This window comes from Chryseobacterium sp. Tr-659 (genome assembly GCF_011752975.1).
GTDB lineage: Bacteria > Bacteroidota > Bacteroidia > Flavobacteriales > Weeksellaceae > Chryseobacterium.
In genome coordinates this window covers 1-57671 of the sequence record NZ_VWWP01000015.1, presented here as the reverse complement: position 1 = coordinate 57671, position 57671 = coordinate 1, and the positions used below count along the sequence as shown (strand labels likewise).

At 35.7% G+C, this 57671-nt stretch carries 45 protein-coding genes (1 of these 45 running past the window's edge); 30 read left to right on the top strand and 15 right to left on the bottom strand.

The genetic code is table 11. From position 1 onward, the window contains the following. Window positions 1-1028 carry the 5' portion of a hypothetical protein gene (locus F3J23_RS21235; RefSeq protein WP_167033507.1) on the bottom strand. It extends 634 nt beyond the left edge of the window, so the window shows 1028 of its 1662 coding nt (coding positions 1-1028); the start codon lies at window positions 1026-1028; the stop codon falls past the left edge of the window. A gap of 115 nt (window positions 1029-1143) precedes the next feature. On the opposite strand from F3J23_RS21235, the gene rocD reads away from it, so the two are divergent. From rocD to F3J23_RS21205, 6 genes are read left to right on the top strand one after another with little or no spacing between them, the layout of a single operon-like run. Beyond that, complete coding sequence (rocD, locus tag F3J23_RS21230; protein ID WP_167033505.1) at window positions 1144-2391, top strand: ornithine--oxo-acid transaminase; 1248 nt, start codon at window positions 1144-1146, stop codon at window positions 2389-2391. A 1-nt stretch (window position 2392) separates the two neighbouring features. Beyond that, window positions 2393-3175, top strand: coding sequence for a glycosyltransferase family 2 protein (locus F3J23_RS21225; RefSeq protein ID WP_167033503.1), 783 nt, complete (start codon window positions 2393-2395; stop codon window positions 3173-3175). Window position 3176: 1 nt separating this feature from the next. Next, window positions 3177-3938, top strand: a complete 762-nt coding sequence (locus tag F3J23_RS21220; RefSeq protein WP_167033501.1) for a polysaccharide deacetylase family protein — start codon at window positions 3177-3179, stop codon at window positions 3936-3938. A gap of 54 nt (window positions 3939-3992) precedes the next feature. Further along, window positions 3993-4739, top strand: a complete 747-nt coding sequence (locus F3J23_RS21215) for a glycosyltransferase family 2 protein (RefSeq protein WP_167033541.1) — start codon at window positions 3993-3995, stop codon at window positions 4737-4739. Between the two features lie 4 nt (window positions 4740-4743). Then, window positions 4744-5724 (top strand): hypothetical protein, encoded by a 981-nt coding sequence (locus F3J23_RS21210; protein WP_167033499.1) that lies wholly within the window; start codon window positions 4744-4746, stop codon window positions 5722-5724. Continuing rightward, the gene (locus F3J23_RS21205; RefSeq protein ID WP_167033496.1) at window positions 5721-6659 is read left to right on the top strand and encodes a glycosyltransferase family 2 protein; all 939 of its coding nucleotides are present in this window, start codon (window positions 5721-5723) and stop codon (window positions 6657-6659) included. The genes F3J23_RS21210 and F3J23_RS21205 overlap by 4 nt, the downstream gene beginning before the upstream one ends. A 5-nt stretch (window positions 6660-6664) precedes the next feature. Here the strand turns inward: F3J23_RS21205 and F3J23_RS21200 are convergent, their stop codons facing one another. After that, window positions 6665-7921 (bottom strand): glycosyltransferase family 4 protein, encoded by a 1257-nt coding sequence (locus F3J23_RS21200; protein ID WP_167033494.1) that lies wholly within the window; start codon window positions 7919-7921, stop codon window positions 6665-6667. 121 nt (window positions 7922-8042) lie between these two features. Here F3J23_RS21200 and gmd point away from each other — a divergent pair, with 121 nt between their 5' ends. Both gmd and F3J23_RS21190 read left to right on the top strand, forming a co-directional pair. Further along, the gene (gene gmd, locus F3J23_RS21195; RefSeq protein WP_167033492.1) at window positions 8043-9077 is read left to right on the top strand and encodes a GDP-mannose 4,6-dehydratase; all 1035 of its coding nucleotides are present in this window, start codon (window positions 8043-8045) and stop codon (window positions 9075-9077) included. Continuing rightward, window positions 9061-9957, top strand: a complete 897-nt coding sequence (locus tag F3J23_RS21190) for a GDP-mannose 4,6-dehydratase (RefSeq protein ID WP_167033490.1) — start codon at window positions 9061-9063, stop codon at window positions 9955-9957. Before gmd ends, F3J23_RS21190 begins: the two co-directional genes overlap by 17 nt. Window positions 9958-9959: 2 nt before the next feature. On the opposite strand, the gene F3J23_RS21185 is transcribed toward F3J23_RS21190, so the two are convergent. Continuing rightward, complete coding sequence (locus tag F3J23_RS21185; RefSeq protein WP_167033488.1) at window positions 9960-10772, bottom strand: class I SAM-dependent methyltransferase; 813 nt, start codon at window positions 10770-10772, stop codon at window positions 9960-9962. Between the two features lie 261 nt (window positions 10773-11033). Between F3J23_RS21185 and gltX the strand changes: the two genes are divergently transcribed. Further along, the gene (gene gltX / locus F3J23_RS21180; protein WP_167033486.1) at window positions 11034-12761 is read left to right on the top strand and encodes a glutamate--tRNA ligase; all 1728 of its coding nucleotides are present in this window, start codon (window positions 11034-11036) and stop codon (window positions 12759-12761) included. A gap of 49 nt (window positions 12762-12810) precedes the next feature. Further along, entirely contained in the window at window positions 12811-13767 is a 957-nt protein-coding gene (locus F3J23_RS21175) for an acetyl-CoA carboxylase carboxyltransferase subunit alpha (RefSeq protein WP_167033484.1), read from the top strand. 58 nt (window positions 13768-13825) lie between these two features. On the opposite strand, the gene F3J23_RS21170 is transcribed toward F3J23_RS21175, so the two are convergent. Continuing rightward, on the bottom strand, window positions 13826-14554 hold the full coding sequence (locus F3J23_RS21170) for a DUF6759 domain-containing protein (protein WP_167033482.1): 729 nt from the start codon (window positions 14552-14554) through the stop codon (window positions 13826-13828). A 143-nt stretch (window positions 14555-14697) separates the two neighbouring features. On the opposite strand from F3J23_RS21170, the gene tsf reads away from it, so the two are divergent. From tsf to F3J23_RS21120, 10 genes are all read left to right on the top strand, one after another. Further along, window positions 14698-15525 carry a translation elongation factor Ts gene (gene tsf / locus F3J23_RS21165; RefSeq protein WP_167033480.1) on the top strand — a complete coding sequence of 276 codons (828 nt, stop codon included), beginning with the start codon at window positions 14698-14700 and terminating at the stop codon, window positions 15523-15525. Between the two features lie 193 nt (window positions 15526-15718). Further along, window positions 15719-19063 carry a T9SS type B sorting domain-containing protein gene (locus tag F3J23_RS21160; protein ID WP_228455399.1) on the top strand — a complete coding sequence of 1115 codons (3345 nt, stop codon included), beginning with the start codon at window positions 15719-15721 and terminating at the stop codon, window positions 19061-19063. Between the two features lie 78 nt (window positions 19064-19141). Next, window positions 19142-21964: a gliding motility-associated C-terminal domain-containing protein gene (locus tag F3J23_RS21155; protein ID WP_167033478.1), complete on the top strand. Its 2823-nt coding sequence runs from the start codon at window positions 19142-19144 to the stop codon at window positions 21962-21964. Window positions 21965-22104: 140 nt separating this feature from the next. After that, window positions 22105-24954 (top strand): T9SS type B sorting domain-containing protein, encoded by a 2850-nt coding sequence (locus F3J23_RS21150; RefSeq protein ID WP_167033477.1) that lies wholly within the window; start codon window positions 22105-22107, stop codon window positions 24952-24954. A gap of 112 nt (window positions 24955-25066) precedes the next feature. Next, on the top strand, window positions 25067-28465 hold the full coding sequence (locus F3J23_RS21145; protein WP_167033475.1) for a T9SS type B sorting domain-containing protein: 3399 nt from the start codon (window positions 25067-25069) through the stop codon (window positions 28463-28465). 211 nt (window positions 28466-28676) lie between these two features. After that, window positions 28677-29468, top strand: a complete 792-nt coding sequence (locus F3J23_RS21140) for a hypothetical protein (RefSeq protein WP_167033473.1) — start codon at window positions 28677-28679, stop codon at window positions 29466-29468. 266 nt (window positions 29469-29734) lie between these two features. Continuing rightward, window positions 29735-30499 carry a DUF6759 domain-containing protein gene (locus F3J23_RS21135; protein WP_167033471.1) on the top strand — a complete coding sequence of 255 codons (765 nt, stop codon included), beginning with the start codon at window positions 29735-29737 and terminating at the stop codon, window positions 30497-30499. A 95-nt stretch (window positions 30500-30594) separates the two neighbouring features. Further along, entirely contained in the window at window positions 30595-31272 is a 678-nt protein-coding gene (trmB, locus tag F3J23_RS21130; RefSeq protein ID WP_167033470.1) for a tRNA (guanosine(46)-N7)-methyltransferase TrmB, read from the top strand. Window positions 31273-31289: 17 nt separating this feature from the next. Next, a complete protein-coding gene (locus tag F3J23_RS21125) occupies window positions 31290-31964 on the top strand; it encodes a DUF6759 domain-containing protein (protein WP_228455398.1) in 675 nt (224 codons plus the stop codon). A 7-nt stretch (window positions 31965-31971) separates the two neighbouring features. Then, window positions 31972-32409 (top strand): DUF6759 domain-containing protein, encoded by a 438-nt coding sequence (locus F3J23_RS21120; protein WP_167033468.1) that lies wholly within the window; start codon window positions 31972-31974, stop codon window positions 32407-32409. Window positions 32410-32621: 212 nt separating this feature from the next. On the opposite strand, the gene rpsB is transcribed toward F3J23_RS21120, so the two are convergent. The 3 genes from rpsB to rplM all read right to left on the bottom strand — a co-directional run bounded on the left by rpsB (window position 32622) and on the right by rplM (window position 34439). Further along, window positions 32622-33383, bottom strand: a complete 762-nt coding sequence (gene rpsB / locus F3J23_RS21115; RefSeq protein ID WP_123276884.1) for a 30S ribosomal protein S2 — start codon at window positions 33381-33383, stop codon at window positions 32622-32624. A 207-nt stretch (window positions 33384-33590) separates the two neighbouring features. Next, a complete protein-coding gene (rpsI, locus tag F3J23_RS21110) occupies window positions 33591-33977 on the bottom strand; it encodes a 30S ribosomal protein S9 (protein ID WP_047373582.1) in 387 nt (128 codons plus the stop codon). Window positions 33978-33983: 6 nt separating this feature from the next. Next, on the bottom strand, window positions 33984-34439 hold the full coding sequence (gene rplM / locus F3J23_RS21105; protein WP_027375420.1) for a 50S ribosomal protein L13: 456 nt from the start codon (window positions 34437-34439) through the stop codon (window positions 33984-33986). Between the two features lie 345 nt (window positions 34440-34784). On the opposite strand from rplM, the gene F3J23_RS21100 reads away from it, so the two are divergent. From F3J23_RS21100 to F3J23_RS21090, 3 genes are all read left to right on the top strand, one after another. After that, window positions 34785-35894, top strand: coding sequence for a DUF3667 domain-containing protein (locus F3J23_RS21100; protein WP_185156489.1), 1110 nt, complete (start codon window positions 34785-34787; stop codon window positions 35892-35894). A 68-nt stretch (window positions 35895-35962) separates the two neighbouring features. Next, window positions 35963-37042, top strand: a complete 1080-nt coding sequence (locus F3J23_RS21095; protein WP_167033466.1) for a DUF3667 domain-containing protein — start codon at window positions 35963-35965, stop codon at window positions 37040-37042. A gap of 225 nt (window positions 37043-37267) precedes the next feature. Beyond that, window positions 37268-38317, top strand: coding sequence for a DUF3667 domain-containing protein (locus F3J23_RS21090; RefSeq protein ID WP_167033464.1), 1050 nt, complete (start codon window positions 37268-37270; stop codon window positions 38315-38317). On the opposite strand, the gene F3J23_RS21085 is transcribed toward F3J23_RS21090, so the two are convergent. Further along, window positions 38314-38646: a hypothetical protein gene (locus F3J23_RS21085; protein ID WP_167033535.1), complete on the bottom strand. Its 333-nt coding sequence runs from the start codon at window positions 38644-38646 to the stop codon at window positions 38314-38316. The genes F3J23_RS21090 and F3J23_RS21085 overlap by 4 nt on opposite strands. A 255-nt stretch (window positions 38647-38901) precedes the next feature. Here F3J23_RS21085 and F3J23_RS21080 point away from each other — a divergent pair, with 255 nt between their 5' ends. Beyond that, window positions 38902-42249 carry a methylmalonyl-CoA mutase family protein gene (locus tag F3J23_RS21080; protein WP_167033462.1) on the top strand — a complete coding sequence of 1116 codons (3348 nt, stop codon included), beginning with the start codon at window positions 38902-38904 and terminating at the stop codon, window positions 42247-42249. Window positions 42250-42374: 125 nt separating this feature from the next. On the opposite strand, the gene F3J23_RS21075 is transcribed toward F3J23_RS21080, so the two are convergent. Continuing rightward, window positions 42375-45107 carry a M16 family metallopeptidase gene (locus F3J23_RS21075; protein WP_167033460.1) on the bottom strand — a complete coding sequence of 911 codons (2733 nt, stop codon included), beginning with the start codon at window positions 45105-45107 and terminating at the stop codon, window positions 42375-42377. Window positions 45108-45230: 123 nt separating this feature from the next. Between F3J23_RS21075 and F3J23_RS21070 the strand changes: the two genes are divergently transcribed. From F3J23_RS21070 to F3J23_RS21055, 4 genes are all read left to right on the top strand, one after another. Continuing rightward, complete coding sequence (locus F3J23_RS21070; RefSeq protein WP_167033458.1) at window positions 45231-45941, top strand: diphthine--ammonia ligase; 711 nt, start codon at window positions 45231-45233, stop codon at window positions 45939-45941. 232 nt (window positions 45942-46173) lie between these two features. Further along, entirely contained in the window at window positions 46174-47298 is a 1125-nt protein-coding gene (locus F3J23_RS21065) for a serine hydrolase domain-containing protein (RefSeq protein WP_167033456.1), read from the top strand. A 584-nt stretch (window positions 47299-47882) separates the two neighbouring features. Further along, window positions 47883-48956 carry a GEVED domain-containing protein gene (locus F3J23_RS21060; protein WP_167033454.1) on the top strand — a complete coding sequence of 358 codons (1074 nt, stop codon included), beginning with the start codon at window positions 47883-47885 and terminating at the stop codon, window positions 48954-48956. A gap of 145 nt (window positions 48957-49101) precedes the next feature. After that, window positions 49102-49626 carry a 2'-5' RNA ligase family protein gene (locus F3J23_RS21055; RefSeq protein ID WP_167033452.1) on the top strand — a complete coding sequence of 175 codons (525 nt, stop codon included), beginning with the start codon at window positions 49102-49104 and terminating at the stop codon, window positions 49624-49626. A gap of 32 nt (window positions 49627-49658) precedes the next feature. On the opposite strand, the gene F3J23_RS21050 is transcribed toward F3J23_RS21055, so the two are convergent. Then, window positions 49659-51020 (bottom strand): M64 family metallopeptidase, encoded by a 1362-nt coding sequence (locus F3J23_RS21050; RefSeq protein ID WP_167033450.1) that lies wholly within the window; start codon window positions 51018-51020, stop codon window positions 49659-49661. Next, complete coding sequence (locus tag F3J23_RS21045) at window positions 51017-51505, bottom strand: hypothetical protein (RefSeq protein WP_167033448.1); 489 nt, start codon at window positions 51503-51505, stop codon at window positions 51017-51019. The genes F3J23_RS21050 and F3J23_RS21045 overlap by 4 nt, the downstream gene beginning before the upstream one ends. A gap of 184 nt (window positions 51506-51689) precedes the next feature. Between F3J23_RS21045 and ruvC the strand changes: the two genes are divergently transcribed. Continuing rightward, window positions 51690-52244, top strand: coding sequence for a crossover junction endodeoxyribonuclease RuvC (gene ruvC, locus F3J23_RS21040; RefSeq protein WP_167033446.1), 555 nt, complete (start codon window positions 51690-51692; stop codon window positions 52242-52244). A 23-nt stretch (window positions 52245-52267) separates the two neighbouring features. Here the strand turns inward: ruvC and F3J23_RS21035 are convergent, their stop codons facing one another. Beyond that, window positions 52268-52489 carry a hypothetical protein gene (locus F3J23_RS21035; protein ID WP_167033444.1) on the bottom strand — a complete coding sequence of 74 codons (222 nt, stop codon included), beginning with the start codon at window positions 52487-52489 and terminating at the stop codon, window positions 52268-52270. 740 nt (window positions 52490-53229) lie between these two features. Here F3J23_RS21035 and F3J23_RS21030 point away from each other — a divergent pair. Then, on the top strand, window positions 53230-54168 hold the full coding sequence (locus F3J23_RS21030) for an IS256 family transposase (protein ID WP_317167758.1): 939 nt from the start codon (window positions 53230-53232) through the stop codon (window positions 54166-54168). A 652-nt stretch (window positions 54169-54820) separates the two neighbouring features. Here F3J23_RS21030 and F3J23_RS21770 read toward each other — a convergent pair. The 3 genes from F3J23_RS21770 to F3J23_RS21015 form a co-directional block, all read right to left on the bottom strand. After that, a complete protein-coding gene (locus F3J23_RS21770; RefSeq protein WP_317167757.1) occupies window positions 54821-55966 on the bottom strand; it encodes an RHS repeat-associated core domain-containing protein in 1146 nt (381 codons plus the stop codon). A 189-nt stretch (window positions 55967-56155) separates the two neighbouring features. Beyond that, window positions 56156-56632 (bottom strand): hypothetical protein, encoded by a 477-nt coding sequence (locus F3J23_RS21020; RefSeq protein WP_167033442.1) that lies wholly within the window; start codon window positions 56630-56632, stop codon window positions 56156-56158. After that, window positions 56629-57671: RHS repeat-associated core domain-containing protein (locus F3J23_RS21015; protein ID WP_317167756.1), on the bottom strand; the 1043-nt coding region annotated here is incomplete at its 5' end. The genes F3J23_RS21020 and F3J23_RS21015, both read right to left, overlap by 4 nt.

Below are 57671 nucleotides of genomic sequence, written 5' to 3'. Positions count from 1 at the left end.
CCCTTGAGCCTTACAGCTGAACTGACACTCATTCTCCTAGTTGGAATATTGCCACAGGTACTGAATAATCTCCATAGAGATACAAACTCAGATTTTTTTGCCTGCTGATAAATATTATCCATTATCTTAATCTCATTCCTATCAAGCACTGCATATGTCAGAACTCCTTTTTTGTATATCTTTCTTTCTTCCCCACTATCCAAGTTTCTCATTTCTTCCATTACATGTAAAGGAAGAATCTTTCTGAATCCTTTTTCCATAATTTTATTACCGAAAAAATCATAGAAATACCAAAGTCCCTTGTTTTTTACAAGGATTGCATCAGTTGCAATATAAATCTTTTCATAGGCTGACGGAAGCACTTCAATACCGTTCACTGTTGTTACTCCATACCGATAAAATGACTCGTTGGCATCTCCCGGTGTGCTTACAATTTTCACCAGCGTCTGACAATCTCTGCTGGCAAAATTTTTGTCTGTAAACTTCACTTCTGCATCAGGAAAAATATTCTGCAAAATTTTATCTTTCTGAAAAAGATGCATCTGACCGTCCATAATAAAAAAAGTTTTGCCATCAACCTGAAAAATAGTATAAGGTGAAGCATCGTTATCTGTTATCCGGTTTGATGGCGTAATCACATCTCCGCTGAAATTAAACGAAGGGTAATCTTCTTTTAAGAATCCAGAACCATAAAAACAAAATTTTGAAACCTCCCCACTCTTTTTATTCCTCACTGTAAATGGTTTATTCACAAGATATCTAAAATCTTCAGGGGCATCCGTATTCACAGAACTCAGAAGAACCGACTCTTTATAGATTTGTTTGATCTCCTCTTCTGAAGGAACAAAAGTCTCCGAATTCATTCCCATTTTATTGTAATTGGCAAAATAATATTTTCTCAAAAAAGAACCGTCTGCCATGGGTGTATAAATAAAAAAATGCGTACTGCTCATCACGAGGTATTTCTTTTCCTGTGCATGCAGCGGCAACATGATTAAAAGAAAAAACAGGAATATGTTTTTTTTCATTTTCAGGGTATTTGTTCGAAGGGTAAAAATACACTTTTAATCAATGTCTCAATGCATTATGTTTTTATATATTCATCTCATTAATATTGCGTAAATTTGTACAAAACCGAAACATATGTCAACAGCAGAAAAAACAAAAAACTCACAGTATTTTATTGACCTTGAAGACAAACATGGAGCACACAATTATCACCCTCTTCCGGTAGTTCTGGAGCGTGGAGAAGGCGTTTTCGTTTGGGATGTAGAGGGCAAGAAATATTATGACTTTCTTTCAGCATATTCTGCTGTAAACCAGGGACACTCCCATCCTAAAATTGTTGGAGCATTAGTAGAACAGGCACAAAAACTTGCGCTGACTTCCCGAGCTTTTTACAATGCTAAATTAGGAGAGTATGAACAAAAAATAACGACTCTTTTCGGGTTTGATAAGGTTTTACCCATGAATTCCGGAGCTGAAGCTGTGGAAACGGCTGTGAAACTTGCCAGAAAGTGGAGCTACGAAGTGAAAGGAATTTCCGAAAATGCAGCAAAGATTATTGTTTGCGAAAATAACTTCCACGGAAGAACAACAACCATTGTTTCTTTTTCTAATGATCCTGATGCCAACCAGAATTACGGACCTTTTACCCCCGGATTCATCAAAATTCCATACAATGATATTGCAGCATTGGAAGAAGTGCTTAACAATGAAGCCGACAATATTGCGGCATTCCTTGTAGAGCCAATCCAAGGAGAAGCCGGAGTATATGTTCCGGATGAAAACTTCCTGAAGAATGCTTCCGAACTGTGTAAAAAACATAATGTTCTTTTCATTGCAGATGAAGTTCAGACCGGTATTGCCAGAACAGGAAAACTGATTGCTTGCCACCATGAAAATGTACAGCCGGATATTTTGATTCTAGGAAAAGCCCTTTCCGGAGGAATGTATCCTGTATCAGCTGTTTTAGCAAATGATCATATCATGAATGTAATCAAACCGGGGCAACACGGTTCTACATTCGGAGGAAACCCGATTGCCTGCGCAGTAGCCGTAGCTGCTTTAGACGTAGTGGAAGAAGAAAAATTATCTAAAAGAGCTGAAGAGCTTGGAAAATTATTCCGAGCTGAAATTGAGAAATTAATAGAAAAAACCGGCCTTATTACCAAAGTAAGAGGAAAAGGACTTCTAAATGCTATACTGATTAACGACACTCCTGAAAGTTCTACCGCATGGAATCTTTGCTTACAGTTAAAAGAAAACGGATTGCTGGCTAAGCCTACTCATGGTAATATCATCAGATTAGCACCTCCGTTGGTTATTACAGAAGAGCAATTACTGGATTGCGTGAAAATTATCGAAAAGACAATTCTCGGGTTCAAATAAAATGACTCTTTCTCTTGCAATCATTACTTATAATGAAGAAGAAAATATCGTAAGACTTTTAGATTCGCTGGAAGATATTGCCGATGAAATTATTATTCTTGACAGCTTTTCCACAGATCAGACAAAAGAGATTTGTACTCAAAAATATCCTCACGTAAAATTCTTTGAAAAAAAATTTAATGGGTATGGTGAACAAAAAAACCATGCCCTTAATTTATGCTCTCATGAATGGATCCTTTTTTTGGATGCTGACGAAGTTCCTGATGAAAATCTGAAAAGAGCCATCCGGAAAATAGTCTCTTCTGAAAACGCTGAATTTAATGTGTACAAAGCCAAATTCAACAATCATCTTGGGAGTCACCTGATTAAATTTGGAGGATGGGGAGATGTATGCCGTGAAAGATTATTCAGGAAAAAGTACGCGAAGTATTCTGATGACAAAGTTCATGAATTTTTAATTACCGATCAGAAATCCGGTCTTTTAGATGGCAAGCTGGATCATTATACCTACAAAAGCATTCATCATCATGTCTCAAAAATCAATAAATATTCTGATATGATGGCTGAAAAAATGTTTGAAAGAGGAAAAAAAATCAACAGGTTTAAAATCATTGTGAGCCCAACTTTTGAATTTATCAAGGTATTTGTTTTCAAGCTTGGCTTTCTGGATGGATTTCCTGGATTTTATATTGCCAAGACAATGTCTTATTATACCTTTTTAAAATATATTAAACTGCGTGAAAAGGTAAGACTGTTAGAAATTGAAAAAAATAAGGTAAAATAATATGGTCTTATATCTTATTCTTATTGTATTGATGGTATTTATCGTCGTATATTTCCGCCTTTATCTTTTTGTTTTTCCCGGCAACAGGCTGGTTATCCTTATGTACCATCAGGTTGAGAAGGAAAGTCATGAAGATCTTACGGTAAGTTTACACAACCTTGAACAGCAGTTCTCTTATCTAAGCCAAAAATATACATCTTATTTTTTTTCGGAACTTCATCTTACATCAAAAAAGAATATAATAATCACTTTTGATGACGGATACAAAAATAATTTTGAATTTCTACCTCCTTTACTAAAAAAATATAATCTGAAAGCCACTATTTTCATCCCTACAGGATTTATTGAAAAAGGATATAAAAACTATCCAATGATGACCTTTGATGAAATCAGAAATCTGGATAAAAATCATTTTGAGATTGCGCTTCATAGCCATTCCCACGAAAATTTAAAAAACGTTTCTGTTGATTTTTTAGAAAAAGATCTAAAAAAGAATATGGAGATTCTTGATGCGGAAAACATAGAATATTCAAGGGTTTTAGCATATCCGTATGGTAAATATCCTCAAAAAGAAATAGAAAAATCTGCTTTTTTTTCTATTTTAAAAAAAATAGGAATTGAATTTGCAGTAAGAATTGGAAATAAAGTGAATTATTACCCTACTCAGCATCCATATGAGCTGTGTAGAATTGATATAAAAGGCAAAGATTCGTTAATAAAATTCAAATTAAAACTTATCTTTGGCAGATTAAAACTATTTTAAAAAAACAATTTTAAGGAAGTATTTGCGTACTTCTCTATCAAACAAAGCGTTGTGATGAATATAAGTGGTTTGATCATAACATACAATGAAGAAAAAAATATACGGGACATCCTTGAATGTTTTGATTTTTGTAATGAAATAATCATTGTAGACTCATTCAGCACGGATAAAACCGTAGAAATTGCACAGAAGTTCTCTCATGTAAAAGTGATTCAGAATACATTTGAGGATTTTACAAAGCAAAGAAATATCGCCTTAGATGCTGCAACAAATGACTGGGTATTATTTTTGGATGGAGATGAAAGAATGACTCCTGAACTAAAACAGGAAATCATAGATGAATTGAATAACCCTCAAAAAAAAGATGCTTATTATTTTTACAGAAAGTTCTTTTTTGGGCAAAAACCAATTCACTTTTCGGGAACTCAGTCAGACAAGAACTTCAGACTTTTCAGAAAATCGAGAGCCAGATACATCGCAGGGAAAAAAGTACATGAGACCCTGGAAGTAAATGGAAAGATCGGGATTTTAAAAAATAAATTACTTCATTACTCCGTTTCAGATTATGAGTCTTACAGAAAGAAAATGATTCATTACGGAGTTTTAAAAGGAAAAGAACTGGCTGCAAAAGGGAAAAAGTACAGTGTTTTAGTTCAATATCTTAAAACAGCTTTTAAATTCTTCAAAGCCTATATAATGAGACTTGGTGTTTTAGACGGAAAGGAAGGCTACCAGCTTTCTTACCTTCAATCCTTAAGTGTGTTTGAAACCTACGAATCATTAAAAAAAGAGCAAAATTAGTTGAATGAAGATTTGTATCATTAGTTATGATTTTTGGGATTATGATAAGTATATTGTTGAAACATTATGCAAACGGGGTATTGATGCTCATCATATAAAGATCAGCTCTGTCACGCATTCCAATTTCAATGAAAGAGCTGTAAATGCGCTCAGCAAAACCTTTTTAAATAAAAATCTTAAAACTGAAAAGAGACAGAAATACGTTCTGGATTCTCTCGAAAAATTAGGTTATCAGGACCAGATACTGGTGTTAAATCCTGATACCTTTGACCTTTCTACTCTTAATAAGATCAGGAGATATACAAAAAGACTTATTACTTATCTTTATGATAATCTTGAAAGAGTTCCTGTGGAGGATAAACTCTATCTTTTTGATAAGGTTTTCTCCTTTGATCATATAGATGTCAAAAAACACGGATTTGAAAAAATAACAAACTATATCTATCTTCCTTATACACCAAAAGAAAGACAGCATCCTGAAATGGACCTTTTCTATATTACCTCATATGACAATAGAAGAGTTTCATTAATTAAACTTATTGCAAAAAAGCTTATCGAACAAGGGCTGAAATTCCAGATTATGATTATTGGAAAAAAATCTTGGAAACATCAGCTGACCAATATCTTCATCAAGGTTCCTAAAAATCTTTTTTTGATTTTCAGTATCAAAAAGATCCCTCATCATGATCTTCCCAAGTATTACAAGAACTCTAAAGTATTACTGGATCTGATGCGGGAAGGACAATACGGACTCAGCTTCAGGGTTTTTGAAGCAATGTCTCTCGAAAAGAAAATCATTACAGATAATACAACCATTAAAACCTATGATTTTTATAATCCTAACAATATTCTGGTTTTAAACGAGGATCTTGGTAATCTTGATCAGTCTTTTTTTGAAAAGCCTTATGAAAAAATTCCGGAAGAGATTTATAACAGATATACACTGGACCATTGGGTTAATATTATTTTTGAATTAAAATCATGACAATTTCTGTAGCCCTCTGTACTTATAACGGAGAAAAATTCATTAGAGAGCAGCTTGATTCTATTCTGGATCAGACTAAAAAAGCAGATGAAATTATTGTTTGTGATGATGGGTCTACAGATTCTACCCTTTCTATTCTGGAAGAGTATCAAAATAAATTTCCCGATGTTATCAAAATTTCCCGCAACGAGAGAAATCTGAGAAGTGTAAAGAATTTTGAGAAAGCAATTGCTCTCTGTACCAAAGAACTGATATTCTTAAGTGATCAGGATGACATTTGGGAGCGCAATAAAATACAGCAATACTCTGATTATCTGGAAAAACATGCAGAAATATCTGTTGTATGCTCAAACGGATTCATCATTAACACGGGCAGTCAAAAGCTTGATCAATATACGGTTTGGGACGTTCCTGCCTTTCTGAAGGAAAAAAAATATGAAGTGAATTATGGTGAAATCATCTCTTTTGTTTCTAATATTGCTACGGGAGCCAGCATGGCGATAAGAAAAGATTTTATTAAAAGTATTCTTCCATTTCCTGAAGTTAAAGGATTCCATCATGATGAATGGATTGCTTTAATCGCTGCCAATCAAAATAAATTTGGTTTTTTAGATGATAAGCTCTTCAGTTACAGATACCATGAAGATCAACAGGTAGGCGGCGTTTTTGTTGAAAAAAATGAACAGGAAAAAAATGCACTGTTAGAGAAATTTCAAGTAAATACTGATGCTAAAAGTACCAAAGCAAAACTGTCATTTTTAAAAAGATTAAAGCGTAGAGAGAAAAAATTACAGGAAGTATATCTATTTACTCATCATACAGCCATTCAGGAATATTTACAGATAATCCAAATAAAAAAGACTGAAGCTACTCAACAATTACGTTCTCATAACTTCAGCCTTTTCATATTATATAAGCTTCTTGGAAAAATCTAGCAGGATTATTTCTGCTTTTTCCTGTTTCTGAAATACATTTTAATATTAAAGATCAGCATAATCAGTTTACTTTTTCTCATCACATAGAGATCGCGCTTCATTTTTTCACTTTCTATAAACAGGCTGATCAGTTCATTCTTTAAAAGATTAGGTTCAAAACTAATATGCTGTATGGTATCATTTACCAGCTCCCCGATTCGTTTCACAGAGAAATCATGAAGTATCGTCTGCTGCCCTTTAAGAGCGAGATCTTTTACAGTTTCTGAATTTTCTTTTACCATCTTCATCAGTTCTGAAGCATGATCTACGTTAGGCTCAGACCATATGGTATTGCTGTCATAGTTGATAATTGAAGAATCTATTTTAGTCTTTTTAAAATCAACAAGGAAACTATTATCTGCATTCATAAACTGCAGGTTTCCGGAATAATTTGTTGCAATCACAGGTTTTCCGAAAAACATAGCTTCTGCCATAGTAAGACCGAAACCTTCAGACCTATGCAGGGAAACATAAGCATCACAGCCTCTGATGATCTTATGCAGCGTCTGCTTATCATAAATCTGTTCTACAATTTTTATATTCTGATAACCTTTAATACTGGATTCAAGCTGCTCTCTTTCTTTTGTGAACCTTGCAGATTTTGATGTTTTAATGGTTAGAAAAACGCTTTGGTCATTTTTTTCAAAAGCCTTCTTAAATGCACTGATCAGATTCAGCGTATTCTTTCTTTCCAGTGTACTGTTATAATCAAACATGAAAAAGAAATTGAAAGCATCCTTCTGATAAAAAGTATCGGCCTCCTGATCTGCTTCATCATCTACTTCAATTTCTATCGGGTAAGGAATTACATGAACAGGAATATTCAGATACTGGGCAAGGATATCCTTACAATATTGAGCAGGAACCCATATTTCATCATAGAAACTAAGATTATCAATATATTCCTGTGGAATATATTCAGATTCCCAGTTAAGGTAAAAAATGTTATACTTATTTTTAAAAAAATCTTCCGGATAATGTATTAATATCTTTTTACCTTCCGATGGGCCCAGCAAAACCAGATTCACATCATGAACAGCTTCATTATTTAAGTTTTTAAAGGTATCATCATTATGCCTGTGATTAGTCTTAATATCATAGTTAATTAATGAAACCGGAATTTCGGCTTTATTTAATGCTTTAATAATTAATCTTACCGCCTCACCTAAGCCAAACTCACCTCCGATAAAACCAAATACATTTACTCCTAATTTTTTTTCCATAGTGAAATATATAATTCCGTCTTAAAATAAGTATTTTGCTGCAAAGATAATCGTTTTTGTATATTTTGATTCTGTGTTTATTGAAAAAACGTACATTTGCAAAAATTGTCAATTAGTTTATATGAAAAAAGCAATTATTACGGGGATTACGGGTCAGGATGGAGCATATTTATCCCAATTATTGTTAGAAAAAGGGTATGAAGTTTTTGGAACTTACAGAAGATCGAGCTCAATGAACTTTTGGAGAATAGAAGAGCTTGGTATCCAGGATAATCCCAATTTGCATTTATTAGAATATGATCTGAATGATCAGACAAGTAATATAAGATTGATTGACAAGGTACAGCCGGATGAAATTTATAATCTGGCGGCACAGAGTTTTGTAGGGGTATCTTTCGATCAGCCTTTATCTACGGCTCAAACTACAGGGATTGGAGCTTTACACTTATTGGAAGCTATCAGAATTATCAATCCTAAGATAAAGTTTTATCAGGCCAGTACTTCAGAAATGTTCGGAAAAGTACAACAGGTTCCTCAAACTGAAGAAACTCCTTTCTACCCAAGAAGCCCGTATGGTTTTTCTAAACTGTTCGCGCACTGGGCAACTATCAACTATAGAGAAAGCTATGATATATTCGGAGTAAGCGGTATTTTATTCAACCACGAATCACCACTTAGAGGAAGAGAATTTGTAACGAGAAAGATTACTGATGCCGTTGCAAAGATTGCATTAAAAAAACAAAGCATTTTAGAGTTAGGAAATTTAGATGCTCAGAGAGACTGGGGGTATGCTAAAGAATATGTGGAAGGAATGTACAAAATGCTTCAGTATAAAGAGCCGGAAACATTTGTGTTGGCAACAAACAAAACTTTTACGGTAAGAACTTTTGTTGAACTTTCCTTTAAGCAGATTGGTATCGATATTATCTGGAAAGGTACCGGTGTTGATGAAAAAGGATACAACAAAGATACTAATGAATTACTTGTAGCCATTAATCCAAATTATTTCAGACCTGCAGAAGTGGAACTGTTAATTGGTGACGCCAAAAAAGCGAATGAATTGCTGAACTGGATACCTCAGACCACTTTAGATGAATTATGTTCTATTATGGTAAATGCTGATCTAAAAAGGAATGAAAATGGATTCTCTTTCTAAAAAAGTTTTAATTACAGGAATTAACGGTTTTACAGGAAAATATCTTTCAGACCACTTTTCTTCTCAGGGACATGATGTTTTCGGAATTGTGAACAACAAAAACACTTCTGAAAAGAATATTTTTTCCTGTAATCTATTAGAAAAGGAGAAATTATCTCAAATTATCAATGAAATACAGCCAGATATAGTAATACATTTGGCTGCTATATCGTTTGTAGGACATCCTGTAACAGAGGATTTTTATACGGTGAATGTAATTGGAACACAAAACCTTTTGGAAGCCGTAAAAACTCACTGTGCAGCAAATATTGAAAAAGTAATATTGGCCAGCAGCGCTACCGTATATGGCAACCAGAGTCATTATGAACTTTCAGAAAGCATGTGCCCTAATCCTAATAATCATTATGGGATCAGCAAACTTGCAATGGAGCAGATGGCGAAAAATTATTTTGAGGCTTTGCCAATCATTATAACAAGGCCTTTCAATTATACTGCTCCGGGACAGGACATTAATTTTGTAATCCCAAAAATCACGAAAGCTTTTAAAGAAAAGAGCAAAACAATAGAACTTGGAAACATTAATGTTTTCAGAGAGTATAATTCCATTGATTTTGTTACCGAATGTTATTATAAGCTGGCCACAAGTGATTACAGGTCGGAAATCGTGAATATTTGCTCCGGAAATACTTATTCATTGGAAGAAGTTCTGGATCTGTCGTCAAAGATCACCCATCATACTTTAGAAGTTCTGGTTAACCCGAACTTCGTTAGAAAAAACGAAATATTCAAGTTATCGGGAGATCCTACCAAACTGTATACAATGATTGACCTGGGAAACAAAAAGTTCGATCTTCAGGAGACACTAAGTCTTTTCTTGTAGAGCTATGAATTAAGAATCTTCTTAATTTTTAAATAATCTCTCATCTGATAAGACTCTCTCCATATTCTGAACTTTTTATAATATTTTTTCCTTTTCAAACCGAGGAAAGATTTTTTCACATTCATATCTTTTAAGGCATACTCAATCTGATCTTCAGTGAAAGTTTTGGTTGTATAAATATGCAGATTGCCTTTTCTGTAATAATTCTTATTGAATTTTTCTGCAATAATCTTCAAAGATTTTTCAGTGTAAAAGGCAATATGCTGACCCGTTTCCTGGGAAATGTATACCCAGTTTTCAATATCTTCTGTTTTCTCCGGAACTACTTCTGTAGAAAAGATAAGCTGATCCGAATATTTTAAAATTCCCTCAATCCCCTCAAGAGGTACAGGCAGATGTTCAAATACTTCAAAAGCGGTCACAACATCAAACTTTTCCGTACCTGCATCTTCTATATTGAAATAATTGGCAAAAATGTTCGGACAATACACATCCTGTCTGTAAAAATCGTATCCGATATCTCTCATAGATCTTGCAAAAAGCCCATAACCACCGGCATAATCAAGAAATATTTTCCCTTCATTGAAACATGAGTCAATTATTTTAGTCACATTCTCCACTAAAAATGTGTTTCTGATCAGCATTCCTATATCCAAAGAAGTAATTGCATTATTGTAAGCCTCTGCAAGCCAGAAAGGTTCATCAGTCTGCACAAAACCGCAATGTATACATTGATGATAGCTTACCTGATATTTACACAAAACTGTTTTCTCAAATATTTTGTGAGAATCCTGCTGACAGATTTTACAATTCATTAAAATTTAATTTTTCCAAAAATAGACTTTTTTTAATATTGTCACCTAATACAACAGATATACATTAAAAATTTCATCATAAAATACAATACTACATTTTAAAGGAATCCCTTTATGTAGGGTATTTTTTTCTAAAATTGAAAAGTATCATATTAACATCTGTCTATAAGAAAAATTAACATCAAAAAAATGCTAACACTCTTGTATAAATCATCCTGTAAACGCATAATTTTAAGTAAATTTGCAAAAATTTTAATTGAAATGGAGAAAGTAAGAGTACGTTTTGCTCCAAGTCCTACAGGACCTTTACATTTGGGAGGCGTAAGAACCGCATTATATGATTATCTTTTTGCTAAAAATCAAGGAGGAGAATTTGTATTAAGAATTGAAGATACAGATACCGCAAGATATGTAGAAGGAGCTGAAGAGTATATTGAAGAAGCACTGGAATGGTGCGGAATCATCCCGGATGAAAGCCCTAAGAAAGGAGGAAAGTTTGCTCCTTACAGACAGTCTGAAAGAAGAGATATTTATGACAGATATACTGAGCAGATCTTAAATACAGATTATGCGTATATGGCCTTTGATACTCCGGAAGAATTAGATGCCATCCGTGCAGAATTCGAGGCTAATGGAGAAGTATTCTCTTATGATAATAAAACCAGAAACCGTTTAAGAAACAGCCTTGCCCTTTCTGAAGAAGAAGTTCAGAAATTGCTTGATGAAAAAACGCCTTATGTGGTAAGATTCAAAATGCCGGTAGACAGAGTATTGAATCTTGAAGACATCATCCGCGGAAAATCTTCTGTTAATACCAATACATTAGACGATAAGGTGCTGGTAAAAAATGATGGGATGCCAACCTATCACTTCGCCAATATCATTGATGACCACGAAATGGAAATTTCTCACGTGATCCGTGGTGAAGAATGGCTGCCTTCTCTTGGATTACATACTTTATTATATGAAGCAATGGGTTGGGAAGCTCCTCAATTTGCTCATCTTTCTTTGATTTTAAAGCCAGATGTTTCGGCATTAATCAATAAAGATAATATTGACGGGATCACAAAATCTTTTACGGATGAATTTGTGGCTAAAAACAGTCAGTTTTCTTTCGAAGAATCAGAACCTATTATAAAATCATTCTTCTCTGAAGTAAAAAGCCCGAGATTCAAGTCAATGCTGGGAGAAAATGACAAGGACAATCCGTTAACTGCTGCTGTAAAGCAATTTTTAAAGAAAGGACTTTCAGGAAAACTGAGCAAAAGAGACGGTGACAAATTTGGATTCCCCGTATTCCCGCTTGATTTCAAAGATCCTTCAACGGGCACAATCTCTAAAGGATACAGAGAAAACGGCTATCTTTCTGATGCTTTCATCAATATGGTAGCCTTATTGGGATGGTCTCCTGCAGATGACAAAGAAGTTCTTTCTTTGGATGAAATGGCAAAAGAGTTTGATCTTCATAAAGTACATAAAGCAGGTGCAAGATTTAGTAAGGAAAAATCAGAATGGTTCAACCATCAGTATATTCAGATGAAGTCTGATGAAGAGCTTCTTCAGATGCTTAAAAATACGGGACTTGATCTTTCTGGTGCTTCAGATGAAAAACTGTTAAAAGTAATCCCTCTGATGAAGGAAAGAGCTACTTTCCCGAAAGACATCTATGAAAACGGGAAGTTCTTCTTTGAAGCTCCGATATCTTATGATGAAAAAGCGTCTAAAAAAGCTTGGAACGAGGAAACATCTGCAATTTTAGGTGAATTGGCTGCAACTCTTGAATCTACAGACTTTGCTGCTGAAACATTAAAGCAGATGATGCATGATTTTGCGGAAAACAAGGGGCTGGGAATGGGTAAAGTAATGATGCCGCTCCGTTTAGCTTTAGTAGGAGAACTGAAAGGGCCTGATGTTCCGGACATTCTGGAAATCATTGGAAAAGAGGAAAGTATCGCCAGGATAAGCAATGCTATAAATAATTTTAAATAGAATTAACATAATTTTTCATACATTTGAAAGATTTAATTTACTTCAAGAAATGGAATATTTAAGTTTCGAACTTCCTATCAAAGAATTGATGGATCAATACCAGACGTGTTCTTTAGTAGGAGAAGAAAGTGGTGTTGATGTAAAATTAGCATGCAGCCAGATTGAGGATAAGATTTTAGAAAAGAAAAAAGAAATCTATGAAAATCTTACACCTTGGCAAAGAGTACAACTGTCCCGTCATCCGGATCGTCCTTATACTTTGGACTATATCAACGGAATGGCAGACAAAGGCAGTTTCTTAGAACTTCATGGAGACAGAAATTTCGCTGATGACCCGGCAATGATTGGAGGATTGATTACCCTGGATGGTCAGAAAGTGATGATCATAGGGACTCAAAAAGGAAGAACGACTAAAGAAAGACAGCACAGAAGATTCGGGATGCCTAATCCGGAAGGATACAGAAAAGCTTTAAGACTGATGAAGCTTGCTGAAAAGTTCAATATCCCTGTGGTAACTTTAGTAGACACACCGGGAGCCTATCCGGGATTGGAAGCTGAAGAAAGAGGACAAGGTGAAGCTATTGCAAGAAATATTTTTGAAATGGTACAGCTTAAAACTCCAATCTTCACTTACATCATCGGAGAAGGAGCAAGTGGTGGAGCACTGGGAATAGGCGTAGGAAATAAAGTTTACATGTTGGAAAATACATGGTATACTGTAATTGCACCGGAAAGCTGCTCTTCAATCTTATGGAGAAACTGGGATCACAAGGAAGATGCAGCCAATGCATTAAACCTTACTCCAAAGGATGCTTTAAGAGAGAAATTCATTGATGGAATTATTGAAGAACCGCTAGGAGGCGCTCAATATGATCCGGAAACCACCTATTTGAACTTGAAAAATTCAATTTTACAAAATATCAAAGCTTTCTCCAAATTCACAGGACAGGAGCTTGAAACCCAGAGACAGGATAAATTCATTGCGATGGGTCAGTTTAAAGGATAAAAATAAAAAGGTTAAGAAAAATTTCTTAACCTTTTTTACTTTAGTTTTCTTCCTGTTTTTATTCCGCAACATTGAGTGCAATTTCAATGTCCTGGTCAATTTTCTTCACTGCAGAATATTTGGCATCACATACCATAGTGGTCATTACATATTCTCCTTTATCTACCAGAATAAAATTTTCTCCTTTCGCCGGCACGGTCAGATTATAATATTTTTTCCCACTGATTTTTACGATAAGATTACATGCGGAACGGTTTTTAATATTAATATATGCTTCATTCTTATTCGTATCATTATTGAATATGTGCGTAAGCATTGCAGCTGTTTTTTTAGCTTCATCACTAGGTTCAGATTTACTACTTGTTCCGGCGCTTTTCTTTGCAGATCCTACAGATGCGTAATTTATACTTCTATCAGGTTTTGCTGCCGCAGATGATGATGTTTTATTGGAAGCAAATGTTTTACCGCTGTTCAGCTCATTATTTTTTACAATATTTTCAATCTTTTCTTTATTAATCGGTTTGATTGTAGGCTTCGCTTCCGGAGAATTATCAGCCATAATAATATCAATTAGCCTTCTTTTAAAATAATCTGTTCGCGCATGCCCGGGATTTTGTTTCAGAAAACCGGCTATTACTCTCGCTTCTTTTGAGATCTCAGCTTCTTGCTCTGTATAAATGATCACCGTTTCTTTTTCAACAACAGCTTTCGATTTTGTTTTTTTCTTTTTTTGGGAAAAACCAAGTGAAAAAATGCATATAAATAGAAGGAAGAAGATTTTTTTCATTAATCAAATCTTTAAAATAGTATTAAATATATTAATAACGTGAAAAGTCATTTTTTAGTTTATCATTAAAATCATTATCTTTGCACTGCTCTAAAATTAAGCTAAAAATTAATACTAATCTTAAATAAAAAATAATAGATATTATGTCTTATACACCAGTTGCTGCAGACGTAGCTAAATTAAGAAACCAAACAGGTGCAGGTATGATGGACTGCAAGAAAGCTCTAGTTGAAGCTGAAGGAGACTTCGAAAAAGCGGTAGATATCCTTAGAAAAAAAGGACAGAAAGTTGCTGCTAACAGAGCTGACAGAGAGTCTACTGAAGGTGCGGTAATCGCAAGAGTAAACGAAGACAACACTTTAGGTGCTGTTATCTCTTTAAACTGCGAAACTGACTTTGTTGCTAAAAACGAAGCGTTCATTGAGCTAGCTTATGAATTAGCTGAAATGGCAATCTTCGCTGCTACTAAAGAAGAGCTTTTAGCTACAGACTTCCACGGAATCACTGTTGCTGAGAAATTAGTTGAGCAAACAGGAGTTATCGGTGAGAAAATCGAGATCGGATCTTTCGAAAGAATCCAGGGAGATTTCTTAGGAGCTTACATCCACGCTGGAAACAAAATTGCTGCAATCACTTCTCTTTCTGCTAAAGTAGACGGAGCTGATGAGGCTGCTAAAGCTGTTTCTATGCAGGTTGCTGCAATGAATCCAATCGCTTTGGATGAAAATGCTGTTTCTCAGGAAACTATTGACAGAGAATTAGAGATCGAAAGACACAAACTTACTGAAGAAGGTAAGCCTGCAAACATTATCGACAATATCCTTAAAGGAAAAATGCAGAGATTCTACAAAGACAACACTTTGGTACACCAGGATTTCATTAAAGACGGAAGTATCTCAGTTGCTGATTACGTAAAATCTGTAAACGCAGATCTTAAAGTAACAGGATTTGTAAGAGTAAGCTTAGCTTAATCAATCTTTCAAAAAATATTTAATCCCGGTGAAGTTCACCGGGATTTTTTATTGGAAAACAAATGCGATTATTAACACAATATGAAGCCAATTTTAAATATTAAATAATTACGCTATAATCTCAATTTCAAAGTTTTTTTTATATAAAAAATTGATTATTAATGCTTAAATTTGCGGCCCCTTATAGTAACGCATGAAAAAATTTCTACTCGCTGTTTGCATTTTTCTTTGTTTATCAGTAAATGCACAATTGGATACTGAACACTGGTTTGCTCCTATGTCTGCCAGCAATCTTCAGGGAACCCCTAAAGGTTATGTATACCTTTCTACCAACGAAATTGTACCTTTCTCTGTACAGATTTACAATAATAACAATGTAATTTCTACGGTACAGATCAGTAAAGGAAATCCTACCCAGGTACTCATCCCTAATAATATGATGATTGCCTCTACCCTTTCCAACCTGTTTACTCCCACTTCAATGGGATTGTATGTAAAAGGAGGCAAAAAATTCTTTGCCAGCTACAGGTTTACAGTTTCGGACCAGGCGGAGTTCGTCACCTCAAAAGGAGCCGCCGGCCTCGGTAAAACTTTCTTTGTAGGAATGGCTCCCAACACCACAGCAAAGCCTTATGTAAATTCTACCATTGGCGTTACCGCTACGGAAGACAATACCACTGTAACCTTATCAGGATATAATCCCGGGGTGGTTTTCTCGGATGGTATTTCAACCCCTTCAAGAACTTTCACCATTAACAAAGGTAAATCCTATATCATTGAAGCGCAGAGTAACTTAAACTCCAACAACTTAACTGGATTAGTGGGCGCTAAAATAGTTGCCAACAAACCTATATCCGTAACCAACGGAAACTTCAACAGTATTTATACCACTTTTAACAACACTAACGTAGATGTTCTGATGGATCAGGCTGTTCCTATAGAAAGGTTAGGGAAAGATTTTGTTATGGTTAAAGGAAACGGGCCCACTACCTCAGGAATGGAAGCAGCGCTAGTGATAGCCACCGTAGACAATACCAAGCTGACCGTGAACGGAACTCCTGTGAATAATCTTACACTGAACGCCGGAAAATATTATGTAGTACAGGGAATTAATTATATGACTCAGGTAAACGGGAACTATAATATGAGCATCTCCGCGAACAACAACGTTTATGTATATCAGCTTCTTGCCGGAACTTCTACTGGTAATATTTATGCTACGGGAGGAATGAATTTCATACCACCTTTAAGCTGTTTTCTGCCTAAAGAAATCAATGAGATCGGAGCAATCAATAAAATAGGAACTGATACATTCAATACCAGACTCAATATCATTACTCAGGCGGGAGCTGTAGTAACCGTAAACGGAAATCCAATTACCAATAACGGTCCTGCACCTGTGACAGGAAACCCAAACTGGGTGACGTACTCTATCCCAAGTGTTACGGGAAATATTACAGTAAATTCTACAAAACCGGTTACCGCAGGAATTGCCGCCGGAAACGGTGCAGTAGGATACGGAGGGTATTTTGCCGGTTTTTCTTCTATCCCGGTAATCACTAAAACAGGAGATTGTTATAATGGTGTTCAACTTTCCGTAGAAAGTGGCTATGATGCTTACCAATGGTATTTGAACGGAACGGCTATTCCAGGAGCGACATCTCCATCCATCAACCCGGATCTATACGGAACCGGAGTATATACATGCTATATTACGAAAACGAACTGCGAATCCAGAATGACGGCAGAATTCGATTATACGGCTTGTCCACCGATTACTACAACTACTTATGATATCGGATCATGTAATACAAAAGTAATTACTCCGGTGTTCACCAATTCCAGCCAGACTATTGATCCGGCCAGTACCAATATTATTGTACAGCCTACCAATGGGACAGTGAGTGTAAATCCTGTTACAGGACAAATTACTTATACTCCCAATGCCGGCATAACAGTTAATACAACGGATACATTCACTTATTATATCCAAGGTACCGGAAATCCGGCTGCTTTTGAATATTTCAAAGTAGTGATCAATACTCATATTTTTCAGACAACCAACGCTACTTTAAGCTCTTGTGCTGCCACCACCGGAAATGGAACATTCAACCTTACAACAGCTGTGGTTACTACAGAACCTGGTACTACAATCACCTATTTCACCAATGCGAATTTAACAGGAGCAATTACCAATCCTACTACCTATTCCGGGCCGGCAGGAACGGTGTATGCCAATATGACTTCTCAATACGGATGTTCTAAAACAGCTGCTATTACACTGAACATCAATCCTTCTCCGAATCTTAACACAAATAACTTCAATGCGAATATTTGTGATGATAATTTTGACGGAATTGTAAGTGTTAATTTTGCTAATGTAACTCCTCAGATTGTTACCAACTCTGCAAATTTCACAGTCAGATATTATCTTAACCAGGCTGACGCCAATGCTGGAAATAATAATACACTTCCGGCTAACTGGACCTTTACTGCCAATACAACTGTTTATGTAAGAGTATCTGCCAATACCGGAGAATGTCCTCCTGCTTTGGGACAGATCAATTTTACGATAGGAAATAAGATTCCTCTAATCACCAATAACGGAACATCTGACATTTGTGACAATGATCTTAATGGTTCTGAAGCTGTTAACCTTAACGACTACAAAGGGCTGTTCACCGCAGATCCAGGGGTAATTCTATCATTCTACACTTCATTAGCTAATGCACAGGCTGGAATAAATTCTATATCTGCCTTACAGACTCTTACTTCTACCACTGTATTTTATGTAAGATTCCAAAGCAGTACAGCATGTCCAAATACAGCTATATTAACCCTTAGCCTGAAAGCGCCTAAAAAATCTGAAAGACTTCATGATCAGGTTATTTGTTCCAACGAAAAAGTAATGCTGGATGCAGGTCCGGGATTCACTTCCTACTTATGGAGCACGGGAGCAACCAGTTCCAGTATTTCTGCAGGAGCGGGGACATATTATGTAGATCTTGGATTCAACGGATGTGTTTATCGTCAGTATGTAAATGTAACCACATCACAGTCTCCGGTCATTACCAAAATAGAGGTAACAGGATCTACGGCCACTGTCTTTGTAACCGGAGGAACACCACCTTATAAATACTCATTAAACGGTTTTGATTATCAGACTTCGAATGTTTTCACAGGATTATCAAGAGGTCTTCACACCGTATATGTATTAGGTTCAGATGGGTGCCGCCATGTAACCAAAGAATTTCTGGTTATTAACCTTATCAATACAATTACTCCGAATGGAGATGGCATCAATGATGTTCTCAACTATTCAGAATTAAGAATAAAACATAACGTAGTTATAGAAGTTGCCGACCGATACGGAGCTTCGGTTTATAAGTCTTCTGGTAAAGACTATACATGGGACGGAAAGGTAAACGGAAGAAATCTTCCTACGGGAACTTACTGGTATATAATCAGATGGACAGAGCCCGACACTCAATTACCAGTTTCGTATTCAGGATGGCTTTTAATTAAAAATCGGGAATAATTTTTAACATTTATTTACATTTTATTAAAAGTATTTCATTTTTTATTTTAATTTTGTAGAAATCCTAATTCCATAAACATGAAAAGATTTCTACTCAGTTTGGTATTATTTTTTTTGACAATTAATACACTCTTTGCACAAAGAGATACCGAGCATTGGATAGCTCCTTATTATGATAGTGTTGGAAACTACACCAACATGCTTTACCTCTCAACTGATTCGGTAACGCCTTTTGATGTAACCATATATAATAACAATGCGGTTGTTACTACTGTCACCATCAGCAAAGGAAATCCACAAACCTATAAGGTTGCCAACAACCTTATTTCCACAGGAACAACTACTGATGCTTTCAACGTTGGCAATAAAGGGCTTTATTTAAAAGGAACAAAGCCTTTTTACTGTAGTTTAAGACTTGCACAGAGTGCTCACGGGGAAGTAATTACCAGTAAAGGGAAAGCAGGAATAGGAAAAACATTTTTTGTTGCCAATTCTCCCAATACCATAACAAGCAGTATTCAGAACTTTACTGCAGGTATTCTTGCTACTGAAGACAACACGAATGTAACAGTATCATGGAATGCTACTGCCGGAGTAGTTTTTATCAATGGCAGTCCTACCACCAACACTCAGTCTTTCACATTGCAAAAAGGACAATCCTTTATTTTTGCAGGATCAGGTTCTCAATCTGCTAATAAAGACGGTTTTATCGGAGCAAAAGTAGTTGCTGATAAACCTGTAACACTTACTAACGGAAGCTGTAATGCCAACTTCTCTACTTCTCCATCAGGAAGTGATCCGGTTCTTGATCAATCTGTACCGGTTGACAGACTTGGAAATACATTTGCCATTGTAAAAACAAGATCTACGATTCCTAGTCAGAATATGGAAGGTGGACTTGTTATTGCTACAGAAGATAATACTGAAGTTTATTTAAATGGAGGAACAACTCCTGTTGCAACACTTAGTGCAGGAGGCTGGTATAGAATTAATGAAACCAGCTATGTAGCTCAAGGTACATCCGGCCATTCCAACATGTTAGTTTCAACAACTAAAAACGTATACCTGTATCAATTTGTAGGAGTAGGTAACAGTGAGGCAACCAATGGATTCAACTATATCCCGCCATTGAACTGTTTCCTTCCAAGAAAAATTGATGAAATTGGAAAAATCAACGAAATGCCTATCGGTACCGGAGGTAACAGTGCGGTTCAGGATATCGTTGTAAAATTAAATATTTTAACAGAAGCCGGTGCTACGGTAATGGTTAACGGGGTTGCTCCGGCAGCTGCTGACGGACCTTACCCATTAACAGGAAATTCCAACTGGGTAACCTATGGAATAACAGGAGTTACCGGAAATATTTCCATTACTTCTACAAAAGCTGTAACTGCCGGTATTAACGGAGGATACAGTACTGCTGGATACGGAGGTTATTTTGCAGGATTCTCATCAATCCCTGTAATTGCTAAAAAGACGGGAGAGTGTGTACCGGGAATTATTCTTGAAGTAGACGATGGATACGAAACCTACCAATGGTTCCGTGATGGAGTAGCCATCGCAGGTGCAACTACATTTACTTATACTCCTACACAGTCCGGAAACTATACGGTAAAAGTAACTATGGGAACATGTCCTCCTGTTACAACACCAATCTATAAAGTACAAAACTGTTTAAAAGAAACAACACAGAATCTTAACGCATGTTCTACTAAAATTATTACGCCTACATTTACTTCGTCTACACAAGCTGTGGTTCCAAGTACAGTAGTAATTTTAACACCACCGGCACATGGTACAGCTGTGGTTAACCCGAATGGAACAATCACCTATAATCCTACTGCAGGATACCTGGGTCCGGATAAAATCGTTTATAAATTCTGTGGAAACTCAGTTGAGTTTACAGATTGCGAGCAGGTTACATTAAACCTTACTGTAGTTCCTTTCATTGTTTATGATGCAAGCATCAAAGCATGCTGGTATGATGTAGACCCTTATGCCTATTTCGATCTTACTAAAGCGAAGGTGACAGATTATAATGCGGTTACAAAAAAATACTACCGTACATTGAGTGATCTGAATGCAGGAATCAATGAGATTACAACACCAGAAAACTTCCCTTCAACCGGCGGATTTGTTTATGTAAAGGTAACTACTGCTGAAGGATGTACCGCAAACGCTAAAATTGAACTGATTACACTTCCTATAAAAAAATCTCCAATATTGGTAGACCAATACATTTGTATGGATGCTAAAACCAATCTTGATGCAGGACCTGGATACGATTCATATCAATGGAGTACCGGTGCAACCAGCTCAGGAATCAGAAACGTGGGAGTAGGAGAATATACCGTAATCCTTTCTAAAAACGGATGTTTCCTTACACAAACCGTAAGAGTTAAAAAAGTAGAAGATCCGGTAATCCAGAACATCGAAATCAGTAATAATACTGCAACAGTAATTGCAACAGGCGGTAAACCACCTTACAAATATGCTGTAGACGGAACTGCTAACTGGCAAGATTCTAATACTTTCACAGGATTAAGCAGAGGACAGCATACTTTCTATGTAAAAGATTTTTACAATTGTACTCCTACTTCGGTAGAAATTACAATTCCTAATCTGTTAAATGCAATTACACCTAATGGAGATAATGTAAATGACTTTATAGATTATAGTGAGTTAGCGTATAAAGAAAACCTTTCGTTTGTAGTATATGACAGATATGGAAATATGGTATTCACCGGAAATAAATTCAATAACTATAAATGGGATGGAAGACACTTTGATAAAAAACTTGTAACGGGAACCTATTGGTATCATATTACCTGGAACGAGTCTAACAAAGAAAAAACTCCAATAAAATACACAGGCTGGATCCTTGTTAAAAACAGAGAATAATTTAATAAAAGCCTTGATAAAAAAAGCTGCGATTTCACAATCGTAGCTTTTTTTTATTAATTCAATAATAAACAGTGAAATATTTTCATAACTAATCAATTATTCTGTTATTTTTGTAGAAACCCTAAATAAATATATATATGAAAAAAATTTTATGTTTTTTTCTGTGTCTGTTGTTGGCTGTTAATATATTATATGCCCAAAGAGATACGGAACACTGGTTTGCCCCTATGGCAGCGCGATCAGGAAAGCTGGTCACTCCTGTGCAGGCTCTTTACTTCTCTACAGATTCTGTTACTCCGTTTAATGTAGATATCTATAGTAACAATACGGTGTTAGGAACCGTCACTATTAGCAAAGGAGCTCCTCAAACATTCAACATTCCTTTGAACAGAATGGTTGCCAGTACTAATGGAGAGCTGTTTACTCCAGGTAATAAAGGCTTATATACAAAAGGAGCCAAACCTTATTTTGTAACCTACAGATTTTCAGTAAGCCAGCATGGAGAAATACTAACATCTAAAGGGAAGGCAGGAATTGGTACAAAATTTTACGCCGTTACCGCTCCCATTGAAGAGCTTAACAACGAATATAATTTTACCACAGGAATTCTGGCAACTGAAGATAATACGAATGTAACGGTTTCAAATTACTCTCCCAACACTGTATTTACCAACGGTTGGACGGGAGTTACCAATCCTACCCTTACTTTTACACTGAATAAAGGGCAGTCTTATGTAATTGAAGGAGTCGGTGACAAGACAGTAAATAAAGAAGCCTTTATCGGAGCAAAAATAGAATCCGACAAACCAATCTCAGTGACCAACGGAAATTTTAACGGCCAGTTTGCCATGGCTGCCGGAGGATCTTATCAGGGTTCTGATATTATCATGGACCAATCTGTACCGGTAGACAGATTAGGAAATGAATTTGTAGTGGTAAAAGGAAATGGTGATATCAGCAGAAGGATGGAAGATGCCTTGATTGTAGCTACTGAAGGAGGTACACAAATATATATCAATAACGGAACCACACCAGTGGCAACATTAGCCGAAGGCGAGAGCTACCGGGTAAATAAAGTCAATAACAACAACTATATCAACCAAGGGAATAATCATTACAACATGTACATCAAAACAACAAAAAATGTATATGTATACCAGCTGATGGCAGGAGTTGCTGCAAGTAATGCAACACTTGGCTTCAATTATATCCCACCATTAAACTGTTATCTGCCAAGAAAAATTGATGAGATCGGAAAAATCAAAGACCTTCCCTATTCTACAACGCTTACAGGACATATTGTAAAACTAAATATCCTCACAGAAACAGGTGCTGCAGTTACGGTAAACGGTGCTGCTTTACCTGCTACACAAGGTCCTTATCCTGTTACAGGAACTCCTAACTGGGTATCTTATTCTGTTCCGGATATTACAGGCAATGTTACCATTACATCTACAAAAGCTGTAACCGCCGGAATCTCCGGAGGAAGCGGCGTGGTTGGATATGGTGGATATTTCGCAGGATTTTCCTCTATTCCGGTAATTGCCAAACAGAATGGCGATTGTATTCCGGGAATTATTCTGGAAGTAGACGACAGCTTTGATTCCTACCAATGGTATCGGGAAAATATTGCGATTCCGGGGGCAACGAACCACTCTTATACTCCTACTCAATCTGGAAATTATATGGTAAGAATTACAGTAGGCTCATGTCCTCCTGTAACTACTCCTGTGTATAAAGTTTATACCTGCCTTAAGAAAACAACAATAGACGATACGGTATGTAATGGGGTAAAACTGATCGTTCCAACCTTTACCGTTTCTACGCAGGCAGTTGTTCCTTCAACCGTAACCATCCTTACACCTCCGGCTCATGGGAATGCAGTGATTGACCCTGTTACCGGCGTAATAAGCTATGCTCCGGCTTTCGGTTATTTCGGTCCGGATAAAATTGTGTATAAATTCTGTGGCAATAATCCTGATTTTACAGATTGTGAAGAAATAACGTTAAATCTGACCATCTCAGAAAACCCTAAAGTAAATGATGCTTTACTGAGAGCCTGCTTCCTGGAAAACAATCCGGCAACAGGATTATTCAACCTGGTGAATGCTAATGTAACAATGGCTGCCGGAGTCACTAAAAAGTACTATCCTTCACTTGCGGATGCACATGCCGGAACCAATGAAATTTTAACTCCAAATACTTATATCGCTCCCAACGGTGTTGTTTATGTGAAAGTGATCAACGCAAATGGATGTTATAGTGTAGCTACTGTTACTCTTGTTGTTCTGCCACCGGTAAAATCTGATGTTCTGGTGGACAAAATCATTTGTATGGAAGGGAAAACAACCCTTGATGCAGGCCCGGGATTTAAAAGCTACGAATGGAGTACAGGAGCCACTACCCAAACCATCAAAAATGTTGGTGTGGGTGTATATTGGGTAAAACTAAAAACCGGAGATTGTGTAACCCTTCAGACGGTTAAAATCTATGCTTCTGAGCAGCCTGTAATTTCTAACATTGATATTTCAAACAATACGATAACGGTTAATATTATTGGAGGAACTCCTCCTTATCAATATTCTATTGATAATATCAACTGGCAGGATTCCAATGTATTTACCAATATTGCCAGAGGAAATGCCACCATCTATGTAAAAGATGATTATAACTGCGAGCCGATTAAAGTGGATATTACAATTCCTAATCTGGTTAATGTCATCACGCCCAATCAGGATGGAGTGAATGATGTGGTAGACTATTCTTCACTTGCTGTTAAAAACAATCTCGTATTCAATATTTTTGACCGATATGGAAGCAAGATCTACCAGGCTGATAAAACCAACGGATACAAATGGGATGGAACTGACGGCAACAAAAAAGTACCTACAGGAAACTACTGGTATGAAGTAGGATGGAATGAGCCGAACAATAAACAAACGGCAGTAAAATACACCGGTTGGATTATGGTAAAAAACAGAGAATGATAATTTAGCCATAAAATTTTAAAACCACGATTTCGAAATCGTGGTTTTTTTATTATCTTTTCAAACATTCAATGCTTTTTATTATTAAATTTGTGATAAATACTAATACTGAATGAAGAAAATTCTATCTTTTTTATTTATATTTTATATTTTCACCTCTGCATTTGCCCAACTGGACAGAGAACACTGGTTTGCTCCTATGATAGACAGATCCGGTGCACCAAATCCTTACCAAAAGCTTTACTTATCAACCAACAGAACAACACCTTTCCCGGTAAATATTTATAATAATAATGTTCTGATAGGTACAGTAAATATCAGTAAAAACAATCCACAGAAATTTGACGTACTAAGAGATTATATCATTACCACCCAACAGACTGATCTGTTTACCCCCACCACTAAAGGATTGTACCTGAAAGCAGAATTTCCTTTTTATGCTAATTTAAGGTTTTCAGTGTTTAATCATGCAGAAATAATTACCTCCAAGGGAATTCCTTCCACAGGAAAAAATTTCTTTGCCACTTCCGCTCCTATTACGGTGAGCAATAGTATTCTGAATTTTATGACCAGTGTTTTGGCCACGGAAGACAATACCTCCGTTACCATTTCCGGATACAGTCCTAATGTACAGTTTTCTAATGGAACAACCGGTGCTACTAACCCTTCCATGACATTTACTTTAAACAAAGGACAATCTTATATTATCGACGGAATCGGGAATATTACCGGAAACTTTGACGGTTTCATCGGCTCAAAAATTACCTCTAATAAACCGGTCAATATTACCAACGGGAATTTCAACGGGCAGTATGCCGGAAACTTTCCTTCAAGTTCTGATATCTTAATGGATCAGGCGGTGCCTGTGAACAGACTGGGTAATGAATTTGCATTGGTAAAAGGTAACGGTCCTATCGGGGCTAATATGGAAGGCGCTGTTATAGTTGCTACAGAAGACAATACTCAGATTTTTGTCAACAATGAAATACCTCCTGTAGCTACCATTAATACGGGAAAATATTTTGTCATTCCTGATAGCAAATATATTCTTCAGGGAAATGGACATTATAATTTATATATTAAGACTTCTAAAAACGCCTATGTTTATCAGATTTTAGCAGGAGATTCCAACTCCGGTAACGAGACAGCTACCGGGGGATTTAATTTTATTCCTGCTTTAAACTGTTACCTTCCGAAACAAATTAACGAACTGGGTTTCATCAATGAGAACTTTGTACATTCAAACGGTAATCCGGGAGGCGTTCTGAACATTCCTACGAAGCTGAACCTCATTACTGAAAGAGGAGCCAATGTGACGGTAAACGGAACTACTCCACTTGCTATAACGGGCCCTTACAATATGACAGGAACCACCAACTGGGTAACTTACGGAATCCCCAATGTAACCGGAACGATTACGGTGGTTTCCGATAAAGCAATTACCGCAGGAATCACTGCAGGAAGTGATGCTGTAGGATACGGAGGTTTTTTTGCAGGATTTCCTACACAACCTGTTATCTTAAAATCAGGTGGAGACTGTATTCCGGGAATAGTACTTACGGTAGATCCGATAATTTATGACACCTATCAATGGTACAGAAACGGAGCAATCCTGCCTGGAGCAACTTCCGCTTCCCTTTCTCCTACTCAGTCCGGATATTATACCTGCTCTGTAACGATGGGAAGCTGCGCACCTTTGGTCACTGAACAATACAAAGTTCTGAACTGTACCAAACTCTCTGCAAAAACGTATAATATATGTACCACACAGACCATAACACCCACATTCAGTAATTCAACACAAACCCCGGTTCCTTCTACTGTAGCCATCACTACTGCTCCTACATTGGGAACTGCAGTCATTAATCCTGCTACCGGAGTTATAACTTATACAGCCAATACCCCTGGAACAGCAGGTACTGACACCTTTACCTATACATTCTGCGGAAATGATCCTGATTTTCCGGATTGTGAATCTGTGACAGTAACCATCAATATCCTGGCGCTCACCGTAAACAATGTAACGTTATCTGCCTGCGATATAAACGGACAGGGAACATTCAACCTTACTACCGCCAATGTAACCAACAACTTTCCTGTTACCATCACTTATTATTCTACCTTGCTTGATGCCCAGAATGAAAATGCTGCAGCTCAGATTGCCAATACCACTTCTTATACAGCTCCCAATGGAACCATCATTTACGCAGTTGTAAAGAACAGTATCGGATGTAAAAGCATTGCACAAATAACATTAAATCTTTTCAACAAAGCTATTGTCCTAGATAATTACAACGGTGTCTTCTGTGATGATAATCTGGATGGAACCGTTACAATTATTCTGCCTAATATTACTCCTTTGGTGCTTAATAATCCTACTTATTTTACTACTGTAAGATATTATGCGAATCTGGCTGATGCCAATGCCGGAAATAATAACACACTTCCTAATAGCTGGAGCTATACTGCGACTACAACTATTTATATCAGAGTAGATTCACCTGATGGCTGTGCTTCGGTTGTTAAACCTTTACAGTTCAGTATTGGAGCAAGATTACCATTATTAACAAAATCCGTTACAGAAAGTGTATGTGATGATGATCTGGATGGAATAAAATCAGTCAATCTGGCTCAGTTTATCCCTCAGTTTACCCTGGATCCTAACGTCACATATACATTTCATACATCACTAGCAGATGCTCAGAATAATTCTGGTCCAATATCATCAATTGTTAATATTACCACTTCTCAGACTTTTTATATCCGTTTTGAAAAAAACGGAGCATGCCCGGAAATAGGGACTCTCAAAATTACGATCAAAATCCCTAAAAAATCTGATGTGCTGGTAGATCAGGCTATCTGTCCGAAAACCACCACAACACTGGATGCAGGCCCGGGATTTGACAAATATCTATGGAGCACGGGTGCAACTACTCCTTCCATTACGCATGTATTCCCGGGAAATTACTGGGTAGAGCTTACATCAAACGGGTGCGTTTATAAGCAATATGTAAACGTTACAGAATTACCTCTTCCTACCATCACTTCTATTGAGATTGACGGAACAACAGTAAAAATTGGAGTAAGCGGCGGAACTCCTCCTTATGAGTATTCTTTAGACGGAGTTATATGGCAGACATCCAATGTTTTCTACAATGTACCAAGAGGTGCACATAATGTATTTGTAAGAGACTCAAAACTTTGTGGCGAAGTGAAGAAACCGTTTGCAATTATTAATCTTATCAATACTATTACTCCGAACGGAGATGGGCGCAATGAAGTAATAGATTATTCTGCTTTGATGGCTAATGATAATCTTGTATTCAGGATTTTTGACCGATATGGAGCTGAAGTTTTCAGAGGTACGCCTGAAAACAGATATACCTGGGATGGTCGAATTGGCGGCAGATATGTGCCTACAGCAACCTACTGGTATTTCATCACCTGGACAGAATACGGCTCTTCCCTTTCTGTGAAATATTCGAGCTGGCTATTGGTAAAACACAGATAAGAAAAAAGAAGCCGGAGGGAATAAGTACGAGCCCATCCATAATGTTCGATTGTTCTTCCGGCTTCTTTAATTATATTCGTTGTTTTTTAAATGAATAACAGGTTTATAACACTCATTAACAATTTAATGCTAAAGTTTAATATAACTTTAACCACTATTCTTTATCTAAACTGAGAAAATTGCTGTATTTCTATGTAATTTTGCGCATTATATGAAGAAACTGTTCACTCTACTGCTATTGGTTTTTCTGGCAAAAATTAATGCACAAGTATATTCCGGAGAGGTATTTCTGCGAGACAATTCTATTTTATATCTTAATCAGGTATATGTCACCAATTTGAATACTCAGAAAACCGTTCTTACTGATTATAACGGCAATTTTAATGTTCCGGCTAATCCTGGAGATGTTATCCGTTTTACTTCTATCGTTACGGAAAGAAAAGATATCAAACTTACTCCTCAATTGATGGCTCAGAAGAATCTGGTAGAGCTTAAAATTGCTTATTATGAAATCCAGGAAATTGTACTCAGCAGGTTCAAACCTACCGGAAATCTCCGTTATGATGTCAATTCGTTAAGAAAAGAAGACAAAGCTTATGCGCTTAAAAAAGTAATTGGTCTTCCTGAACCTAAAGGTGATGGTACTCCACCAGAGCTGCCTGTTGCCGGATTAAGGGATGGCGGGCTTACCTTCAGCCTTGAAAGTATCTATGATATTCTTTCCGGAGAAAGAAAGAAAAAGCAGCGATACAAAGCTTATGAAACAATGAACAGTTCTGTTGCACAAATCAAAAACTATTTAGGAAAAGACTATTTTACGAAGTTTAAAATTCCTGAAAACCTGATAGACAACTTCCTTCAGTTTGTTTATACATCTGAAAATATACAGCCTTATGTATTGGCCGGAAATTTTGAGGCAGTAAAAATTCCTATTGAAAAATATCTTCCGATTTATCAGAGAAGACTAAGAAATTCCCATCTTCAGGAAGTTATTGTTCAATAAAAAGAATAGATATTTCAAACTAAATCTAATCCATGTGTTTACATATGGATTATTTTTTTGTAAAAATATTGATTAATAAAGACTATATTTAATAATTATCCAATTTTTAACTTATATACTGCCCTGGTTTTCAAAAATATGTTTAATTTTATATCACAAACAAGTGTTTAAAATAAAAACTACAGTATTTCGTTATCCTATTAAAAACTAACCATCACAAACGCAAATTAAGAGAAAGCACCTAATTTCTAATTTAATATTAATTAATGAAAAAAGTACTTTTACTTCTTAGCTCGCTATTTTTCCTGAGCCTGCCTGCTCAAAAAAGGGGAAAGGATTACAGTAATATCTTGAAAAGCAACAGCATTTATGAGATCAATGCCTTTTTGAGAGATGCACACCCTGATGATCCAAGAAGGTCTGTTCTCAAACCAAGAGTTATGGAGATGATGAAAGAATACATCAAAAATGCACATCCTGCAGATCAAAAGGTAAAAGATATGCAGGAAATGCTTGCTCTTTTGAAAAGAAGACCTTCTACAAAGATTACTTTTGATGAAATGAATGCCATCATCAAGCAGAAACAGATTGCAAAATATAAGGCAGAACTTGCCGCTAAACAACCTACAACAGTCTTTACTCCAAGTACATCACAAAATACGTTTGTCATCAATGCATCAGCCAATGCTGCAGTTCCTAATGCTGAAGCGGAGGAATTTAATATGCTTATGGCAGTGTCTCCTGTTGAGCATAAAAACAAAACGGTAAAAATCCTCAATTCTTTATTTGATAACGATCCTAATGCTAAAGAATGCATTGTGATGATTCAAAATAAATCGGATTGCAACATTATTGTAAGAATGGAAAGTGTAGGAAATACAAAATACAGACTTGCAGTTCCGGCGCAGGGGGAAAATTCTATTGTAATAGAAAAAGGGCAGTATCTTTTCTCCAGTTTGGTTTGCGGGGCGCAGTACGCTTCACAAAAAACGATACAAAGACCTATTATGGTTGCTTTAGGAAGTCAATAAATACGGTTGTAAACAAATCATCTCTCTGTCTTTTGCCTTCAAAAGACAGAGTTTCTATGTAAATTTTAGTATTTTTGCACTCATTTTATAACTCAATGGGCAAGAATAAATTAGCAAGATTTGCAGAAAACAAGATATTACCAAACGTAATCCAACCCACAAGGGAAGATGCTTTAAATGGTTTCGAACTTAAAGGAAAATGGAGAGAGAATTTCTTTAAAAACGACCATCCTATCGTTCTTGAATTAGGCTGTGGTAAAGGAGAATATTCCGTAGGCCTGGCGAAAACATTTCCTGAAAAAAACTTTATCGGGATTGATATTAAAGGAGCCAGATTCTGGTTTGGTGCCAAGGAAGCTGTGGAAAACGATATGAATAATGTTGCGTTTTTAAGATCACAAATCGAACTTGTTGATCACTTCTTTGGAGAAAATGAGGTAGATGAGATCTGGATTACTTTCCCTGATCCTCAAATTAAATATAAAAGAACAAAACACAGATTAACCCATCCGGACTTTTTAGACCGATATAAAAAATTCCTGAAGCCAGGTGGTATCATTCATTTAAAAACTGATTCAGAGTTTTTACATGGATATACATTAGGATATTTACAGGGAGCCGGCTATGAAATCATTACGGCTCATCATGATATTTATGGCGCTCCAGAGTATGACCCTAATACGCCACATCTGAGAGATATCAAGACCTATTATGAAGAATTATTCTCTGCCAAAGGAAAAACCATAACATATATTAAATTCCGGATAAGCTGATGAAATAAACAACATTGATGAAAAAAAATTTTTTAACGATTGTATTCTTCACATTTCTAATTCCAGGCTTTACGTATGCTCAAAAAGGCAGTAAAGACATCTTAAAAAGCACAAATATCAAAGAAATTGAAGAATATCTGAAAAACACACATCCTGACGATCCTAAAAAAAGTGTATTAAAGCCAAAGCTTATTGCTTTAAAAAATGCAGCATGGACGAAAGGAGCCCAAACAGCCAGACCTATGGAAGTAAGGCCTGTAATCTCTGATATTCCGAAAAATATTATGAGAAATCCTAACTCGAATGATGCAGAAGAGTTTAAAAAACTTATTGCTGAAACATCTTCCGAACATAAGGAAAAAACAGTAAAGCTTCTGAATGCAATGTTCAACGAGGACATCACACGCAAGGAGGCTATCCTTTTGTTCAAAAATAATTCGGATTGCAATATTGTACTGCGAATAGAAGGAAAAGACTATTATAATCTTGCAGTTCCAGCTCATGGAGAGAACTTTATTACCATTAATAAGGGATCATATCTTCTGAACAGTAATATCTGCGATTTGAAATACTCTTCCCGGAAGGATATTAAAAAAAATATATTTGTAGCAATTGATAATGCGGGGCTTTCTAATACTGGTCCGGCACTTGCTCAGGAAGGTATTTCTAAGGAAAGACAGTCAAAAAAATAAAACAGGTATGAAAAAGCTATTAGTTTTTACAGGAATTTCATTAATTCTTACCAGCTGTAATGTCAATTATGGAAACTATCCCGTGAGAAGAAATCCTTACCCTGCTGGCAATCCTGTCAATAGAGCAAATACAGAGAGGGAGTATAATGAATTGATTAAAACCTATAAACCGGAAACCGCTGAAGTTCTTACCGATCTCCTTAATAGCAGTGATCCTTCGAATCCCAGAACTTCTATTTCTGTGGAAAACAGATCTTCCTGCAATATGGTACTTACAGTGAGTGGAAATAATTTTTTAAAGAAAATTCCTATTGGTGCCGGTAAGACAGGATATACTATGGTCACTAAAAATCAAAACTACAGATTGTCCGGAAATGTTTGTAATACGGTTTACCAATCTACCAAGTTTATAACAAGTTCATATTCTATAACACTTTCCAACTAAAATAAGACTGCAGAATTTTGCAGTTTTTTTTAATTATTACCAAACCTTATAAATAAAGACAAATAATGTATGCAAAGTGGGAGAAGTCTTAACACCTGAAGATCCCACTATTCCATCAGTGGTTATTGGCCCAAAGAAATAATAATAAGTATTAAACAAAAAAACGCTGGACCTAAATCCAGCGTTTTTCCTATATTAAAGAAAATCTTTAATTATTCTGCATCGAAATCAGCATCTGTATCAGCAGACACTTTTTCTCCTTCTTCTTTAGATTTTTCTTTATCAGCTTTTCTTTGAGACTGACCTTCTTTGATAGATTCAGAAACTACGCTAAGGATCATATCAATAGACTTAGAAGCATCATCGTTTCCTGGGATAACGAAGTCAACTTTTCTAGGGTCAGAGTTTGTATCAACGATACCGAAAACTGGAATACCAAGTTTCTTAGCTTCAGTTACCGCGATGTGTTCTCTTAAGATATCAACTACAAATACAGCAGATGGAAGTCTCACCATGTCAGCGATAGAACCTAAGTTCTTTTCTAGGTTAGCTCTTTGTCTGTCAACTTGTAATCTTTCTTTTTTAGATAAAGTTTCGAACGTACCGTCTTTTTTCATTTTGTCGATAGAGTTCATCTTCTTTACCGCCTTTCTGATAGTAACGAAGTTCGTTAACATACCACCTGGCCATCTTTCTGTAATATAAGGCATATTAAGTTCAGCAGCGTGTTTTGCAACCACTTCTTTCGCTTGCTTTTTAGTAGCTACGAAAAGAACTTTTTTACCTGCAGAAGTTAATTTTTCTAAAGCATTACAAGCTTCATCTAATTTAACTGCTGTTTTATGTAAGTCTACAATGTGAATACCGTTTTTCTCCATAAAAATGTATGGAGCCATATTTGGGTTCCACTTTCTAGTCATGTGACCGAAGTGTACGCCAGCCTCTAAAAGGTCTTTTACATTTGCTTTTGCCATGTTTTCTGTTTTTGTTAGTTTACTTTCCGTCTTTTAAACAATCAACAACTTCTTTAGATGGGAGAAGCGTTTGGATGCTAAACGTAACGGGCAATTGGCGGGTTGCTTTTTGCTTTTGGCAATAGGCTTTTCGCCGAGATTAAGTTTAAATAAAATGTAGTACATTTCTGCAGCCAATAGCCATAAGCCATTCGCCAACGAGAAATCTTAACGTTTTGAGAATTGGAATCTCTTTCTTGCTTTTTTCTGACCTGGCTTCTTTCTTTCCACCATTCTTGCGTCTCTTGTAAGTAAACCAGCAGGCTTCAATGCTAATCTGAACTCAGCGTTGATCTCGCATAAAGCTCTTGAAATACCTAATCTGATAGCTTCTGCCTGACCTGTATTTCCACCACCGAATACGTTTACGGTAACGTCATACTGACCAACAGTCTCAGAAAGGATGAACGGTTGGTTTAATTTGTAAACCATCACGTCTGTAGAGAAATATTCTTTAGCATCTTTACCGTTTACTGTAATGTTTCCAGAACCTGGTCTTACATAAACTCTTGCTACAGAAGTTTTTCTTCTTCCGATTTTGTGAACTATAGACATAATTAATTATTTAAATTCGTTAACATTAATTGTTTTAGGCTGTTGAGCTTCATGTTTGTGCTCAGTTCCTTCATATAAGTAAAGGTTCTTAAGGATAGCAGCACCTAGTCTGTTTTTAGGTAACATACCTTTTACAGACTTCTCTAATACCTTTAAAGAATCTTTCTTTTGAAGTTCAGCCGCAGTCATAGACTTCTGTCCTCCAGGATATCCTGTATGCCAGATGTAAGTCTTATCAGCCCACTTGTTTCCGGAAAGTGTAATTTTCCCAGCATTCAAAACGATTACGTTATCACCACAATCTACGTGAGGTGTAAAGTTCGTTTTGTGCTTACCTCTCAAAATCTTTGCAACCGTAGAAGCTAGTCTTCCTAACGGCTGTCCTTCAGCGTCTACCACAACCCATTCTTTATTAGCAGTAGCTTTGTTCGCTGAAACAGTTTTGTAACTTAATGTATTCACACGTTTTAGTTAAAGATTAAACATAATTTACCCCTAAAAGGGTGTGCAAAGGTACAAATTATTTTTGTAACCCAAAAACATATTTTATTTAATCTATATTAAATAGGCTATCTTCCCCAGTATCAATAGATTTTAACATTATTTATGCTTTTGGCATAAATCTTGTAAAATGTTGCTGCGATGAAAAAACCGCTTAAAAGATTCTAAAAACATAGATGATAAAGTAAGAGTTTGGTCCCTCAACTCTTTCTTTATTAATTTTACTTTAAAGATTTCCCTAAAAACTTATGGATATTATTATTTTGTTTCGGAATAATTATATTTGTGGCCAACATATCCATAATCATGAGCCACGGAAAAATAAGAGAAAATAAAACCTGTCTAAACTGCGGACATCAGGTTGAAGAAAGATTCTGCGCCCACTGCGGACAGGAAAATATTGAAAGGCGCCAGCCATTCTATTTTCTTTTCACCCACTTTGTTGAAGATTTCACTCACTATGACGGGCAGTTTTGGGGAACATTGAAAAATCTGATTTTTAAACCTGGAAAACTTACAAACACCTATCTGGAAGGTAAGAGACAGCAATTCGTTCCTCCCGTAAAACTCTATATTTTTGTCAGTTTCATTACTTTTTTCATGTTTGCACTTTTCCCGATGATCAATATTAATTTTTCAGATAAGAAAGATGCAGGAAATCACAATACAAAAAGTTTTTTAGACAAAATAAAAGTTGCAGAGACGCAAAAAATACTCGACAGTATAAAAGCGGAAAAAAATCACAGTAAGGAAGATTCCGCAGCGATTAAAAAGCTTAATACATTATTATCTGATTCTGCTAAAATAAACGATCTCCAAGAAACCTTTGAAATGGATAAGAAAATCGATGCAGATATTAACTTTGGTGGATATAGAACAAGAAAGTCCTATGACTCTGCAACGGCTAAAAACCCATCAGTTTTGAATTTTATACAAACTCCATTAGCTCACAAATTCTTCGAATTAAAGGAAAATGGTATTACCAAAGCTGAAATCTTTAAAAATTTGACTGAAAAATCTTTCCATAATTTGCCGAAGGCACTTTTCATCTACCTTCCGCTGTTTGCATTCTTTTTATGGATTTTCCACAGTAAGAAAAAATGGTGGTATTTCGATCACGGAATTTTTACACTGCATTATTTTTCATTCCTCTTACTGACTATTTTATTTATATTCCTACTTACAAAGCTGGCGGGGCTTACAAGCATTGGGTTCATTAGTATATTCTTATATTTAATAATAATCTCATTATCAATATACAGCATAGGATATTTCTTTATTGCTCACCGCCGAGTTTATCATTCCCATGGATTAGTAAGCATTATTATTGGTATTACCTTACTGACCATTAATTTTATTGCATTTATGTTTTTAGTTATCGGTCTTGCCCTGGTAAGTTTCCTAATGATTCACTAATAAAGAAATAATTGATAAGGAAAAAATACATGAAATACTTATATTCGCATTAGAATACAAATGCATTTATGAGCCACGGAAAAATAAGAGAAGATAAAACCTGCCTGAACTGCGGACATCAGGTTGAAGAAAGATTCTGCCCTCATTGCGGACAGGAAAATATTGAACCCAGACAGCCTTTTCATTATCTCTTTACTCATTTTATCGAGGATTTCACTCATTATGACGGTCAGTTCTGGAAGACAATCAAATACCTTCTTTTTAATCCCGGAAAGCTAACCAAAGAATATCTTGCCGGAAAAAGGCAGCTATTTGTTGCCCCCGTGAAACTCTATATATTCATAAGTTTTATTACATTCCTTGTTCCAAGTTTCCTTCCGGAATCTGAATCAGCTTCACAAGAAAAAGAAAAGACTGAAAAACCTGAAAGAGAAAAAAAGCATTCGCAGGAAGTTCTCAAAAGTCTTGAAGCAGAAGGCCTTCTTTCCAAGGCTGATATAAAAAAAGTTTCAGACAGTTTAAAGAAAAAGGATACTTTGACACTTAATGAAGATATTATTGATAAAACCTTCAGTACAAAAAATTCTTCTATACTGAATGCACACAATCTGAAACAATATGACTCTTTACAAGCTAAGGATAATAGTGGAATTTACCAACTGCTTCGTCCTTTTGTCAAAAAAGTATTTTCATTAAGAGAAGAAGGCTACACCAAAGAACAGGTATGGGCTAAGTATAAGGAAACCTTTATACATAGCATTCCTAAGGCATTATTTGTATATCTTCCTATCTTTTCATTTTTCCTGTGGGTATTTCATAATAAGAAAAAATGGTGGTATTTTGATCATGGAATTTTTACCCTGCATTATTTCTCTTTCCTACTCCTATCCACCCTTATCTTTATTATTTTCACTAAGCTGGACGATTATGTACCGGACTACACGATCTTAAATATCATTTCATTCCTTGCCTTCCTTTCGTTATTCCTCTATACATCTGTTTATTTTTTTGTAGCCCATCACAGAGTGTATGAAAGCAGCAAAAGAATGAGCATCCTTAAAGGAATAACATTATTTATCATCAACAGTATAGGTATTGTACTGATGCTGCTTGTACTCATGTACACTAGTTTTATCATGATGCATTAAGCCATTTAAAATTTAATATACTGAATCGACAGTAAGACACAAACCTTTTTATCCTTTTTTGTTTTATTAAAATAAATTTTATATCAAAAAAAACAAATAAAAATTAATATTTTACAATAAAAATAAATTATTTAAAAATAAAAAACTAAAAACATCAAATTCAATTATATTTTAAGTAAAAAATTCACCAAATACTTATATTTGCATTAAAATACAAATGCATTTATGAGTCATGGAAAAATAAGGGAGGACCAAACCTGCCAAAACTGTGGGCACCAGGTTGAAGAAAGATTCTGTCCTCATTGCGGACAGGAAAATATTGAGGCAATACAGCCTTTTCATTATCTTTTCACCCACTTTATTGAAGACTTCACCCATTATGACAGCTACTTCTGGAAAACTATAAAATACCTATTGTTTTATCCCGGAAAACTAACCAAAGAATATCTTGTTGGGAAAAGGCAATCATATGTGCCTCCCGTAAAGTTGTATATCTTTGTCAGCTTCATCACATTCCTTCTTCCAGGATTGTTACCAACATATGACGACCCAAAAATATATGTAAAAGCAGAAGTAAAAATCCAAGAGCAAAAAAAGGAAATCTTACTTCTTCAATCAGAAGATATCCATCAAAAAAGCAAAGATACTTTACAATCAAAAACAGCCAAAGACGGAAAAAAAATTATTGACGATACATTCAATACTGAAAAAGAATCTATTTTAAATGCCAACAGTATGAAAGAGTATGATTCTCTTCTTGCTAAAGACAAAAGGTTACTTAATAAGCTCTACTATCCTCTCGTAAAGAAAGCATTCGCACTTAGAGATGAAGGCTATTCTAAAAAACAAATTGGAGAAAAGTATAAAAAGACTTTTATTAAGACAATACCTAAGGCACTTTTTATTTATCTTCCCGTATTTGCTTTTCTTTTATGGATATTTCATAATAAGAAAAAGTGGCTATATTTTGATCACGGTATATTTGCCCTTCACTATTTCTCTTTTTTGTTGACATGTATCATAGTTATCATATTACTGAATTACTTAACTAATTATTCTCTGCCTGATTCTACTTTCTATTTCATCGAAAGCTTATTCATATATGCAGTAATCCTATGCATGCCTGTTTATTTTTTTATAGCTCATTATAGAATATATGAAACCAAAAAGACAATAAGTATCATAAAAAGTAGTCTATTATTCATAGTGAACATCATTATGCTCCTAGTCACCCTGATTATATTATCGTATATAAGCTTTATACTAATTCATTAAGAACGCAGGGATTTGTTTCCCCTGAAACTTGCAATTAAATAATAAGCAACAAAAACGGTAGAGAATTTAAGAATGGACGGAACTGCCAGCTTCAACTCAAAAATTAAAGTTCCTGCCAGAACCAGAATTCCCATAGCAACGAAAGATAATCCTAATTTCTGAGGAAGTGTAAAATCAGGGGTATCCAGATAATAAGCAATTCCCCATGCAGAACCGAAAGCAACGGCATAATAGATATCCAGACCTATATTCTGTGAACTTATAAAGAAATAATTGATAAGGAAGCTTACTACTGTTCCTAATGCGAAATACATCAAAGCTTTTTGCATGTCTTTAAAAATATTCTGCAAAAGTAGAGATTTTAATTTTACAATCCGGCCGTCTCCCCATTTAAAATAAAATCCCGTAACTCCTTTTGGTTCTGAAAGTCCCGAACATTCAAACTCTCAGATTTTGGAACATAAAAAGGGGAGAATTTATTAAATAACATCCATCAAACAGCTAATAAACAATGATTTAAATTCAAACGCAGGGTTCTTTTTTTATTATTATATTTGGAAACTTAGAAACTTTCTAGAATTTTTATGGAAACCCAAAAATATACTCCAACCAATAAGGTAAGAATCGTAACTGCGGCCTCTTTGTTTGACGGCCATGATGCTGCGATTAATATTATGCGTCGTGTTATCCAGGGAACGGGATGCGAAGTGATCCATTTAGGACACGATAAATCGGCAGAGGAAGTTGTAAATACAGCAATCCAGGAAGATGCCAATGCTATTGCATTAACTTCATATCAGGGTGGTCACAATGAATATTTCAAATATATCTATGACCTGTTGAGAGAGAAAAATTCCCCGCAGATCAAAATTTTTGGCGGCGGCGGCGGTGTTATTCTGCCGGAAGAGATCAAAGATCTGATGTCTTATGGAATCGACAGGATTTATTCTCCTGATGACGGCCGTGAGCTTGGTTTACAGGGAATGATTGATGATCTGGTACACAGATCGGATTTTGCTACAGGAAAAGATGTGACGGCAAAAGATCTTGATCATATCAGCTTTGAAAACCCATCCAGTATTGCACAGATTATTTCTGCTGTTGAAAATTTTTCTGATGAAAAACCTGAATTGGTAAAAGCCATCGATGAAAAATCAAAGGATATGAATATTCCGATTATCGGGATCACGGGTACCGGAGGTGCCGGAAAATCTTCTTTGACAGATGAGCTTGTAAGACGCTTTTTACGTTCCAATACGGATAAAAAAATTGCGATCATCTCTATTGACCCTTCGAAAAAGAAAACAGGAGGCGCTTTATTGGGAGATAGAATCCGTATGAATGCAATCAATGATCCGAGAGTCTATATGCGTTCTATGGCTACCAGAGAAAATAACGTTTCTGTATCTCCATTTATCCATTCTGCATTAAATGTCTTAAAGCTTGCTCATCCTGATGTAATTATTCTTGAGACTTCAGGGATCGGACAGTCAGGATCGGAGGTTTCTGATTTTGCGGATGTTTCCATGTATGTAATGACTCCTGAATATGGAGCTTCCACACAGCTGGAAAAAATCGACATGTTAGATTATGCAGATCTTGTTGCTTTAAATAAATCTGATAAACGTGGTGCTCTTGATGCGCTTCAGGCGGTAAGAAAACAATTCCAGAGAAACCATCTTCTTTGGGAGAGCCCATTGGAGGATATGCCTGTATATGCAACAAAAGCCTCTCAGTTCAATGATCACGGAACAACTGAATTATATAACAGACTGGTTTCGAAAGTAAATGATAAATTCGCGGATCTGCGGTTAAATACTTTCGTAGAACAGGAAATTACGGACGAAGTAACGATCATCCCTCCAAAAAGGGTACGTTACCTTTCTGAAATTGTTGAAAACAACAAACACTATGATGCTGCCGTTGAAAAGCAGGCTGAACTAGCCAGAACCTTGTATCATATTGAAGGGGTAAAAAATATCATTTCCAATGAAGCTTTAGATGCTGAATATCAAAAAGCAGAAAAAGAGCTTCAACAGGAAAACATTGATTTCCTGAAAACATGGGATGACACGAAAAAAGCTTTCCATGCAGAGTTTTATTCTTATTTTGTAAGAGGAAAGGAAATTAAGGTTGAAACCTCAACAGAATCTTTATCTCATTTGAGAATCCCCAAAATTGCATTGCCAAAATATAATGACTGGGGTGATCTCATCAAATGGAAAAGTCAGGAAAACCTTCCGGGAAGCTTCCCTTATACTGCAGGAATTTATCCGTTCAAAAGAACCGGTGAAGATCCTACAAGAATGTTTGCAGGAGAAGGAGGCCCTGAAAGAACCAACAGAAGGTTCCACTACGTTTCTGCGGAAATGCCGGCAAAACGTTTATCAACAGCTTTCGACTCTGTAACATTATACGGACAGGATCCGGCTTTACCACCGGATATTTACGGTAAAATCGGAAATGCCGGAGTTTCTATCGCTACATTAGACGATGCGAAAAAGCTTTATTCAGGATTTGATCTTGTAAATGCTCTGACATCCGTTTCTATGACAATCAACGGCCCTGCTCCTATGCTCTTAGCTTTCTTTATGAATGCTGCCATTGATCAGAATGTTGAAAAATATATCAAAGAAAATGGTTTAGAAGCTAAAGTAGAAGCTAAGCTTAAAGAAAAGTTTGACGATAAAGGCTTAGAAAGACCAAAATACAACGGCGAACTTCCTCCATCCAATAATGGTTTAGGGTTACAGCTTTTAGGCTTAACCGGTGACGAAGTAATTCCTGCTGATGTTTATGCAGAAATTAAAGCTAAAACGATTGCTACCGTTCGAGGTACCGTTCAGGCCGATATTTTAAAAGAAGACCAGGCACAGAATACCTGTATCTTCTCTACTGAATTTGCCTTAAGATTAATGGGTGATGTTCAGGAATATTTTATCAGAGAAAAAGTGAGAAACTTCTATTCTGTTTCTATTTCAGGATACCATATTGCAGAAGCTGGAGCAAATCCTGTTTCTCAGCTTGCCTTTACCCTGGCCAATGGTTTCACTTATGTGGAATATTATCTAAGCCGTGGAATGGATATCAATGATTTTGCGCCTAACTTATCTTTCTTCTTCTCTAATGGTATTGATCCTGAATACTCAGTAATCGGACGTGTAGCAAGAAGAATCTGGGCAAAAGCTATGAAACTGAAATACGGCGCTGATGAAAGAAGCCAGATGTTGAAATACCATATTCAAACTTCAGGACGTTCATTACACGCTCAGGAAATTGATTTCAATGATATCAGAACAACGCTTCAGGCGCTTTATGCAATCTATGACAATTGTAATTCTCTTCATACCAATGCTTATGATGAAGCTATTACCACGCCTACTGAGCAGTCTGTAAGAAGAGCAATGGCTATTCAGTTGATCATTAACAAAGAATTAGGATTGGCTAAAAACGAAAATCCACTTCAGGGATCATTCATCATTGAAGAATTAACAGATCTTGTGGAAGAAGCTGTATATACGGAATTCGACAGAATCACTGAAAGAGGTGGTGTTCTTGGAGCTATGGAAACCATGTACCAACGTTCGAAAATTCAGGAAGAATCTATGCACTACGAATGGCTGAAGCATACCGGAGAATATCCGATCATCGGGGTGAATACATTCCTTGGAAAAGACGGTTCTCCTACTGTACTTCCCGGAGAGGTTATCCGTTCTACGGAAGAAGAGAAGCAGGCGCAAATCGAGTCTCTTCATAACTTCCAGAAAGCAAACGATCATCAGTCTGAAGAAGCTTTGAGACAACTTCAGCATGCAGCAATCAACCAGCAAAACTTGTTCGAAGTAATGATGGATGCTGTAAAATATTGTTCTTTAGGACAAATTACCAATGCTTTATTTGAAGTAGGTGGTAAGTACAGAAGAAATATGTAAGCCTTTAGTCATACAGACGTTTTATAAATTAAACCTCAAAGAATGTCTTTGAGGTTTTTTGTTGTCATAAATAACAAACCCGCAGATGATTTCCGCGGGTTTAAATTAAAAATAATGATAACCATTTATTTCTTATTGAAGTCTCCTGCAAAAACAGAAGTCAGTTTATCTTCACTGATGTATTTTCTCAGTATGTCATTTACCTGACCTACTTTTAAGGCTGAAACCTTAGCTTCCAATGTATCATAATCTTCTAAAGAAATACCATATTGAAGCTGGTTGTTAACAAGCCCCATCAAGGTATCATCATTTCCAAGACCTGTTTTTCTTGAAGTTAGCCATGAGTTCAGGTTTGATTTTAATTCATCTTCACCAAATCCTTCTTTCACCACTTTATTAATCTCCTCTTTCAATGCTTTGTTCACCGCATCTTTCTTGGTAGGATTAAAGAATGCATACCAGTTCCATGATGCGACATTATTGTCTGAAGGAACATTGATATATGAACCTGCGCCATAGCTGATTCCTTCTTTCTCCCGCAGCCTTATTGGAATTCTTGAAGTCAGGAACCCACCGCTTCCCAACATTTCGTTTGCAATAACCAATGCCGGATAGTCAGGACTTTTCTTATCCATTGAAAAGCTTATTTTTCCAACAGCCGCACCGTTTTCCTTATCCGGCGTTATATAATCTTTATCCAGTTTTTTTGTAGCAAAAAGTTCAGGCTTGATCAGGTCATAACCAGATTTTGAATTCCATTTTCCGAATGTATTTTCCATTAATGTAGAAGCTGTTTTAGAGTCCAGATCACCAATCATAGTTCCTACACCATTATTACTACCTAAAATTTTGTTGTAAAAATCAACCAGTTCCTGTCTCTTGATTGATTTATTGGTCTCAATCTGCTCCTTGAATGATGGTGTATAGAAAATGCTTTCTTTAGGATAGTTTTGTGTAACTTTTTCAATTTCAGTAAAGGCCAATGCCTGAGGATCATTCAATGACCCTTCCAGATAGGTGTTGTATTCATTAACCGTTTTTGCCAATTCCGTTTCAGGGAAGCTTGATTCTGTAAGGATTTCCTTCATCAATCCCATTACTTTTGGCAGGTGTTCTTTATAAGTACTTACACTGGCATATAAAGTTTGTCCTCGGAATGAAAAACCAATATTAGATTTCCACTGATCCAGCATATCCTGAATCTGCTCTTTTGTATGGGATTTTGTTCCGGTTTTCATAACCTGGGCCATCAGGGCACCTATTTGTGCCTTCCCGTTCAGATCTTTTGCATTACTTACAGGGAAACGGAAACTTCCCAATATTTTTCCTCCTTTAATTTCTTTTTTAATAACACCATATCTCATTCCGTTGCTTAGCTTGCCTTCGGAAAGATTCGCTTTTAAATTTTTGATACTTGCTTCGAAAGGTGCCACTTCTTTTTCAAGAGCTTTTCCTTTATAATCTTTCGTTAAAGCAGCAATCTGATCATCGGAATATTCAATATTCTTAACTCTTATTTCATCTTTTGTAGGAACAAATATCCCTACTGTTCTGTTATTCGTTTTAAAATATTTATCTGCAGCTCTTTGAACGTCTGCTAACGTCAGCTTTTCAACATTATCACGATACATCATTCCCAGTTTATATCCGCCTGCTCCTACAATTTCCGTTAAGCTGATCGCAAAATTAATGGTATTGTTCTTTGTATTTTCAATCTGCTTTAAGATCTTGGCTTTTGCTCTTGTAACATCCTGCTCTGTATATTTAATGGCGGAAATTTTATCCAATTCGGTTCTGAAGTCGTTTTCTACAGCCTTCACATCCTTATCTGCGGGAACTTCCAACCCGAAATACATATATGCTGCATCTCTTACTGTTGGCTGATATGAATAAATGGAAGCAGCCTTATGAGAATCAATCATTGCTTTGTACAGATATCCGGAAGGATCTGACGTTAAAATTTCCGATAATGCATCCAGCGCTGCATAATCTTTGTCCGCATAAGGTGCAGTATGATACAATGCTCCCACAATCTTACTGTCTCCCGAACGTTTCAATTCTATAAAACGCTCTCCATCCTGAGCCGGTTCAACGGTGTAGGTCTGATCCAGCACCCTTGAAGGTCTAGGAATCACTGAAAAATATTGAGTAATATAATTAATTGCCTGTTTTTCATCAAACTTACCTGCTACAACAAGAGTAGCATTATCCGGCTGGTAATGTTTTTCATAGAACTTTCTTAATGTAGGAGCTTTTACTCTTTCAATATCTTCTTTACTTCCGATGGTACTGTTTCCGTAATTATGCCATAAATAAGCTGTTGAAACAATACGTTCCATCAATACTGATCCGGGATTATTTTCCCCTATCTCAAACTCATTTCTTACTACAGAAAATTCCTTATCAAGATCGGTTTGAAGAATCGTGGCATTAATCATTCTGTCCGCTTCCATTTCCAACGCCCATTTCAGATTGTCATCACTAGAAGGGAAGATTTCATAATAATTCGTTCTGTCATACCAGGTAGTTCCATTGGCATCTCCACCTTTATCTGAAAGTTGTTTTTTTATATCCCCCAACTTTTTGGTACTTTTAAACAGCATATGTTCCAGCAGGTGTGCCATCCCTTTTTCTCCATATCCTTCATGTTTTGAACCTACATTATAAATGATGTTCACCACCATATTACTCTGTGAAGCGTCAGGGATCAGAAGGACTTTCATTCCGTTGTTTAATGAATATTCTTTTACTCCTTCTGTGTTACTTATAAACTTAGGGCTTTCTGCTTTTTGTGCAAGAACGGGACTCACTGCTCCTGTTAGAAAAAAGGCGGCTGTTCCCAATAGTAAATTCTTCATTTGATTTTATTTAGTTTTTTCTTTTTAAATTTACTACTTTTTAACAACTAGATCACTTTTATAGGATTTTTTTAAAAATTATATAAAGCTATTGATTATATACACGTAAGCGCATCACTTTAAATGAAACCAAAAGCCTTATTCAACTGGAGCAGCGGAAAAGATTCTGCTCTTGCTCTTTACAAAACCTTGCAGGAGGATCAATACGAAGTTACTACCCTTCTTACGAGCATCAATAAAGAGTTTCAAAGAATATCCATGCACGGGGTTCATGTTTCTCTTCTGGAAAAACAGGCGGAAAGTATAGGCATACCTCTTGTTAAAATGGAGCTTCCAAAAGAACCATCTATGGAAGAATATCAGGAGATCATGGATAAAACCATATCGGAAATTAAGGCTAGCGGCATCACCCATTCTATTTTTGGAGATATTTTTCTGGAAGATCTCCGAAAATACCGGGAAGAACAATTAAACGCTATCGGAATGAGTGCTGTTTTTCCTCTTTGGAAACAAAATACTTCCAGCCTCATCCATGAGTTTTTAAATCTTGGCTTTAAAACGATTGTTACCTGTGTGAATGGAAATTACCTGGATAAAGGTTTTGCCGGGCGGATTATAGATGAACAATTCCTGAATGAACTTCCTGACCATGTGGACCCCTGCGGAGAAAACGGCGAGTTTCATACTTTTACTTTTGACGGGCCTCTTTTTAAACATCCGATTCATTTTGAAATTGGGGAAACGGTAAAGAAAACCTATCCAAAGCCCAAAACAGATAAGCAAGACAAAGGTGGAGAATATATTTTCTGGTTCAGTGATTTAATTTTACAATAAGCCTGAATATTCCGGTATGTATAAAATATATTATATACTCAACATTTTATGATTTTTTTACATCTGAGGAAAATCAACATACTATCAATATTATTTTTATAGAAAAAAGCAGACACCTTATATACTTTCCTGTTTATTGTAATGATATTCAGATCTAACCTTTAACAGACATTAAGAGTTTTTTCCTATTTTTGAGGAGCAATGTTGCTGAAATTTTACCCTCAAACACAAAATGGCTTTAAAAAATTTTCCTATTATTTCATTTCTATTTCTTTTGATCACTTTAGCTTCTTGTAAAAACGAACCAGCAAAAACGATCAGAATCATCAATAAAAATGCAGTTATTGATTCTACAATTACAGCTTTTCAGAAAACACTTTTGCAGCAGCAGCTTGATTCAACCTTTAAAAAATATCATTTCAATGGAAGTATTGCTGTTTTTAAAGATTCTCTGCCATTATACATAAGAGAAAATGGATATTCCGATTTTAAAAGAAAAACAAAAATTGACAGCAACACTATTTTTGCAATTGGTTCTGTAAGTAAGCAGTTCACTGCTGTTTTGGTTTTATTACAAATGGAGCAGGGGAAGCTGAATGTCACAGATAAAGTCTCAAAATATTTAAAGGAATTCCGTATTAAAGAATATGAAGATATTACCATCCATCAGTTGTTGAATCATACTTCAGGATTAAATTTATTCGGAGGAAAGCTGATGTTTAAGAGCGGAACGGATTTCTTCTATTCCAATGACGGATTTAATGCACTCGGAAAAATTGTGGAAACCGTATCCGGAAAGTCTTATGACGAAAATGTACAGGAGCTTTTTAAAAAGGCAGGAATGAAGCATTCTTCTACCGGAGATATTTTTAAAGGGAATAATTTTGCAGGAGCTTATCTGGGAACTCCGCTTAAATTTCAGGAAGTGCCCAATATGCCCAAAAGATTAGGCGGAAAGGAGATTGGAACTCCCGCAGGAGGTGTATTATCTACCATACAAGATCTTCATTTATGGAATAATGCTCTTTATGGAGGCAAGATTTTAAAACCCGAAACATTGAAACTCTTTATGGCTAAAAGTGCAGAAAGACGACATGCTATCTTAGGAAAAATGGGTTACGCCTATGGAATTATGCTGAATATCGGTAAACCTAATTCTTATTTTCATAGTGGCTATGTGAAAGGTTCTCCTTCTTTAAATATTTATTATCCTGATACAAAAACATCAGTGATCATTCTGTCCAATATTGCAGATGAAGAAAAAGGTAAGGCTGCTATCTTCAAACCGCATATTGAAGTGAAAAAGATCACGGATCACCTTGAAAATACTTTGGCTGAAATGAAATCAGGACACTAACCCTCCTTTTTTCAAACCCATTCTTCATCATTTTTTGTTAAAATATATTATCCACGATAACTTCGAAGTTAAATATTGTTAGCCTCGATATGGAACCTATACCTAAACTCCAAAACACAACTGCTTCAAAGTAATGAATGCTTGGTATTACCGTTTCTTATCTTAAGCAATTATTACTAGACTTATTTTATCCACCAGTTCGCCAAGTCGATAGGGCTTCTAAGAGCTTCCTTTTAAAAACCCTTTCATTTATTCAATAATATGTGAATAAGATATTTTTATATTCTGTTATTATTATGATTTTCAAAATGAATAATCAGAATAATAGTACTTACTGCTCAACTTATAAATACTCCGCCACATTGTATTTTAAATCGTATGATATTGCCTTTCCTTTAAAATATTATAGCTTATAATTTTCAATAACAATTATTAATCAGCTCTAAACATTTACTAACGTGTATATCCTCGCAAATTTAAGTCTGATCAACTAATTTTAGTTCAACAATTTGGATAAGGCCTTATCTCACAAGCAAATTGTAACAGTCTTTAAATTATTAACACAAAAAATTATTTTCGAGCTTATGAAAAAAGTATTTATTTTTCTATCCGGCTATCTCAGTATGATAGGGGTAGTGAACGCGCAAAGTCAACAAAATTTATGCACGGCTTCTGCCAATAGTATAACATCCTATCTGGCATTAGGTGAATATGGAACAACGGACGGATCTTTTGGAGTCTCAACTTATGAAAGCGTCCCTTATTCACAGCTTCCAGAAGCTGGAGCTATAGATTATGGTTATCATGAGGTTCAGATTCATCCTGGAGTTATGAGGAATGATCAGAATCTGGTTGCTTACTGGAATGCCTGGATCGATTTCAACCAGGATGGTGTCTTCCAGGCTAATGAAAAGCTTCCTCAGTTCAAGACCTACAATACGAATAATAATCAAAACAGATTTAATATCAATATTCCAAAGTCTGCTAAACTGGGAACCGCTAAAATGAGAATTATTATGAACCTTGATAATTATTCTGAAAGCTGTGGTACAATTGCCAACGGATCTGTAGTAGATACCAATATTACAATTGTTGCCAATCCGAATATTTCTGTTCCTACAGGATTTAATGCCAGCGAGGTTACAACGAATTCTGTTAAACTAAACTGGAACCATAGCAATGATGGATCGAGATATTACATTGTAGATGCAGATAAAGAAGACGGAAGGCTTTCAGACTCCAACTCAGGAACCATTGGCCGTCTGGATTTTGTAAAAGCTGTTGTGGATAATCAATCTAGCACTGAAATTAAAAACCTTACTCCAAATAAGACTTATTCTTTCAGAATTGCAAAATCAGATCCTAGAACCGGAAAAATATCGGATTATTCTGAAGTATTAACTGTTAAAACACGTGCTTCGAGAGAAATTCAAGCCAGAGTATATCCAAATCCAACTTCTGACTTTGTGAATATACAATCTGACTATACTATTGTAAGTGCTGTACTTTACAGAATGGATGCCTCAAGATCTGTAGTTAATGTTGCATTAGATAACAATAGGCTAGATCTTAGAGGACAGCAGCCTGGACTCTATTTCTTAGTAGTTAAAACGGCTGGTTCTCCTTACAATACATCTACATTCATCCGAAAAAATTAATATCTGATAGAATAAATCTACTAGATATAACTTTCTCATTTTTATATTATGTGGTGGTGAAGGGAAAGAACATATTTTGTTCTTTCCCTTCCATTTTTATCAGATAATGTATGGATATTTCAAAGGTAAAATTTTAATTTGCAATATGAAAAAACTCTATTTCATAGCGATTTATCCTCCTCAGGAAATTATTGAAGAAGTAAAAGTCTTTAAAAGAGATCTCGCTGTAAATTATGGTAACTCCAAAGCATTAAAAAATGATGCCCACATTACACTTTTCCCTCCTTTTTCCAGAGAAAGTGAACTGGAAGGTGATATTCATACGGCATTCCAGAAAATTGATACCTCACTGGAACCTTTTGAACTTGAGATCAATGGTTTTGGGAGTTTCCCTAATCCTAAAAACCCGGTGATTTTTGTTCAGCCGGAAGCCCATCCGGCTTTAACTGAACTTTATGAAAACGTAAAACAACAGTTCAACTTTATGAAATATTCTTTCAATCCGCATATCACAGTAGGATACAGAGACCTCAGCTGGGATAACTACCTTAAAGCATGGGAAGTTTACAAGGAAAAAGATTATAAAACGAAATTCTTAGTTGATAAAATTATATTGTTACGCCATGATGGAAGATGGCTTCCTATTATGGAGAAAAAACTGAAAAAATAAAATCGGCTGCGTGAGCCGATTTTAAATTCAAGTTATTCTTTTATGATCTTCTGAGAAATGATCAGATTTTTGTTTTCTATGACATTCAACAGATAAGTTCCTGACGGAAAATCTTTAATATCTACCCTGATTGCAGCCGGATCTTTTAAATCAAATCTGCCCGGGATCAGTTTTCCTGAAGCATCATATATTTCAACTTTCACATCCTTTGAAAAGTCTTTTTTGCCTTTGACGTAAAATTCTCCAATTGTCGGATTCGGATAGATACTGAATCTTCTTTCTTCTGCTTTTACTTCAGAAAGTTTAAGAGTCGATTTATTCAAGGTCCAGGAAACATTGGTCACATGAAGGGTACTGTGATTATCTACTTTCAAAAGTGGATTATCATCTACTACGGAAAAGTTCAAGGTATTATTCCCCGTATTAAGCTGTGATGGGCTAATGGTAACTGAATTTCCTGTTGCCGCAAGGGCTGTACCGTTTAAGGTCCAGGAATTGATCAAAGTATTAGGAACCGGAAGAATTTCATTCACTGTAAACGTAACATCTGCCGCTGCATCTACCGAAGTATTATTAGCAGGAACAAAAGAATCTACCGGAGACACCAGTGAATGAATTTTTTCAATAATTGCTTCTTTACACACAGAACAGAATTGCTGATTGAGATACCTCATCTCACAACTCTGATGAGGTCTAAACCATGTTGGGCTTTCTGCATGAGAATAAATGCCCACATTGTTTACTCCCACCCAGTTTTTCCATTTTATTGTTGCCGGATTGGAATTCTGTGTTTTATTAGCAGATTCACCAGTACCTGCAAACCAATATTCATCGGCCAATTTTCCAAAAGAATGTCCTAATTCATGTACTACAATCTCATTGGAAGAATTATTTAAAGAAGCAAAGGCATAAGCGCCTCCACAGCCGCCATATTCAGTAGAATTCCCCAATACATAAGTGATATCGTAATCCGGAACATTGGCTGCCAGTACCTGTCCTACTTTATTGGTCGTATTACTGTAAATACATCTGTGAACACCAACATCAAAGCTAGATCCCAGATAATTATTAGGATTGGAAACAGGAATTACCGGTTCCGTAACATCAGTAGCGGTTCCCGGATGTTTTACCCCCGATTCTGTGGAAACCACTTTTACAGCATAGGCATTAAAGTAATTTTTATATTCGGTATACGGACTTTTTGTAAAAAGATAATTAATTGTAGCTTGAGCCGATGTTGTAAAAGCGGTCTGCTGAGCCGCCGTAAAGCCGTCTCCTAAAACGGCAATAATTACCCGTTTGCTATTGTCTCCGCTCTGCAAAAGAGGAACTGTTTCAAATACCTGTGCAAAACAACTGCTGCTGATTAAAAGGGATAGTAAAACTTTTTTCATCGTTGTAGTTTTTGGGTGAATACTAACTGTAATCCTGAATCTGTTGCTTTTTCAACTTTTATAAGCTGAACATTTTCGGAATAGGAAAACCTGGCACTGAACTCTGCATTCTGAAGAGATGCTTTGTGTCTGGAAATCCCATCTTTTTCATACACTTCCAACTCGGGATTCAACGGATCTTTTACAAGTTGTCGGGCAATTTCTTTCCCTCCGGATTCTGCAAGCGTGATGACAAAATCACCTTTTTGAATTTCATTTCTGTCAAAAGAAGGCATGTGTTTTAGTTTTCCGTCTGAAATTCTGCTGCTTTGAAGGATCACTTTTTCATTTCCGGATGAATTTCTATCTGCTTTGAAAAACAAATAAATAATTCGGTCATTTTTCGTTATGGCAGATGCCGAACCGGATGGATATAATTCATTCTTTTCCTGAAAACTACAGAGCAGAAAGACAGGGATCATTAACCAATTAAGTAAATTTTTCATAATCATTTTTATTTAAAGTTAATAAAGTTTTTAATCCATGCAAAGAGAAAACCTAAACAAATTACAGTTTAAGTAAAATATTAACAACCATATACTTTAATATTTAAATTTTTAAATATTTTGAGTTTTTTGTAAAAAATTTTCCCACCCTTTCAAAAGTTTAGAAAGTCCTATCTTTGAACCAATGATTCCAGAGAAAATAATTTTAGGTATTGACCCAGGTACAACGGTAATGGGATTTGGTATTATCTCCGTAAAAAAAGGTAAGATGGAGATGGTTTCTATTCATGAACTGATCTTAAAGAAATACCCTAATCACGAAACCAAACTCAAATATATTTTTGAAAGAACATTATCTCTTATCGATGAGTATCATCCTGACGAAGTAGCTCTGGAAGCCCCCTTCTATGGAAAAAATGTACAGAGTATGCTGAAACTTGGCCGTGCACAGGGTGTTGCTATGGCAGCCAGCCTGTACAGAAATATTCCCATCACGGAATATTCTCCTAAAAAAATCAAAATGGCCATCACCGGAAATGGAAATGCCAGTAAGGAACAGGTAGCCGGAATGCTTCAAAATCTTTTGAAATTAAAGGAATTTCCCACAAAATATTTGGATGCTTCCGATGGTCTCGCTGTGGCCGTGTGCCACCATTTTAATTCGGGAACCATTACGGATACAAAATCTTATTCCGGATGGGAAAGCTTTCTGAAACAGAATCCGGATAGGCTGAAGTAGTGAAATTGATATATTTAACACGTTTAAATTATTTTAAGTTCGTATCCCTCTTTCAATTCCAGGATATTTTGCAATACGTTAGCTTCTAAAGTATTTAAATCAAACGTAAGGGCTATATAAAAATTATCTTTTATATGCATTTCATTAATCTCTTGTATAGACAGTTTTATATCATCATTGATCAATAAATAATTAGATGTATTGATACACCAATTTTCATTATCACTTTTTACAGTTCCTGCCACTATTAATTTCTTTCTACTGCTTAGAGTAAATACATTGTTAATTTTAAAAAAAATCATATGATGAATCCTTTCATTTTCTTAAAATCAGATATTCTAAAAACTATATGCTGGTAGGTAAAGATATAAATGCGGTGATTTACTGAGCATGATCGTTAATAAAATCCCCGTTTCTTATTATTTATCCCCCTTCACCAACCCCTTTACCCCTAGGCAAGGGAGCATACCGGTTACTTAACTGCCTGAAGGTGGCTCATAAGTGGCCAGAGGGACTTATTGAGCGGGCTATATACTCTTGATAAATAGGTACAGAAGGTTGTGAAAGTGATTATAACAAATTGCTGAAGTAGCTAGGGATACTTATGTTAATGGTTAAAGGGATTTTTGAAGTTGTTCAAGGCACTTTAAAATGGGTTAAAAAAACAAAATCAGAATAGGAAAGGTAGTGTCTCACTAACTGTGTAAGTTAAAAAGTTATTCTGGAAAATTTTGAGCCCTTACAGCTCAAGAAATTTTTCGGAAATAACTTTTTATTATTTTTAACCATTACATAGTTATGATTGACAAAGAAGATTTACTAAATAACAAGGATTTCTGCAAGTCCTTCAAGAATGGAGAAGATTTAACCTCATTCTTTAAAGAGCTTCACAAACGAGCTGTAGAACTTGTGCTTGATGCCGAGATAATGAGAAACACCAGAAGTCCCCACTGGAAATTACCGAAACGGACACGCCAGTAAGAAAATAAAATCGTCTTTTGGAGAGTCTGAAATTAAAGTTCCAAGGGATCGTGAAGGAAGTTTTGAGCCTACATTAGTTCCCAAAAGGCACAACATTATTGATGGCTTGGAAAACATCATCATCTCATTTTATGCCAAAGGAATGAATGTGTCAGACATTGAACAACAGATCCATGAGATGTATGATTTTGAGGTTTCTAATTCTACCATATCGCGAATAACCAATGCGGTTACAAGTGAAGTGATGAGTTGGCAGAATCGTCCCCTTGAAGATCTATATCTCATTGTTTGGATGGATGGGATTGTTTTCAAGGTAAGGGAAAACTCCAAAGTCATTAATAAAACTATTTATCTGGCTGTTGGACTAAAGCGCGACGGAAGGAAAGAAGTATTGGGAATGTGGCTTGGAAAAAATGAAAGCTCAGCCTTCTGGATCAGTGTTCTCACGGATTTAAAAGCCCGTGGTGTAGAAGATATTCTCATTACCGCCACTGATAATTTAAACGGATTTACCCAGACTATACGTTCTGTGTTTCCTGAATCTCAAACTCAAATTTGTGTGGTTCATCAAATCAGAAATGCCTGTAAATATGTGGTGTGGAAGGACAGAAAAGAGTTCTCTGCCGATATGAAGCATATTTATACTGCTCCAACAAAACAAGCCGCAGAAGCAGCTCTAAATGATTTTGCAGGAAAATGGGAAAGCAAATATTCTTATGTTATCGCATCTTGGCGGAATAATTGGGATGAACTGAATATATTTTTTGAATTTCCTTTAGAGATACGTAAGATCATTTATACCACTAATTTAATTGAAAATCTTAACGGAAAAATAAGAAAATACACCAAAAACAAGATGTCTTTTCCTACCGATGATCCAGTAGTAAAGCCCGTATATCTTGCTTTGAAAGAGTCAACAAAAAAATGGACAATGCCTATTTAAAATTTGGGTATTGTTCTCAACCAATCTATGCTTATTTTTGAAAATAGGCTCAGATTATAAAATCCAAGCCTAACTTTTTAACTTACACACTTGACGAGATAGTGTCAAGTAAGGACAATATTAGATAACTGACAATTATTTTAACCCCTAACTGTCAGATCAAGTCATGGCTATTACATTTTAACATTTGTATTAATTTTAGCGCCTTTTCCCATTTTACCGTATATTCCATGGAACTCATCCCGTAGACATATCTGTTATTTAAATGAAATAATTAATGTGATGACGAAAAGTATAACATATATTAGTATAGGGTATAATGCATAATACATTTTCTCATATTCTCTTTTTATGTAGAGAATTATAAAAAATATTATAGAAACTAAAAAATTAAGTAAAACTAAAATAGGAGTAATATTGGTATGAAAATCATAATACAGTTTTCTATTCATATCATATTTAAAAATAATACGAAATGTTAAATAAATAAAGACATTTACTAAAAAAAATAATAATGGTATGTATTGAATTTTATTTTTCATTCTTATTTTTTTAATAACCAGTGTAATCAAATCCATCAAAAATTGATTTTTGATCTGCTGCAGTATCTCCAATATTCCCCCTCATTACTTCGTTTAAATTTGAGCCAAACTTAACCGTTTTTTTCAAATCCATTTAAATGCATCCACGCTCCCCACATATAATTTCCTGCATCGAATAAATTATATAAAGTATTAGAATCTCCAAATTTAAAATAATCTGCTGTTTCCACAATGGTTTCTAAATAAGGTCTTCTTCTATTACCTTCGTATTCAGGATAAGAATAGGTAGGAATCAATGTTGACATTGCAAAATCAGCTTTGTCATAAGATTCTTTTTTAGCTATTTGTAATGCAGCATATCGGTTAATCATAGTTGCGTCTTTATCTCCATTTTTAATAGCCCTATTAGCTCTTAAATTATATTGTAATGCATCAAACCCTGCGGTTTTCATAAAACCAAAAAAGCGCCCCTTTGGAATATAATTAAATAATTGATCGCCCTTTTTATATGTTCCAGATTTCAAATTAATTTTGTCAACACCCTCAGGATCATTAAAAAAAAACTGTTTCCCATTTTGGTCAAAAAATCTATTAGCTTTATTATTTTTCACAATACCTGTAATAGTTCCTTTACTATTAACAGTTATATCATCAGTTGGATTTGACGTTGGATTTGACGTTGAATTTCTAAGTTTAATAAAAGCCTGTCTTGCAGCTTCTCCTGTAAGAGCTTCTCTACCATCAGGATCAACAAACATAATAGGATTGTTAAAAGCATAATTATAAGGACTATGTCTTGTCATCTTTTCAGCTAGTGGATCAACAACACCCCATCTTCCCAAGTCAGGCATATACATTCTTGCTCCATAATCATACATCCCGCTTTCCTGCAACTCCTTACCATTGTACTTGTATTGATACATAGGATTTCCCGCCAAAGGGTTATATCCCTCATGTTTCAATCCGAATGGATAGTAATTGTTTTCCTCTAGAACTTCTATTCCGCTTCCATTATGGAAATAGCTTAATCTTACATTTCCTAAATGGTCTGTAAAATTGTAAATATACCGGTTCAGTAAGGCATCATAATAGCCTTCTGAAGTGGGGATTATTCTTAATTTTAATTCAGGAATTTCATTAGGGCCAGGTTGACAAGTACCTTCTCCATTCCACGATTCAATCCCGAATGTTGATTTATACTGGAAACCATCCAGATAATCAGTTGTTTCCGTTCCAAAAACCTTTCTTACTTTCACTCCGCCTGCTGTGTAAAGATAATCGGTTACTTTTGAGTTTTGGGTAATCTTTACCGGTAAATTTAGATAATTATATTGGATGAGGGAATAATTGTTTGAATCAGTTTATAACATAAACCCACCGCAATTGCGGTGGGTTCTTTTTTATCTGCCACAAAGTTACAAACTCCGCAGAGCAGGTACTACTTATTATTTACTGTTTTTATAATCTTTAAAATAATTTTCGTAATCATCTGGAAAAGTGTACAATAATTTTGATTCTTTATTAAAAATTAATGTAATATTAAATGGATTATAACTTAATTCTTTTATTTGACTTTTATTTAGATTTTGATAAGGTATAGGACTAAATAAAGATTTAAAAATTTTCAAAGAATCTTTTGAAACAACAGTAATTCCTTTATAAGAATATAATTTTTTATACTTTAAACCATAAGTTGCTTTACTATCCATAATTGTAATACCAATACCGAAGCTTCCATTTTTATAAAACGCCGTATCTTTTATATTCATAGATGACACTATTATAAAATATTTTTTTATATCATCTTTCTTAGAAAGTTCTATAGCATTATTCAAAATATATTCTGCATCCTTTTTACCAATTTGAGATTTACAATTAATTAAGCAAAAAATAAAAATCCCTAATAATATTATTCTTTTCATTTTGTTTTTCCTTTATAAGTTGCGTTCTTATTATCATATTGAACATATCCACCTCCCATTCTTTTGTTCAAGGCTCGACTATACAAAAATCTTGTTAAGCCTGGTATTTGCTTAAGCACTCTATCCCCTCCTTCTTTCTCGCCATCTCCATGTAAAGGATTATAACCATAACTAACTTTTCCATTCATAAACAATCCAGCAAAACCAGACGGAGCATAGCCAGTACCACTTGGATGAGAGTGTACATTTTCAGTATGGGTTCCATCTTGTATAACATGCCCTCCAAAAGCATAAGGTGCTAACATAAAGCCTGCATTATATGATTGATCAACCGAATGGTTAGTACTTATGATACTTGTGCTATAACCATCATTAAAGTTAAATGTATCTTGAGAAAATTCAACATCTGTATTTTCCGCAGCAAACTCAAAGAATTGGGTTGCCACATCATAGTTTTCTATTTGTAAATATGTATATGTTGAACTTGCGCTACCTTCACTCTCGCCACTTCCCTTTATTTCGAAAGGAAGTTTTTTAGCATCCCCAATCTGCGAATCCCCTGTCGGGTTCTTTTCTGTAACATTTGTCCGTGCAATCTTTATAGACTTAGATTCATCTTCATTGGTAATAGTATCATAAGCATTATTATCTTTTGTTCTTTCTATAGTACCATTATTAAAAATCTTAATCTTATCTTCCGCTTGTCTCCCATCCGGATCAATAAATCTAATCGGATTATTATAAGCATAAGTATATGTTGACCAACGTCTGGAAGTTTCCGCCAACGGATCGATTACACCCCATCTTCCCAAGTCAGGCATATACATTCTTGCTCCATAATCATACATCCCGCTTTCCTGCAATTCTTTGCCGTTGTACTTGTATTGATACATAGGGTTCCCTGCCAAAGGGTTATATCCCTCATGTTTCAATCCGAATGGATAGTAATTGTTTTCCTCTAGAACTTCTATTCCGCTTCCATTGTGGAAATAGCTTAATCTTACATTTCCTAAATGGTCTGTATAGTTGTAAATATACT

Excerpts from the sequence above, each read along its gene's own strand:
- rocD (WP_167033505.1), top strand. The coding sequence starts at position 1,144 with ATGTCAACAGCAGAAAAAACAAAAAACTCACAGTATTTTATTGACCTT.
- F3J23_RS21225 (WP_167033503.1), top strand. The coding sequence starts at position 2,393 with ATGACTCTTTCTCTTGCAATCATTACTTATAATGAAGAAGAAAATATC.
- F3J23_RS21220 (WP_167033501.1), top strand. The coding sequence starts at position 3,177 with ATGGTCTTATATCTTATTCTTATTGTATTGATGGTATTTATCGTCGTA.
- F3J23_RS21215 (WP_167033541.1), top strand. The coding sequence starts at position 3,993 with ATGAATATAAGTGGTTTGATCATAACATACAATGAAGAAAAAAATATA.
- F3J23_RS21210 (WP_167033499.1), top strand. The coding sequence starts at position 4,744 with ATGAAGATTTGTATCATTAGTTATGATTTTTGGGATTATGATAAGTAT.
- F3J23_RS21205 (WP_167033496.1), top strand. The coding sequence starts at position 5,721 with ATGACAATTTCTGTAGCCCTCTGTACTTATAACGGAGAAAAATTCATT.
- F3J23_RS21200 (WP_167033494.1), bottom strand. The coding sequence starts at position 7,921 with ATGGAAAAAAAATTAGGAGTAAATGTATTTGGTTTTATCGGAGGTGAG.
- gmd (WP_167033492.1), top strand. The coding sequence starts at position 8,043 with ATGAAAAAAGCAATTATTACGGGGATTACGGGTCAGGATGGAGCATAT.
- F3J23_RS21190 (WP_167033490.1), top strand. The coding sequence starts at position 9,061 with ATGGATTCTCTTTCTAAAAAAGTTTTAATTACAGGAATTAACGGTTTT.
- F3J23_RS21185 (WP_167033488.1), bottom strand. The coding sequence starts at position 10,772 with ATGAATTGTAAAATCTGTCAGCAGGATTCTCACAAAATATTTGAGAAA.
- gltX (WP_167033486.1), top strand. The coding sequence starts at position 11,034 with ATGGAGAAAGTAAGAGTACGTTTTGCTCCAAGTCCTACAGGACCTTTA.
- F3J23_RS21175 (WP_167033484.1), top strand. The coding sequence starts at position 12,811 with ATGGAATATTTAAGTTTCGAACTTCCTATCAAAGAATTGATGGATCAA.
- F3J23_RS21170 (WP_167033482.1), bottom strand. The coding sequence starts at position 14,554 with ATGAAAAAAATCTTCTTCCTTCTATTTATATGCATTTTTTCACTTGGT.
- tsf (WP_167033480.1), top strand. The coding sequence starts at position 14,698 with ATGTCTTATACACCAGTTGCTGCAGACGTAGCTAAATTAAGAAACCAA.
- F3J23_RS21160 (WP_228455399.1), top strand. The coding sequence starts at position 15,719 with ATGAAAAAATTTCTACTCGCTGTTTGCATTTTTCTTTGTTTATCAGTA.
- F3J23_RS21155 (WP_167033478.1), top strand. The coding sequence starts at position 19,142 with ATGAAAAGATTTCTACTCAGTTTGGTATTATTTTTTTTGACAATTAAT.
- F3J23_RS21150 (WP_167033477.1), top strand. The coding sequence starts at position 22,105 with ATGAAAAAAATTTTATGTTTTTTTCTGTGTCTGTTGTTGGCTGTTAAT.
- F3J23_RS21145 (WP_167033475.1), top strand. The coding sequence starts at position 25,067 with ATGAAGAAAATTCTATCTTTTTTATTTATATTTTATATTTTCACCTCT.
- F3J23_RS21140 (WP_167033473.1), top strand. The coding sequence starts at position 28,677 with ATGAAGAAACTGTTCACTCTACTGCTATTGGTTTTTCTGGCAAAAATT.
- F3J23_RS21135 (WP_167033471.1), top strand. The coding sequence starts at position 29,735 with ATGAAAAAAGTACTTTTACTTCTTAGCTCGCTATTTTTCCTGAGCCTG.
- trmB (WP_167033470.1), top strand. The coding sequence starts at position 30,595 with ATGGGCAAGAATAAATTAGCAAGATTTGCAGAAAACAAGATATTACCA.
- F3J23_RS21125 (WP_228455398.1), top strand. The coding sequence starts at position 31,290 with ATGAAAAAAAATTTTTTAACGATTGTATTCTTCACATTTCTAATTCCA.
- F3J23_RS21120 (WP_167033468.1), top strand. The coding sequence starts at position 31,972 with ATGAAAAAGCTATTAGTTTTTACAGGAATTTCATTAATTCTTACCAGC.
- rpsB (WP_123276884.1), bottom strand. The coding sequence starts at position 33,383 with ATGGCAAAAGCAAATGTAAAAGACCTTTTAGAGGCTGGCGTACACTTC.
- rpsI (WP_047373582.1), bottom strand. The coding sequence starts at position 33,977 with ATGTCTATAGTTCACAAAATCGGAAGAAGAAAAACTTCTGTAGCAAGA.
- F3J23_RS21100 (WP_185156489.1), top strand. The coding sequence starts at position 34,785 with ATGAGCCACGGAAAAATAAGAGAAAATAAAACCTGTCTAAACTGCGGA.
- F3J23_RS21095 (WP_167033466.1), top strand. The coding sequence starts at position 35,963 with ATGAGCCACGGAAAAATAAGAGAAGATAAAACCTGCCTGAACTGCGGA.
- F3J23_RS21090 (WP_167033464.1), top strand. The coding sequence starts at position 37,268 with ATGAGTCATGGAAAAATAAGGGAGGACCAAACCTGCCAAAACTGTGGG.
- F3J23_RS21085 (WP_167033535.1), bottom strand. The coding sequence starts at position 38,646 with ATGCAAAAAGCTTTGATGTATTTCGCATTAGGAACAGTAGTAAGCTTC.
- F3J23_RS21080 (WP_167033462.1), top strand. The coding sequence starts at position 38,902 with ATGGAAACCCAAAAATATACTCCAACCAATAAGGTAAGAATCGTAACT.
- F3J23_RS21075 (WP_167033460.1), bottom strand. The coding sequence starts at position 45,107 with ATGAAGAATTTACTATTGGGAACAGCCGCCTTTTTTCTAACAGGAGCA.
- F3J23_RS21070 (WP_167033458.1), top strand. The coding sequence starts at position 45,231 with ATGAAACCAAAAGCCTTATTCAACTGGAGCAGCGGAAAAGATTCTGCT.
- F3J23_RS21065 (WP_167033456.1), top strand. The coding sequence starts at position 46,174 with ATGGCTTTAAAAAATTTTCCTATTATTTCATTTCTATTTCTTTTGATC.
- F3J23_RS21060 (WP_167033454.1), top strand. The coding sequence starts at position 47,883 with ATGAAAAAAGTATTTATTTTTCTATCCGGCTATCTCAGTATGATAGGG.
- F3J23_RS21055 (WP_167033452.1), top strand. The coding sequence starts at position 49,102 with ATGAAAAAACTCTATTTCATAGCGATTTATCCTCCTCAGGAAATTATT.
- F3J23_RS21050 (WP_167033450.1), bottom strand. The coding sequence starts at position 51,020 with ATGAAAAAAGTTTTACTATCCCTTTTAATCAGCAGCAGTTGTTTTGCA.
- F3J23_RS21045 (WP_167033448.1), bottom strand. The coding sequence starts at position 51,505 with ATGAAAAATTTACTTAATTGGTTAATGATCCCTGTCTTTCTGCTCTGT.
- ruvC (WP_167033446.1), top strand. The coding sequence starts at position 51,690 with ATGATTCCAGAGAAAATAATTTTAGGTATTGACCCAGGTACAACGGTA.
- F3J23_RS21020 (WP_167033442.1), bottom strand. The coding sequence starts at position 56,632 with ATGAAAAGAATAATATTATTAGGGATTTTTATTTTTTGCTTAATTAAT.